Origin of the sequence: Nonomuraea guangzhouensis, assembly GCF_019396345.1 — a bacterium.
Classification (GTDB): domain Bacteria; phylum Actinomycetota; class Actinomycetes; order Streptosporangiales; family Streptosporangiaceae; genus Nonomuraea; species Nonomuraea guangzhouensis.
In genome coordinates, this window is the sequence record NZ_JAHKRM010000018.1 from 1 (window position 1) to 56,339 (window position 56,339).

General features: G+C 68.3%; 54 protein-coding genes and 2 pseudogenes. 21 read left to right on the top strand and 35 right to left on the bottom strand.

Annotation, left to right across the window (positions count from 1 at the left end; genetic code table 11):
- Positions 1–633: 633 nt before the first annotated feature.
- Positions 634–987, bottom strand: a complete 354-nt coding sequence (locus KME78_RS68155; RefSeq protein WP_372454992.1) for a tyrosine-type recombinase/integrase — start codon at positions 985–987, stop codon at positions 634–636.
- Positions 984–1,130, bottom strand: a complete 147-nt coding sequence (locus KME78_RS33530) for a hypothetical protein (RefSeq protein WP_219533433.1) — start codon at positions 1,128–1,130, stop codon at positions 984–986. The genes KME78_RS68155 and KME78_RS33530 overlap by 4 nt, the downstream gene beginning before the upstream one ends.
- A gap of 262 nt (positions 1,131–1,392) precedes the next feature.
- Here KME78_RS33530 and KME78_RS33535 point away from each other — a divergent pair, with 262 nt between their 5' ends.
- Together KME78_RS33535 and KME78_RS33540 are read left to right on the top strand one after the other, a co-directional pair.
- The gene (locus tag KME78_RS33535; protein WP_219533434.1) at positions 1,393–2,010 is read left to right on the top strand and encodes an RNA polymerase sigma factor; all 618 of its coding nucleotides are present in this window, start codon (positions 1,393–1,395) and stop codon (positions 2,008–2,010) included.
- Complete coding sequence (locus KME78_RS33540) at positions 2,007–3,032, top strand: CU044_5270 family protein (protein WP_219533435.1); 1,026 nt, start codon at positions 2,007–2,009, stop codon at positions 3,030–3,032. Before KME78_RS33535 ends, KME78_RS33540 begins: the two co-directional genes overlap by 4 nt.
- 253 nt (positions 3,033–3,285) lie before the next feature.
- On the opposite strand, the gene KME78_RS33545 is transcribed toward KME78_RS33540, so the two are convergent.
- The 5 genes from KME78_RS33545 to KME78_RS33565 form a co-directional block, all read right to left on the bottom strand.
- Complete coding sequence (locus KME78_RS33545) at positions 3,286–4,452, bottom strand: glycoside hydrolase family 68 protein (RefSeq protein WP_219533436.1); 1,167 nt, start codon at positions 4,450–4,452, stop codon at positions 3,286–3,288.
- Between the two features lie 116 nt (positions 4,453–4,568).
- Positions 4,569–4,766, bottom strand: coding sequence for a hypothetical protein (locus KME78_RS33550; RefSeq protein WP_219533437.1), 198 nt, complete (start codon positions 4,764–4,766; stop codon positions 4,569–4,571).
- 73 nt (positions 4,767–4,839) lie between these two features.
- The gene (locus tag KME78_RS33555) at positions 4,840–5,664 is read right to left on the bottom strand and encodes a carbohydrate ABC transporter permease (protein ID WP_219533438.1); all 825 of its coding nucleotides are present in this window, start codon (positions 5,662–5,664) and stop codon (positions 4,840–4,842) included.
- Positions 5,661–6,587 (bottom strand): carbohydrate ABC transporter permease, encoded by a 927-nt coding sequence (locus KME78_RS33560; RefSeq protein ID WP_219533439.1) that lies wholly within the window; start codon positions 6,585–6,587, stop codon positions 5,661–5,663. The genes KME78_RS33555 and KME78_RS33560 overlap by 4 nt, the downstream gene beginning before the upstream one ends.
- Before the next feature lie 8 nt (positions 6,588–6,595).
- On the bottom strand, positions 6,596–7,957 hold the full coding sequence (locus tag KME78_RS33565) for an ABC transporter substrate-binding protein (protein WP_219533440.1): 1,362 nt from the start codon (positions 7,955–7,957) through the stop codon (positions 6,596–6,598).
- Between the two features lie 147 nt (positions 7,958–8,104).
- On the opposite strand from KME78_RS33565, the gene KME78_RS33570 reads away from it, so the two are divergent.
- On the top strand, positions 8,105–9,175 hold the full coding sequence (locus KME78_RS33570; protein ID WP_219533441.1) for a LacI family DNA-binding transcriptional regulator: 1,071 nt from the start codon (positions 8,105–8,107) through the stop codon (positions 9,173–9,175).
- Between the two features lie 129 nt (positions 9,176–9,304).
- On the opposite strand, the gene KME78_RS33575 is transcribed toward KME78_RS33570, so the two are convergent.
- From KME78_RS33575 to KME78_RS33590, 4 genes are all read right to left on the bottom strand, one after another.
- Positions 9,305–10,267 carry an MFS transporter gene (locus KME78_RS33575; RefSeq protein ID WP_219533442.1) on the bottom strand — a complete coding sequence of 321 codons (963 nt, stop codon included), beginning with the start codon at positions 10,265–10,267 and terminating at the stop codon, positions 9,305–9,307.
- A gap of 18 nt (positions 10,268–10,285) precedes the next feature.
- The gene (locus KME78_RS33580; RefSeq protein ID WP_219533443.1) at positions 10,286–10,711 is read right to left on the bottom strand and encodes a RidA family protein; all 426 of its coding nucleotides are present in this window, start codon (positions 10,709–10,711) and stop codon (positions 10,286–10,288) included.
- A gap of 68 nt (positions 10,712–10,779) precedes the next feature.
- Positions 10,780–11,886, bottom strand: coding sequence for a M24 family metallopeptidase (locus tag KME78_RS33585; RefSeq protein ID WP_219533444.1), 1,107 nt, complete (start codon positions 11,884–11,886; stop codon positions 10,780–10,782).
- Positions 11,886–12,992, bottom strand: a complete 1,107-nt coding sequence (locus tag KME78_RS33590) for an aminotransferase class V-fold PLP-dependent enzyme (protein ID WP_219533445.1) — start codon at positions 12,990–12,992, stop codon at positions 11,886–11,888. Before KME78_RS33590 ends, KME78_RS33585 begins: the two co-directional genes overlap by 1 nt.
- Positions 12,993–13,181: 189 nt before the next feature.
- Between KME78_RS33590 and KME78_RS33595 the strand changes: the two genes are divergently transcribed.
- A complete protein-coding gene (locus KME78_RS33595) occupies positions 13,182–14,003 on the top strand; it encodes an IclR family transcriptional regulator (protein WP_219533446.1) in 822 nt (273 codons plus the stop codon).
- Here the strand turns inward: KME78_RS33595 and KME78_RS33600 are convergent.
- The 8 genes from KME78_RS33600 to KME78_RS66455 form a co-directional block, all read right to left on the bottom strand.
- Positions 13,981–14,775: an SDR family NAD(P)-dependent oxidoreductase gene (locus KME78_RS33600; protein ID WP_219533447.1), complete on the bottom strand. Its 795-nt coding sequence runs from the start codon at positions 14,773–14,775 to the stop codon at positions 13,981–13,983. The two genes, KME78_RS33595 and KME78_RS33600, sit on opposite strands and share 23 nt — an antisense overlap.
- A complete protein-coding gene (locus tag KME78_RS33605; protein WP_219533448.1) occupies positions 14,775–15,758 on the bottom strand; it encodes an alpha-ketoacid dehydrogenase subunit beta in 984 nt (327 codons plus the stop codon). The genes KME78_RS33600 and KME78_RS33605 overlap by 1 nt, the downstream gene beginning before the upstream one ends.
- The gene (locus KME78_RS33610) at positions 15,751–16,713 is read right to left on the bottom strand and encodes a thiamine pyrophosphate-dependent dehydrogenase E1 component subunit alpha (RefSeq protein WP_219533449.1); all 963 of its coding nucleotides are present in this window, start codon (positions 16,711–16,713) and stop codon (positions 15,751–15,753) included. Before KME78_RS33610 ends, KME78_RS33605 begins: the two co-directional genes overlap by 8 nt.
- Before the next feature lie 45 nt (positions 16,714–16,758).
- Complete coding sequence (locus KME78_RS33615) at positions 16,759–17,907, bottom strand: ABC transporter ATP-binding protein (RefSeq protein ID WP_219533450.1); 1,149 nt, start codon at positions 17,905–17,907, stop codon at positions 16,759–16,761.
- Entirely contained in the window at positions 17,904–18,692 is a 789-nt protein-coding gene (locus KME78_RS33620; RefSeq protein ID WP_219533451.1) for an ABC transporter permease, read from the bottom strand. The genes KME78_RS33615 and KME78_RS33620 overlap by 4 nt, the downstream gene beginning before the upstream one ends.
- Entirely contained in the window at positions 18,692–19,579 is an 888-nt protein-coding gene (locus tag KME78_RS33625) for an ABC transporter permease (RefSeq protein WP_219533452.1), read from the bottom strand. Before KME78_RS33625 ends, KME78_RS33620 begins: the two co-directional genes overlap by 1 nt.
- A gap of 101 nt (positions 19,580–19,680) precedes the next feature.
- Entirely contained in the window at positions 19,681–20,721 is a 1,041-nt protein-coding gene (locus tag KME78_RS33630; RefSeq protein WP_219533453.1) for an ABC transporter substrate-binding protein, read from the bottom strand.
- Between the two features lie 229 nt (positions 20,722–20,950).
- Positions 20,951–21,085, bottom strand: coding sequence for a hypothetical protein (locus tag KME78_RS66455; protein ID WP_281428931.1), 135 nt, complete (start codon positions 21,083–21,085; stop codon positions 20,951–20,953).
- An 81-nt stretch (positions 21,086–21,166) separates the two neighbouring features.
- On the opposite strand from KME78_RS66455, the gene KME78_RS33635 reads away from it, so the two are divergent.
- The gene (locus KME78_RS33635; RefSeq protein WP_219533454.1) at positions 21,167–22,138 is read left to right on the top strand and encodes an AraC-like ligand-binding domain-containing protein; all 972 of its coding nucleotides are present in this window, start codon (positions 21,167–21,169) and stop codon (positions 22,136–22,138) included.
- 123 nt (positions 22,139–22,261) lie between these two features.
- Here the strand turns inward: KME78_RS33635 and KME78_RS33640 are convergent, their stop codons facing one another.
- The 10 genes from KME78_RS33640 to KME78_RS33685 form a co-directional block, all read right to left on the bottom strand.
- Positions 22,262–23,029 carry a 2-keto-4-pentenoate hydratase gene (locus tag KME78_RS33640; protein ID WP_219533455.1) on the bottom strand — a complete coding sequence of 256 codons (768 nt, stop codon included), beginning with the start codon at positions 23,027–23,029 and terminating at the stop codon, positions 22,262–22,264.
- A gap of 4 nt (positions 23,030–23,033) precedes the next feature.
- Positions 23,034–24,476: an aldehyde dehydrogenase gene (locus KME78_RS33645; protein ID WP_308127232.1), complete on the bottom strand. Its 1,443-nt coding sequence runs from the start codon at positions 24,474–24,476 to the stop codon at positions 23,034–23,036.
- A complete protein-coding gene (gene thmT / locus KME78_RS33650) occupies positions 24,473–24,718 on the bottom strand; it encodes a 2-hydroxymuconate tautomerase (protein WP_281428936.1) in 246 nt (81 codons plus the stop codon). Before thmT ends, KME78_RS33645 begins: the two co-directional genes overlap by 4 nt.
- Positions 24,690–25,469 (bottom strand): 2-keto-4-pentenoate hydratase, encoded by a 780-nt coding sequence (locus KME78_RS33655; RefSeq protein WP_219533457.1) that lies wholly within the window; start codon positions 25,467–25,469, stop codon positions 24,690–24,692. The genes thmT and KME78_RS33655 overlap by 29 nt, the downstream gene beginning before the upstream one ends.
- Before the next feature lie 24 nt (positions 25,470–25,493).
- A complete protein-coding gene (locus tag KME78_RS33660; protein WP_246652557.1) occupies positions 25,494–26,303 on the bottom strand; it encodes a 2-keto-4-pentenoate hydratase in 810 nt (269 codons plus the stop codon).
- Positions 26,300–26,794, bottom strand: coding sequence for a RidA family protein (locus tag KME78_RS33665; RefSeq protein ID WP_219533458.1), 495 nt, complete (start codon positions 26,792–26,794; stop codon positions 26,300–26,302). The genes KME78_RS33660 and KME78_RS33665 overlap by 4 nt, the downstream gene beginning before the upstream one ends.
- A 186-nt stretch (positions 26,795–26,980) precedes the next feature.
- A complete protein-coding gene (locus tag KME78_RS33670; protein WP_219533459.1) occupies positions 26,981–28,027 on the bottom strand; it encodes an amidohydrolase family protein in 1,047 nt (348 codons plus the stop codon).
- Positions 28,011–28,565 (bottom strand): 3-hydroxyanthranilate 3,4-dioxygenase, encoded by a 555-nt coding sequence (locus KME78_RS33675; protein ID WP_219533460.1) that lies wholly within the window; start codon positions 28,563–28,565, stop codon positions 28,011–28,013. The genes KME78_RS33670 and KME78_RS33675 overlap by 17 nt, the downstream gene beginning before the upstream one ends.
- A 43-nt stretch (positions 28,566–28,608) precedes the next feature.
- Positions 28,609–29,133, bottom strand: a complete 525-nt coding sequence (locus tag KME78_RS33680; RefSeq protein WP_219533461.1) for a flavin reductase family protein — start codon at positions 29,131–29,133, stop codon at positions 28,609–28,611.
- Between the two features lie 74 nt (positions 29,134–29,207).
- Positions 29,208–30,665 (bottom strand): 4-hydroxyphenylacetate 3-hydroxylase family protein, encoded by a 1,458-nt coding sequence (locus KME78_RS33685; RefSeq protein WP_219533462.1) that lies wholly within the window; start codon positions 30,663–30,665, stop codon positions 29,208–29,210.
- 193 nt (positions 30,666–30,858) lie between these two features.
- On the opposite strand from KME78_RS33685, the gene KME78_RS33690 reads away from it, so the two are divergent.
- The 5 genes from KME78_RS33690 (at position 30,859) to KME78_RS33710 (ending at position 36,543) form a co-directional block, all read left to right on the top strand.
- Positions 30,859–31,824 carry an amidohydrolase family protein gene (locus KME78_RS33690; RefSeq protein ID WP_219533463.1) on the top strand — a complete coding sequence of 322 codons (966 nt, stop codon included), beginning with the start codon at positions 30,859–30,861 and terminating at the stop codon, positions 31,822–31,824.
- A 5-nt stretch (positions 31,825–31,829) separates the two neighbouring features.
- Entirely contained in the window at positions 31,830–32,150 is a 321-nt protein-coding gene (locus tag KME78_RS33695) for a NifU family protein (protein WP_246652574.1), read from the top strand.
- A 2-nt stretch (positions 32,151–32,152) separates the two neighbouring features.
- A complete protein-coding gene (locus KME78_RS33700) occupies positions 32,153–33,082 on the top strand; it encodes a CobW family GTP-binding protein (RefSeq protein WP_219533465.1) in 930 nt (309 codons plus the stop codon).
- A 64-nt stretch (positions 33,083–33,146) separates the two neighbouring features.
- Positions 33,147–34,868: an amidohydrolase gene (locus KME78_RS33705; protein WP_219533466.1), complete on the top strand. Its 1,722-nt coding sequence runs from the start codon at positions 33,147–33,149 to the stop codon at positions 34,866–34,868.
- Positions 34,869–34,872: 4 nt separating this feature from the next.
- Positions 34,873–36,543 (top strand): amidohydrolase, encoded by a 1,671-nt coding sequence (locus KME78_RS33710; RefSeq protein ID WP_219533467.1) that lies wholly within the window; start codon positions 34,873–34,875, stop codon positions 36,541–36,543.
- Between the two features lie 438 nt (positions 36,544–36,981).
- On the opposite strand, the pseudogene KME78_RS64915 reads toward KME78_RS33710, so the two are convergent.
- Positions 36,982–37,359 (bottom strand): annotated as a pseudogene (locus KME78_RS64915) (transposase family protein); the annotation flags it as partial.
- Positions 37,360–37,698 (bottom strand): annotated as a pseudogene (locus KME78_RS68160) (hypothetical protein); the annotation flags it as partial.
- Between the two features lie 140 nt (positions 37,699–37,838).
- Between KME78_RS68160 and KME78_RS33725 the strand changes: the two are divergent.
- The gene (locus KME78_RS33725; RefSeq protein WP_246652558.1) at positions 37,839–39,401 is read left to right on the top strand and encodes a cytochrome P450 family protein; all 1,563 of its coding nucleotides are present in this window, start codon (positions 37,839–37,841) and stop codon (positions 39,399–39,401) included.
- Here KME78_RS33725 and KME78_RS33730 read toward each other — a convergent pair.
- Positions 39,382–39,990, bottom strand: coding sequence for a TetR/AcrR family transcriptional regulator (locus KME78_RS33730; RefSeq protein WP_219533470.1), 609 nt, complete (start codon positions 39,988–39,990; stop codon positions 39,382–39,384). The two genes, KME78_RS33725 and KME78_RS33730, sit on opposite strands and share 20 nt — an antisense overlap.
- A 51-nt stretch (positions 39,991–40,041) precedes the next feature.
- Between KME78_RS33730 and KME78_RS33735 the strand changes: the two genes are divergently transcribed.
- From KME78_RS33735 to KME78_RS33745, 3 genes are read left to right on the top strand one after another with little or no spacing between them, the layout of a single operon-like run.
- Positions 40,042–41,496: an FAD-dependent monooxygenase gene (locus KME78_RS33735; protein ID WP_219533471.1), complete on the top strand. Its 1,455-nt coding sequence runs from the start codon at positions 40,042–40,044 to the stop codon at positions 41,494–41,496.
- Complete coding sequence (locus KME78_RS33740) at positions 41,493–42,674, top strand: FAD-dependent oxidoreductase (RefSeq protein WP_219533472.1); 1,182 nt, start codon at positions 41,493–41,495, stop codon at positions 42,672–42,674. The genes KME78_RS33735 and KME78_RS33740 overlap by 4 nt, the downstream gene beginning before the upstream one ends.
- 5 nt (positions 42,675–42,679) lie before the next feature.
- Complete coding sequence (locus tag KME78_RS33745; protein ID WP_219533473.1) at positions 42,680–43,327, top strand: DUF3159 domain-containing protein; 648 nt, start codon at positions 42,680–42,682, stop codon at positions 43,325–43,327.
- Between the two features lie 117 nt (positions 43,328–43,444).
- On the opposite strand, the gene KME78_RS66460 is transcribed toward KME78_RS33745, so the two are convergent.
- Together KME78_RS66460 and KME78_RS33755 are read right to left on the bottom strand one after the other, a co-directional pair.
- On the bottom strand, positions 43,445–44,836 hold the full coding sequence (locus tag KME78_RS66460; RefSeq protein WP_281428932.1) for a glycoside hydrolase family 6 protein: 1,392 nt from the start codon (positions 44,834–44,836) through the stop codon (positions 43,445–43,447).
- Positions 44,837–44,865: 29 nt separating this feature from the next.
- Positions 44,866–47,055, bottom strand: coding sequence for a glycoside hydrolase family 9 protein (locus KME78_RS33755; protein WP_219533474.1), 2,190 nt, complete (start codon positions 47,053–47,055; stop codon positions 44,866–44,868).
- Between the two features lie 296 nt (positions 47,056–47,351).
- Between KME78_RS33755 and KME78_RS33760 the strand changes: the two genes are divergently transcribed.
- From KME78_RS33760 to KME78_RS33785, 7 genes are all read left to right on the top strand, one after another.
- The gene (locus KME78_RS33760) at positions 47,352–48,635 is read left to right on the top strand and encodes an ABC transporter substrate-binding protein (protein ID WP_219533475.1); all 1,284 of its coding nucleotides are present in this window, start codon (positions 47,352–47,354) and stop codon (positions 48,633–48,635) included.
- A gap of 4 nt (positions 48,636–48,639) precedes the next feature.
- Positions 48,640–49,560: a carbohydrate ABC transporter permease gene (locus tag KME78_RS33765; RefSeq protein WP_308127233.1), complete on the top strand. Its 921-nt coding sequence runs from the start codon at positions 48,640–48,642 to the stop codon at positions 49,558–49,560.
- Positions 49,561–49,562: 2 nt separating this feature from the next.
- Complete coding sequence (locus tag KME78_RS33770; protein WP_219533477.1) at positions 49,563–50,384, top strand: carbohydrate ABC transporter permease; 822 nt, start codon at positions 49,563–49,565, stop codon at positions 50,382–50,384.
- Positions 50,381–51,715 carry a GH1 family beta-glucosidase gene (locus KME78_RS64930; protein ID WP_308127234.1) on the top strand — a complete coding sequence of 445 codons (1,335 nt, stop codon included), beginning with the start codon at positions 50,381–50,383 and terminating at the stop codon, positions 51,713–51,715. Before KME78_RS33770 ends, KME78_RS64930 begins: the two co-directional genes overlap by 4 nt.
- Positions 51,712–52,704: a LacI family DNA-binding transcriptional regulator gene (locus KME78_RS33775; protein ID WP_308127235.1), complete on the top strand. Its 993-nt coding sequence runs from the start codon at positions 51,712–51,714 to the stop codon at positions 52,702–52,704. The genes KME78_RS64930 and KME78_RS33775 overlap by 4 nt, the downstream gene beginning before the upstream one ends.
- Positions 52,701–53,663, top strand: coding sequence for an aldo/keto reductase family protein (locus KME78_RS33780; protein WP_219533479.1), 963 nt, complete (start codon positions 52,701–52,703; stop codon positions 53,661–53,663). The genes KME78_RS33775 and KME78_RS33780 overlap by 4 nt, the downstream gene beginning before the upstream one ends.
- An 82-nt stretch (positions 53,664–53,745) precedes the next feature.
- Positions 53,746–54,747 carry a LacI family DNA-binding transcriptional regulator gene (locus tag KME78_RS33785; protein WP_219533480.1) on the top strand — a complete coding sequence of 334 codons (1,002 nt, stop codon included), beginning with the start codon at positions 53,746–53,748 and terminating at the stop codon, positions 54,745–54,747.
- Positions 54,748–54,811: 64 nt separating this feature from the next.
- Here KME78_RS33785 and pdxR read toward each other — a convergent pair whose 3' ends face one another.
- Entirely contained in the window at positions 54,812–56,338 is a 1,527-nt protein-coding gene (gene pdxR / locus KME78_RS33790; RefSeq protein WP_443687874.1) for a MocR-like pyridoxine biosynthesis transcription factor PdxR, read from the bottom strand.
- Position 56,339 lies beyond the last annotated feature (1 nt).

A 56,339-nucleotide genomic window follows, 5' to 3' on the forward strand; every position in this document is an offset into this window, starting at 1 on the left:
GCCGACATGCCGACCAGCCGAGCTCGCTCGACTTCGGTCAGATGGATCTCCAACGCCAGCGGTCCCGAATGCGCCATGCCCACAAGAATAGAAACTTATCCGGCGAATTTCAGGCGCATGACACTAGCAACGCATCGCCGATAGGCAGACTCCGCCATGATCAAGCGTCGCGAGAACTTACTTGAACGCGACAACGCCCGCTGGAGAGGTTTCGAGTGACGGTCAAACGATCAAAAGGCCAGATCCACAATCTTGGGATCTGGCCACTGAGCTGGAGAAACTATGTGGGACTCCCAGGTTCAAGTGCGACAACGAGACCCGGCCTGCCACCACGCGTCATCGGGTGCCAACAGGCCGTTAATACGAGCGCGCCTGGTCAAATCGAGGTCAGATCTTGGAACCAGTTTGGGACCACACGCTATGCCCGCAGGGGGACAACCCGCAGGTCAGCGAACGCTGAGTTAAGTCGCGGGTGTTCCTTTGAGCTGCTAAAACACCTACTCCCACGTTCTGGGGGTCAAGGGGTCGCAGGTTCAAATCCTGTCGTCCCGACGGTTGGAAAGGCCAGTTGATCTGGGCAAAAGCCCAGGTAGGCTGGCCTTTTATCATGATCGATCGATGGCGACCGATCGGCTAGATCACCTTCAGCTTGGGACCAGTTCGGGACCAGCTCGCTGATAGGTGGGCACTCAGCGCACTCCCGGCAGCGGCAAGGGAAGCGTTATCTGGGTGCAGGTAGCGCTGGGTCGTGCTCAGCGAACCATGGCCGGCGATCTTCCTGAGGACGTGGATCGGGACTCCGGCGTCGGTCATCCACGTCAGGCCAGTGTGGCGGAGATCGTGGCGGCGAAGGTGCTCATAACCGAGGCTGGCCACGACCTCGTCCCTATGCGTGGCATCTCTGAAAGACCGTGGCGATGGCAAGGCCGGTTCAGATTGCTGGGGAAGCCCCGACCTGCATGAGCGCGTAGAGCGGGGAAGGCTCATAGGGCCATCAGGCCGGCGAGGATGAAGACAAGGCGCCTCGGCTGTATTCGGGTGCTCTGGTAGCCCATCACCAGCAGTTCGTCCACCACGTACGAGATCGTGAACGTGTTGATCAGGTAGTAGCCGCCGATGCTCAGCTCCACCCGGGATCACCGCAGCGGGCGGGTCGGTCCGCCAGCTCCTGGGACGGTTCGATGAGCAGTGGCTTGAGGTCACGGCAAGGATCGTGCCGGTGGCCTCGATCAACCACTCCGAGCCCGCCGTCTCGGGCTACGCCCACATCCAGCCATCCGCCCACGTACCGGCTGACCAGTGTGACGTGCTTCCTCCGGGATGGCCGAACCGGCCCGGAAAATGATCGGACTGTGCAGGGAACCGAAAGGGCGGAATGGACACTAGACGGCCATGACCCTCGAATCCCCTTCGGACACGGAGTTGTGGAGCCGTGCGCGGGACGGCGACGAGCGCGCCTTTGGTGAGCTCTTCGACCGGCATTCGCGTACCGTCTACAACTACTGTTTCCGGCGAACGGCGGACTGGTCGGTGGCCGAGGACCTGACCTCCGTGGTGTTCATGGAGACCTGGCGACGGCGGGGACAGGTGCGGCTGAGCATGGACTCGCTGCTGCCCTGGCTCTACGGAGTCGCCACCAACGTTCTCCACAACCACCGCCGCAGCCTGCGTCGGCACCGGGCCGCCCTGGAGCGCGTACGCGCACTACCGGCGGCTCCCAACGACGCGGCGGCCGCCGCAGCCCGCCTCGAGGCAGAACGCGAGATGTGGGCAGTGCTCGATTCGCTCAAGAAGCTGTCGCGCAGGGATCAGGAGATCCTCGCGCTGTGCGTCTGGGAGGGGCTCGGGTACGCCGAGGCCGCCGCGGCGCTCGGCATCCCGGTCGGCACGGTGCGGTCGCGGCTGGCCAGGGCTCGGCAACGGCTCAGGCAGGACACGGAACCGGACCAGGCGGACGGACATAGGAGGGGCGAGCTGCCCACGACACTCTTCACGGAGGAACCCTCATGATCGACCAGAAGCCTCCCATGCCCCCGGCCCGGCAGGACATGCCCGCGGACCGTTACGCGGTCCGGCGTGCCGCGCTCCTGACCGAGATGACCGCTCGCGACCGCGTTCCGGGGCGCCGCCGCCTGGCGTTCGCCGGCCTCGCCACGGCGGCCCTGGCCGGTGCCGCGGCCGTGGCCCTGATCGCCGTGCCGGACGCCGGCGACGGCGGTAGTGGTGGGCCGACGGCGGTCAAGGTCGTGCCGGTGAGCGCCGTCCAGGTCCTCGACCATGCTGCGGCGAGGGCGGACCAGGCCGCCGAGCCGCGCCCCGACCAGTACGTCTACACCGAGGCCGAGGAACGGGGCCTGAACCTGGGCGATGTGATCCGCTCGAAGTCCTGGCGGTCGGTCAGCGGTGAGCGGGTCGGCCTGTCCGTCGACTCCGGTGATAAGGAGCGGTCCTGGATCTGCGAGGCCGTCGAGCCGAAACAGGCGACCGAGATCGATCCGGCCAAGGTGCCCGGCGACTGCCAGAACGGACCCTTCTACCGGCGTGACCTGCCCGAGGATGCGCAGGCCATGCGCGCGTGGCTCTACGAGCACAGCCCTACGAGCAATCCGCCCGATGTGCGGGCCTTCAGCTACGTCCACGAGATCGTCTCCGGGTCCGGACTGACGCCCGCGGCGCAGGCGGCCATCTTCAAGGCAGCCAGCACGATACCCGGCGTGACGGTGTCCGACGAGAGCACAGAGAGCATCGCAGTGGGGCAGACCTGGCGCAACGTCCGCCATGAGCTGCTGTTCGAACCCGGGACCTACCGCTTCCTCGGGACCCGCCAGGTCGTCGACCACGACCGTTCGTTCCAACCGGAGGGCGGCAAACCGGATACCGATCCCGGAGCCGACAACGTGGACGCGAAGGGGATGCCCCGGAACTCAGCCTTCGCCGACGACAAGCAGGGCACCGTCATTGGTCAGTGGATGATCGTCAGCCAGCAGGTCGTGGACACGATCCCGGCCGAGTACTTCAACCGCGCCTCCTGACGCCGCCGTGCTTCGCCGCGCTTCGTCGTCCTCGTCCTCGCGGCGAGGGCGGCGAAGACGGACCCGAGATTCAGGTGCAGTTCGCCGGCGAACGAATGCCACAAGTTGGCGCGCCAGGCGATTCTGGGTGGAGGCCACGGCCGGCTGCACTGTCGGTGAGCTGGGCGAACCGGTTCAGCGTGCGTTTCCGTTCCTCCACGCTCTGAGGCCGGACCGCCCGCCGTTTGAGGCGAGGGCGCCCCCGGTGCCCACGTCAAGAACTGGTTGGGGTGTCGTGCAAATGCGTTGCGGCTGGAACGACACAGGTGGTCATTCCGTTCAAGGTGAGCCTGAGCGTTGGGGAGATGGTGCCGCCGAAGCCGGCCCGTGCCTGCGCGGCTTCCACGTATCGGAGGTCAATGCCCTGGTGGGAGCGGTAGTTGGCGAAGCTGACCACGTGGAGGTCTGGCAGGACCAGCCAGGCGTAGGCCTGGTCGGGTTCGAGGGCGGGGTTTTGGAGCACGAGCCCGGATCCGTTGAGCGGTTCGTACGGTCCGGTCAGGGTGGGTGCGGCGAAGCCGTACAGCCCGGTGGGCGCACGGCCGGCTGGCTGGAAGGTGTGGCGCTGGGTGCAGAAGAAGAGGTAGTACCGGGAGTCGTGGACGATGACGTGCGGTCGTTCGAGCTCGTGGTTGATGCCTTCGGCGACAAGCAGCGGCGGGAGCAGTGACCAGGCGTCGCCCCGTGGCTCGGCGAGAGCGATCGCGCCGGTGAAGCCATCCATCCAGGCAGTGGATGCGGCGACGAGCAGATAGTCGCGCCCGTCAGCCGGATCCCGGAACCAGCCGGGATCGCGGAAGGCCCTGATACGGCCTGGTGCTCCGTCGACCTCGTCGGCCGGCAGGTACATCCTGCCGTCGGAGCGCAGGACCTCTCGATGTTCGGCGTCTTGTTGCAGCAGGATCCGGCCGCTGTCGTCGGCGATCAGGATGGGGTGGGTCTCGATGACGCTCTGCCGATACGTCGGGTGTGCTTCGCCACGCCGTCCGGCAGCCGTGTAGAACACCGACACGGTGCCGTCGGACCGGCGGACCGCCGATCCTGACCATTCGCGGCTGCCGGGCGAGGCGCCGTCGGCGAAGGCGTTGCCCAGGTCCTTCCACTCCTCACCGTTCTTACCGAGCAGGCGGATCCGGGCCTGATCATGGCGCTCCTCGGGGTGCCCGACGGCGGGCGCCGACAGGGCCATCCATAGCTCGTAGCCGCCGGCCACGCTCGTCGAGCCGTCCTCCTCCTGGACCGGCCACAGGTCCCAAAGGTCGTGGTCCGGCAGGGTGCGCGGCTCGGCTGCGGGGTCGATGACGGGGGCTGTGGTCACGCCGGTCTCGGCGAGCAGGTCGAGGTGCCGGCGGGTCCAGCGCGCCGGTCGGCTACCGCTCACGCGGCACCCTGCCGGCGGCGGTGACCACCGGCTCGTTGCGGAAGCATGCCGGATCCGCTCGCCGCTCCCCGCGCGGCCCCTGGACGTCCTCGTGGGACCATGGATGACCTCGTCTTTCAGTCGTGAGATGTGATGGAGTCGGCCAGGCCTCTTGGTCGGACAAGGGCGAGGCAGTGCATGCCGAGCTCGATGGTCCCGGCGATTCCGGAGTGGTCGCCGAGTGATGGGCTGACCACGTACTCGTCCATGAGGGCGAAATCGGTCAGCGCCGATGTCGGCGCATAGCCAGCGGCGCGCGCCCGGATCCGGGCCATGAGCCCGGCGCACTTGGCGACGCCCCGCCCGCCTCGATCCCGCCGTAGAGCGGCGGCGTCGCGCTCATCGCCGTCAGCCTTTCAGGGAGCCCTGGAGCAGGGCCTTGACGAAGTGGCGCTGGAAGATGAGGAAGATCACGAGCGTGGGTGTCAGGATCAGCAGCGATCCGGCGCACAGCAGCGGGATGTCGGTGCCCCACTGGCCTTGGAAGGCTCCCAGGGCGCCGGACATGGTGCGCTTGGTGGGGTCGTCGACCAGGACGATGGCCAGCAGGAACTGGTTCCAGGTCCACAGGAACAGCAGGATGCCCAGGGACGAGATCGCCGGCATGGCCAGGGGGACGTGGATGCGCCGGAACAGCTGCCACACGTTGGCGCCGTCCATCCGTGCGCTTTCCGACAGCTCGCCGGGCATGTTGACGAAGTGGGCGCGCATCCAGAAGACGCTGAATGGCATGAACAGGCCGATGAGCGGCAGAATGATGGCCCAGCGCGTGTTCAGCAGCCCCATGTCGCGGACCTGGTAGTACAGCGGCGTGATGATGCCCTCGAAGGGGAGGGTCAGGCCAAGCACGAACAGCAGGAAGATGACGCGGCCGCCGATCACGCGCAGGTGACCGATGGCGAAGCCGGCCATGGTGCCCAGCAGGATCGAGATCGGTACCACACCCAGCACGATGAGGACGCTGGACTTCAGCAGTTCGCCCATGTTCGCGGCCTTGAAGGCCCGCGGGAAGTTGCCCCACTGCGGGTCGTCGGGCCAGGCCAGTCCGGCCGGGTAGGTGCCCGAGGGGTGCAGGGCGGTGACGAACAGGCTGAGGAACGGCAGGAGCGTGACCGCCATCATGAGAATGAGCAGCAGTCGCCCGGTCCAGGCCTCCCGCCCTGCGATGATCATCGGTTGCCGTCCTTTGCGAACCACTGGATGGGAAGGGCGCAGGCGATCACGAGGACCATGAGCACCACGGCCAGGGCCGAGGCCAGGCCCACCTCGCGTTCGGAGAAGGCCAGGTAGAAGATCTGCAAGCCGGGAACCATGGTCGTGTTGCCGGGGCCACCCTGGGTGGAGATGTAGATGATGTCGAAGCTGGCCAGGGCCGCGATCACGGTCACGGTGACGCAGACCGCGATCTCTTGGCGCAGGCTGGGCACCGTGATGGAGATGAACTCCCGCCACGCTCCGGCGCCGTCCAGCCGGGCGGCCTCATAGAGCGCCGGGTCTATCTTGCTCATGCCGGCCAGCAGCAGGAGCGTGCACAGGCCGAGCAGCACCCATGCGCCGATCATGCCGACCGCCGGCAGAGCGGTGGCGAAGTCGCCCAGCCAGGCCCGGGTCACCCCGCCGAGGCCGATGAGCGAGAGCAGCTGGTTGATCACTCCGGTGGAGGCCAGTAGCCAGCTCCACGCGATGCCGGCCGCCACCAGCGGGATGACCTGCGGCAGGAAGAGCACGGTCCGGGCTACGAGGGCAAGCCTGCTGACGGCGATCCGCCGGATCGTCGCGGCGATGGCCAAGCCCAGTACGACCGGAATCACGCTGAAGAACACGATCAGCTGGAAGGCGTTGACCAGCGAGTCGGACAGGTCCGGGTCGGTGAAGACCTTGCCGTAGTTGGCCAGCCCCACCCAGGTGGAGGCGCCGATGCCGTTCCACTCGTACAGCGAGTACTGGAATGTCAGGGTGATCGGGCGCAGGACGAACACCGCGTAGAAGACGAGCGCCGGGGCGACGAACAGCCAGCCGACCAGGCCGCGCGCGTCGCGCAGCCTGGTCGCGACCGGCCGCCGGTGCGCGGATCGGGAGCCGGCGGAGCGGGTCATCAACTGCCTCAGTTCCCTTCGAGCTGGTCGGCGTAGTCGGCCTGGACCGTCTTCAGCAGCTCCTGCGGACTCTGCTGCCCGGCCACCAGCTTCTGCAGCTGCGGCGTCCAGCTCTTGGCGTAGATGGCGCCGGTGGCGTTGGCGATGAAGTCCATCGCGCCGTTGTCCTTGGCGATGTGCGCCCCGGCCGCCAGGGTGCTCGCGGTGACCTTGTCCGCTGCCACGGCCGGCATGTACGCATCAGCCGGTCCCATCGGACGCGATCCGCCGACCTCGACGCCGATCTCGCGGGCCCGCTTGTCGGTGGCGACCCAGTTGAGGAAGAAGGCGGCGCAGTCGGCGTTCTTGGCGTTCGCGGCGATCCCGAAAGTGAGGGGCGCCGACATGGCGGCGAGCTTGCCGCCCTGCTGCGCCGGCGGCATCAGCAGGAAGCCCACGTTGCCCGGCATCTGCTTGTCGAGGTTGCCCGACTCCCAATCGCCGTTGAACATGAACAGACCCTGGCCGTCGATGAAGCGGCTCATCATGGTCGCGTAGTCGAGCGCGTTGGCGTCCTTAGGGAAGTATCCTGCCTTGACCCATTTCTCCAGGTGCTGGGCGGCCTGCAGGTTCGACGGGGTATCGATGGTGGCGCCGGGTTTTTGGAAGATCCAGTCGTTGACGGGCCCGGCAGGGCCGTAGGAGGCCATGAGGTTTTGCAGTGGGAACGCCAGGCCGCCGGTGGCGCCGCCGTTGAACTGCAGGATGGGCGTGATGCCCGCGCCCTTGGCCTTGGCCAGGGTCGCGTCGAGCTCCGCCAGCGTGCTGGGCGGCGTGGACATCCCGATCTGGGTGGCGAGCTTCTTGTTGTAGAAGACGCCGGTCATGCTGAAGTTGAGCCCCAGGGCGTACAGGGAGCCCTCACCGCGCGGCCGCCCGCCCGGACCCAGGCGCAGCTGCTCAAGCTGCGAGGCCGGCCACTTGTCCCAGCCGAACGCCGTCGCGTAACCGTCCAGGTTCTTCAGCAGGTTGTCCTTGACCAGCTCGGACACCTGGGGCAGGCGCATCAGGTCGGGCGGGTTGTCCGCCAGCACCCGCGGGGCGTTCTGCGTGATGACCGCGAACTGGTCCTCGCGGATATCCCAGGTGATGTTCGGGTGCTGCTTGGTGAACTCGGAGGTCAGCGCCTTGGGCAGCGGGAAGCCGGTCTCGAAGTAGCCGTTGAGCTTGATGGGCGCCGAGCCGCAGGTGGGCGCCGCGGACATCGACGACGTGCTGGTGGCCTGCGGCTGCGGACTGTTGCTGCCGGGAGCCGCGCAAGCGGCGGCCAGCGTCCCCATGGCGATCACAAGCGCGGCCCCGAACCTGCCGGTGCTGACGCGACGAGCCATGTGCATCTCCTCTGCTGCTTGGGACAATCGGCACCTGGCTGATGTCCCGACTCCGTTGCTAAATCGGGTTAGCGCCCGATAGTCTCACCATGCGCGTCGCACGATGTCAACCCCCCGTAACACACTCTTGACGATCGGAGATCTTGGGTGAGCCCACGACGGGTCACGATGGCCGATGTGGCCAAGGCCGCCGGTGTCTCCCGCCCGACCGCCTCGCTCGTGCTGTCAGGTCGCAGCCGCGAACTGCGCATCTCTCAGGAGGTCGAGCAGCGTGTGCTACAGGCGGCCGAGGAGTTGCAGTATCGGCCCAACATCGTCTCCGTGGGGCTGCGTACGGGCAGTTCCCGGACGATCGGCTTCGTCTCGGACACCGTCGCCACCTCGCGGCTGGCCGGTGACATGATCAAAGGAGCGCTCGAGGCCGCCCGTGAGCGCGGTTTCATGCTGTTCATCGGTGAGACCGAAGGCGACGCCGAGCTTGAACGCCTCCTCCTGCAGGCCATGCACGACCGCCAGGTCGACGGGCTCATCCTGGCCTCGATGTTCACCCGCACCATCAAGGTGCCCAAGGCCGTCACGGCCATGCCCGCCGTGTTGCTCAATGCGCTGCCCAAGCAGCCCACCCCTTTGCCCGCCGTCCTGCCCGACGAGGTCGAGGCCGGCCGCCGTGCGGCCCGCGTTCTGCTCGACGCCGGCCACCGTGATGGCATCTACCTGATCGGCGCCGGGCCCGGCCTGCGCAATGTGCCCTCCGAAAGCCTCGCGGCGGTGGAACGGCTCGTCGGCATCCGTGAGGCACTCGGCGAAGCAGGCGTCAAGGTGGCGGGCGCTCGCACCTGTCCCGATTGGCAGCCGGAGTACGGCCTCACCGCGACGCGCGACCTCCTGACGGCCGTCCAGCCGCGTGCGCTGATCTGCTTCAACGACCGGATCGCGATGGGCGCCTACCAGGCGCTCGACGACTTCGGGCTCAAGGTGCCCGCGGACGTCTCCGTCGTCTCCTTCGACGATCACCCCATCGCCTCGTGGGTGCGGCCCCAGCTGACCACCGTGGCACTGCCCCACTACGAGCTGGGCCGCAAGGCCGTGGACGTGCTGTTCACCGAGATCGAGCGCGACCGCGCGGACACCGAGCAGGCGGGCCAGGTGCACCGGGTCCCGATGCCCGTCCACAACCGAGAGTCCGTCGCACGATCCCCCGCGGAACCCCTCGACTGAACGCCGCGCCTCGCGTTGATCACGTCCGCCCTCCCTGTGAAGGGCGCTTCACACTCGACTTCGATGCTTGCCGAGGGCGCGGGAGAAGTGCGGGACATCGGGAAACCGATGCCCCGCCGTTTTTCTATGTCACTCGGGCCGCGCCACGGAGACGGCGTGATCCGGCTCGGCGGTGGACTCCTCCGGCACCCGCAGGAACACCCCCACCACGAGCGTCACCAGGGACGCGCCCGCCATGTAGGCGGCGATGGAGGTCCAGCCGCCGGTCGCCGCCAACAACGACTGCGAGACGGCCGGAGCGATGGCGTTGCTGATGATGAGCCCGCAGGTGAAGGCGATTGACAGGCCGCTGAAGCGGACCGCGGACGGGAAGACGGCCGAGAAGTACGCCGGGACCACGGCGTAGTTGGCCGCGTAGCCGACGAACAGCAGCGCGAAGCCGAGCAGCATCCAGCCGTACTGCCGGGTGTCCAGCAGCGCGAACCACACGAAGGGCAGCACGATCAGCGCGGCCGCGCCGCCCATGAAGACCGGCCGCACTCCGATCCGGTCGGACAGGCGCCCGAACAGCGGCACGCAGATCAGCACGACCACGATGGCCGGCAGGAGGATCGTGAGCATCCGGTCGCCGGACAGGCCGAGGCCGGACTTGCCGTACGTGAGCGAGAAGACCGTGGCCATGGTGAAGGTCGTGCCCGCCCCGACGATCCCGAGCGCGACCAGCAGGACGGCGCTGAGCAGGAAGGGGATGCGCCAGCCCCAGCTCCGCAGGACGTCCTCGTCCAGCACCAGGAGGAACGTCAGGTTGGCCAGCAGGAGGCCGGCGGTCGTTCCGGTGTTGACGAGCGAGCCGAAGAACCCGCGCCGGGCCCGGTCGGAGTGCTCCACGGTCATCAGGATCGCGCCGCCGTACTCGCCACCGGCCGAGACGCCCTGCAGGATGCGGGCGGCGATCAGCAGCGCGGGCGCGGCGACCCCGATCTGATCGTAGGTGGGCAGCAGCCCGATGGCGAAAGTGGCGGCACCCATCAGCACGAGCGTCACGATCAGGATCGTCCGGCGACCGGGCGAGAACGTCACGGTGTGGTCCATCGACGGGACGATGAACGCTCAAACGCCAGATTCGTCGCCTTTCTCGGCGGTGGATCGCGCGCTAGTTTTCCGCAACGCGACGACGGCCTCGACTTCCACGGTGAGCTCCGGGGAGGCAAGCGCGGAGACGACGGCGAGAGAGTGCGCCGGGACGTCGCCATCGGGATACCAATCCGCGAAGACCTCCTCCCGTGCGGCGTAGAAGCCGGGCAGGTGATCGGTGCCGGCCACGAAGGTCAGCAGCTTGACCAGATCGCGCGGTGTCGCCCCCAGTTCCTCGAATGCGGCCTGCAGGTTGGCGAACACCTGGCGGCTCTGGGACAGAGCATCCGGGCCCGCGAGCGAGCCGTCCCGGAGATTCCCCACCTGCCCTGAGACGAAAACCAGCGTGCAGCCCTCGGGCACCTCGGCCAGATGGCTGTATCGGCCGACAGGTGCGGGCATGGCCGCCGGAGTCCAGCGCCTTGACAACATGATCACCTCATCTGATAACGTGCGGTATTTGCACGGCTTTATGCCCAGACCGCGCCCGGACAGAGTTCGCGTGCTCCGTCCTCGGTGATGAAGACGGGGCCGCCGATCATCGCGGTCTCCCCGCCAGGACGACGCACCGCGACGTGGACGGCGACGACGGCGCCTGCGGTGACGGTCCGACCTGTGCCGTGGAGCAGGCGTGGATGCTCGGGGGTGTCGCAGCCCAGGCCGTGGCCGAAGTCGTATTCCTTGAAGGCGAGTAGCCCGTGTTCGGCCAAGACGGTGTCGCCGGCCGTGACGACCGCGTCCACGGTGTTGCCGGGGCGCAGCGCGTCGATCAGCGCCGTCCGTGCTGCCCGGCACGCGGCTATGGCCCGATGATCCACAGGGCGTGACGGGACCGCGGGAAGCGTGGTGTTGACGTGCATGAACGCGCCCCCGGCGTACAGGCTGACCTCCAGGCCGACTGACTGGCCTGGAGCCACCACGGCGCCGGTCGCCTCGGTGATCACCGCGCCGTCTCCGATGCCGACCAGGCACAGGCAGCGCAGCGCCCCTGCGGCGCGGGCCGCCGCCTCGACCTGTGCGGCGATCTCGTAGTCGCTCATGCCGGGAACCGCCACGTCCCCTGCGGCGCGTAGGGCCAGGTCGCCGATGTGTGCGGCGTGTGTGAGGAGCTCGCGTTCGGGGTCGGTCTTGTGCTCGCGTGCTTCCGTGGCCCACGCGACCAGGTCGACAGGGTCGATGTTCCGGCTTCTCAGCCCCTCCAGCAGAGCGGGGGTTCTCTCGTCGATGACGAGGTCACCGGCCAGCAGGCCGATCCTTTCGGCGTCGGCCGGGATCAGGTCGAGCGGCGAGGACATGGGGATCGTGTGCAGCCCGCAGTGTTGGGCGCGCTCCACCTCGAAGGGGAATTCCACCCCCAGCACGGGCTCACCCGCGGTGGGCAGCCACAGTGCCGCGCTGTTGGAGATGAATCCTGGCGCGTATCCGGTCAGCCAGGTGACGGCCGACCGTCGGCGGGAGTACACCAGGGCTCCGCGCAAGCCCAGTCGGGCGAGGTGGTCGCGCAGGTGGGCGCGCCGGGTGGCGGCCGCCATGGCGATGGTGTCCTTGAGGGACTCGGTGGGAGCAGGGAACCTCATCACAGCGTGGATTCACCTCGCAGGGCGCTCGCGGCCCTCTCAACGTCGGAGTTGTTGTTGAAGTAGTGGAAGCCGACTCGGAGCCGGTCGCCGAGCAAGGTCGCCCGTACACCGTCTCGTGCCAGTTGGGCGTGGACCGCGGCTGGATCGGTCACGCGCACCACGGCGATGTGGCTCTGGCCGCCGCCGACGGCGGCGGCGCCGGCGTCGATCGCGCGGGCGCGGAAGTCGGCGGCGAGCTGTACACAGTGCCGTTCGACCTGCTCGGCGTCGAGGTCGAGCAGGAGGTCGAGCGCGGGCAGGGCGCCGATCCAGGACAGCCAGGCCGGCGAGGTGTCACAGCGGGCGGCGCCGCGGGCGGGGACGAACGGTCCGCCGAAGTATCCATGCGGTGGGTCGGTCGACTTCCAGCTCGGCAGCAAGGGGACGAGTTCCTCGGCCAGCTTCGGCGTGGTCGCCAGCCAGGCGGTGCCGCGGGGACACAACATCCATTTGTAGCCGTGCACGGCGAGGTAGTCGGGGCGTACCTTGCCCATGTCGAGGTGGAGGACGCCAAGTGACTGGGTCGCATCGACGAACAGGCGGGCGCCCACCTCGTTCGTGGCCTGGCGTAGCGCCATGAGGTCGGCTCGGTGGCCGTCGATCGACAGCACGTCGCTGATGGCGAGGAGAACGGTGCGGGTGTCGAGAGCGGCCACGATGTCCTCGGTGCGGGTGTGGCCGTCCCGGGCCGGTATCAGGACTATCTCGTGGCCGGTCCGCTCCAGTTGCTGCCAGGGAAAGAGGTTGCTGCGGAACTCTTGGGCGGGCACGATGATCCGGCCGGGCGGAAGTGACTTGGCCACGGTCGCGGCTGCTTCGGCGACCGAGCCCATGAGGGCGATCCGCTCCTCGGCGATGCCCAGCAGCCGGGCGACGGAACTCCTGCTCGCGGCGGGTGCGCGGTCCCACTCCGTCCAGTCGAGCTCCCCGTACAGCCACGCGTCCAAGGCGGACTGCAGCGCTCGCACGACACCGAGCGCGGCCGGCGGGCTGGCCGGCGTGTCCAGCCAGACGTGGCGCTGCAACGCGGGAAAGTGCGCGCGAAACTGCTCCGAGCTGAGCATGTGATCCTTTCCGGATGATGGCTGCGACACCTGTTCGGTGCTTCGCAGCATGACCCTTCTGCGGGCACCGGCCCCAGTTGGCGGTGAGTCTTTTCGCTATAGTCGAAAAAACGGATCGACAGTCCTAAGGTGTGCCTGGCCTGCGGCTTAGCGTGTGACCATGAGACAGGCCTTCTCTGGGAGCGCATCATGATCGACCCAGCCGTATCGAGTACGGCCACCGAGGACGACGAGGATGGCGTCCTGCAGACCTTGGTACGTGGGCTCGATGTGTTGTCCGCCGTCGCAGACATGGGCGGCGGGGCCACGGCCAAGAGCCTCAGTCGCCAGCTCGACCTCAGTCTGGGCCGCTGCTACCACATCTTGCGGACGCTCAAGGCGGCGGGTTACATCGTGCGGCTGCCTGGTGGACGAGTTGACATCGGTGCGCAGGGCGCCTCGCTGGGACGGCAGTTGCGTGCGCGGTTCGAGCCGCTGCCCGAGTTGTTCGCGGTCCTGTCCCGGCTGCACAGCCGGACGCGGGAGACCTCCTATGTCAGTGGGTGGCACCGTGGCGTCATCACGCTCCTGCAGTTCATCGCCGGCGAGCAGGCGCTCAGTGTGCGCGGGCTCGACGTGGGCTACACCGGCAACATGCACGCTCGGGCCTCCTGCAAGGCGGTGCTCGCCCAGCTGCCGCATGAGCAGATCGACATCATGTTCCGCGGGGTCGACCTCCGGCGGCTGACCGCCCACACCCACTGCGACGCCGACAGCTTGATGGTTGAGCTGGGCAATGTCCGCAGGCAGGGCTACGCCCTCGACCTGGAGGAGTTCAGCGACGGCATCTGCTGCGCGTCGGCCGCTTACTTCGATCATGACGGCGCTCCCGCCGGCTCGTACACGGTCTCGGTGCCCGTGACGAGGTTCAGGACCTCTCAGCGTGAGCTGGTCGCCGCGGTGCAGGAGGCCGCCGCGATCGCGACGAACCTCCTGCGCACTCATCGCCTCACGGTGCCTTGCCGGGACTGACTCGCTCGCCCGTTGTGCCGGACGGCTTCGGCTGGCGGAACCCGGCGCTCTCTCCGCCGTCTATCGGGATCGCCACGCCGTTCACGTAGCTCGCCTCGTCGCCGAGCAGCCAGGCGATCACGTTGGCGACCTCTTCGGGCCGGCCGAGCCGGGCCGCGGGGATCTGCGCTGTCACGACCGCGCGCAAGCCGGCGTCGGCCTGCACCCTTGCCATCATCCTCGTGGCGATCTGCCCCGGACAGACGGCGTTGAAGCGGATGACGTGGCCGAGTTCCAGGGCGAGTGACCGGGTCAGAGCGATGATCGCGGCTTTGGTGGCACTGTAGACGGACAGATCCTCCGCGCCGACGAGGCCGGCCACGGAGGCCACGCTCACCACAGCACCGTGTCCAGCGGTGAGCCCCTCCAGACAGGCCTGCGTGAAGGAGAAGACGCTGCGGAGATTGACATCGTGGAGTCGCTGCCACGTCGCCTCGTCGCAGTCGGCGAACCGCACGCGGGCGGTCTGACCCGCGTTGTTCACCAGAGCGTGGAGCCGCCCCTGGCCGATCTCCAGGGCTCTGTCGACGACCCGCCGGACATCCGTGGGCGAGCGCACGTCACAGGGTACGAACTCGGCACCCGGTACTTTCGCGGTCACCTGGGGCCCGGCCTCGGCATCGAAGTCGGCCACGACGACGTGGAAGCCGTCGCCGGAGAGCCGTTGTGCGCAGGCCAGACCGATGCCGTTGGCGCCGCCGGTGACGACGGCCACCCGTGCGCGGTCGTCCATCAGTCGTTCCCGGGCTTCAACAGCGACAGCAGCCGGTCGGCCACCAGGTCGGCGCCGGGGATCGCGGCCCTCTGCAGCCCCGGCGCGGCGGGGATCCGCAGGTCATCGGTCGCGACACGCAGCGGCGGCGCCGACAGCGGGACGCCACGCTCGACAATGCGGGCGACGATCTCCGCGCCGAATCCGCCGGTGAGATTCGCCTCGTGGACCACGGCCAGCCTTCCCGTACGGGAGAGGCTCTCCGTGACGGTGTCGGTGTCGAAGGGATTGAGCCAGCGGGCGTCGATCACCTCGACGTCGATGCCGTCTTCCTCCAGAGCATGGGCGGCCTCCAGAACGGTGTGCAGCATAGGTCCCCAGGTCACCACGGAGATTTCGGAGCCCGGGCGGACGATGCGCGCGCCGCCGATCGGCGACCGGGGTACGTCGAGGTTCACCGTGTCCTTCAGCGAGTGATAGAGCGCCCGGCTCTCGATGACGACGACGGGATCGTCGCACTCGATCGCGGCCAGGAGCAGGTCGTAGGCGTCCTGCGGGGTGGCGGGCAGGCATACCCGCAGGCCCGGGATGTGCGCGAACAACGCCTCCACGCACTGGGAGTGCTGGGCGCAGGAGCCGGGGGTCGCGCCTTGCTGGGTGCGGATGGTCATCGGCGCCTTCAGACGGCCGCGGGAGACGTAACGGACATTGGCCGCCTGGTTGATCAACTGGTCGAACGCCACGAAAGCGAAGTCCGCCCACATGATCTCGACGATGGGACGCAGCCCCATCATGGCGGCGCCCACAGCTCCGCCAAGGATGGCGGACTCGGAGATCGGCGTGTCGAAAACCCGGTCGCCGAACTCCCGGCGCAGGCGACGGGTCACTCCGTGGACGCCTCCCGGGAGGGCGACGTCCTCGCCGAACAGCAGGGTCTTGGGGTCTTCGGCCAGAGCGCGACGCAGCGCGGCGTTGATGGCCTGGGCATAGGTGATCTCACCCATAGAGGTGCTCCTTCACAGCAGTGGGGTCGGCCGGCAGCGCCGCCAGGGCCGCGGTCGCGGCCGCGGCGACTTCGGCGCGGACTCGGGTCTCGATTCCGGCGAGTTCGTGTTCAGAGACGCCGTCGGCGCGCAGGGCCGCAGACAGGACGATGATCGGCTCCTTGGTCCGGGCTTGCTCGACCTCATCGTGTGGCCGGTAAACCTGCGCGTCTCCGATGTAGTGGCCGACCAGGCGCTGGGTGAGAGCCTCGATGAGTACCGGCCCTTGGCCGGCCCTGCAGGCGGCGACCGCCTCGGAGGTCGCCTCTCGGACGGCGTTGACGTCGTTGCCGTCGACGCGCGATGCCCGCATGCCGTACGCGGCGGCCCGCGAGACGAGGTCGTCGCGGCGGACCATCGCGGCGATCGGCGTGAGCTCGGAATAGCGGTTGTTCTCGACCAGGAAGACGACGGGCAGGTCGAAGGCGCTGGCCATGTTCATGGCCTCGTGAACCGCGCCCTGGTTCATCGCTCCATCACCGAAGACGGTGAGCGCGACGCGGCCGGAGTCGTCGTACCTGGCAGCCAGCGCGGCGCCCATCGCGATGGGGGCTCCCGCTCCCACGATCGAGTTCTCGCCGTAGAACCCGTGATCCGGATCCGACAGGTACGCCGAGCCGGCCCGGCCGCCGTTGGTGCCGGTCTCGCGGCCCAGAAGTTCGGCGAACAGCGCTACCGGATCGGTACCGCAGGCCAGCGCCCAGCCGTGGCCACGGTAGGTGGCGAACACGGCGTCGCGGGTCAGGTCGAGCGCCGCACAGGCGCCGACCGGTATGGCTTCCTGACCGATGCACAGATGGACGGAACCGACGATCTGCTCCTCGATCCGCATCCGGGTGACTTCTTCTTCGAAGCATCTGATCCGCCACAGGTTCGTCAGATCGGCCAGTGCTGCTTCGTTAAGGAGAGAGGACAAGTCGTCCACCTTTCTTGGGTTGATCCAACGGCGCGCTCAGAGCGCTCATGAGGTGGACTCGACGAGCGCATCGCCGGGCAAGCCGACCACCGGCACGCTCCGCGCGGGCACGATCACCCCGTCGCCGACTCGCCAGGACAGCGTCACCCGATCACCAGGCATGGCGGAGGACTCCGCCCCGGCTGGTTCGCGTGCGCTTCCCGTCGTACCGGCATCGGTCCGGAATGCCACTTTGCGGTACGAACCCTGGTAAACGATGTGGGTGACGGTGGCGGTCATCGCGTTGACGTCGTGCTCGACGGCGACGTCTCCGACGGTCAGACGGATCCGTTCGGGACGCACCACGACGACCCCGGCCGTGCCTACGAGCCCCGGGCTGCCGTCATCCGTCAGCACCTCGAACCCCTCACCGACGAGGGACACGCGCCCGCGCCGTTCGGTGATCAGCCCGTGGAACACGTTGGACTCCCCCAGGAACTCCGCGGCGAACAGAGAAGCAGGGTGTGCGTACAGTTCCTGCGCGGTGCCGACCTGCTCGATCCGGCCGCCCTCGAAGACCGCGATGCGGTCGGACAGGGCAAGCGCCTCCTCCTGGTCATGGGTGACGAAGACGAAAGTGATCCCCAGCTCGCGGTGCATACGGGCGATCTCGCCCTGGAGCTGCTCCCGCAGCTTCTTGTCCAGCGCGCCAAGCGGCTCATCCATGAGCAGCACGTGGGGTTCGAAGACGACGGCGCGGGCCAGGGCCACCCGCTGTGCCTGGCCACCCGAGATCTGACCGGGCAACCTGTCGCGCAGGTGTGCCAGACCGACAAGATCGAGCACGTCGTCCACGCGCCGCTGGATGTCGCGCTTGCGCATCTTGCGCTGCTGGAGGGGAAAGGCGACGTTCTGTGCGATCGTCATGTGCGGGAACAGCGCATAGTGCTGAAAGACCATGCCGAGGCCGCGTTTGTACGGCGGCAGGGACGCCACGCTCACGCCGTCGATGAGGATGTCTCCGGCGGTGAGCTGTTCGAACCCGGCGATCATGTTGAGCGTGGTCGACTTGCCCGAACCACTGGGGCCGAGCAGCGTGATGAACTCACCGGCGGCGATCTCCAGGCAGACGTCGTTCACTACTGGTGGCTGGTGCTCCGCGTACCGTTTGGTGACGCTGGAGAGCCGAATAGCGGCCCCTCGCCTGTCGGTCATTGGGGAGTCCTCCGTTTCAGGAAGTCAGGAAGGAGGATGAGCGCGGTGGTGACGACGAGGATCACCGTCGATCCCGCGGCGATGGTGGGGTCGACGTCAGAGGTAACGCTGGTGAACATCTGCACCGGCAGCGTGCGCAGGTGCGGGGACTGCAGGTACAGCGAGACGACCGCTTCGTCGAAAGAGGTGACGAACGCGAACACCGCTCCGGACATGACGCCCGGCGCGATCAACGGCAACGTGACGCGCCGGAAGGTCGCCGGCGGCGAGGCTCCCAGGCTCGCCGCCGCACGCTCCAGTCGAGGATCGAGGGTACGCAGACCAGCGCTCACGCTGATCACGACGAACGGCAGGGCCAGCACGACATGGGCGAGTACGAGGCCTTCCACCGTGCCCACGAGGCCCCATCGAAGGAACGCCGTATAGATCGCCAGAGCGACGATGACGTTCGGCACGATCATGGGCGCCAGAAGGAGCCCTTGAAGGACGGCTACGCCACGGCGGCGGCTTCGCGTGATCGCGAATGACGCCAGCGTTCCGATGATCGTCGCCATCAGCGTGACCATGACGGCGACTTTCAGCGAGGCCAGCAGTGGTTCTCTCCACGCCGGGTCGGTGAAGAACCGCTCGTAGTAGTGCAGCGACCAGCCGCGCGGCGGAAACTCGAAACTGTCCTTGTCAGTGAAGCTCAGAGGCACCACAACGAGGACCGGCGCGATGAGGAACGATCCGACCAGCACGCTGAACAGCCGCAGTGCCGGATTCGCCGGCCGATTGACACCCATCAACGCTCCCCCCTCGTCGACATGCCGAGGGCGGCACTCGGGGAGAGGAAGCGCGAGACCAGGGCCAAGAGCAGGAGCGTGAGCAGGAACAGCACCGTGGCGAGGGCTCCGCCCGCGCCGAAGTCCAGCAGTTGAGTGATCCGCACCGTCATCAACTGGGAGATCATCGACTCGCTTGGCGAGCCGAGCATCGCCGGCGTGACGTAGAAGCCCAGCGCGAGGATGTACACCATCATCGCGCCCGCCACGACCCCCGGCATGGACAGCGGCAGGTAAACGCGGCGGAACGCGGTTGTCGGCCGCGCGCCCAAGCCGACGGCCGCGTCGAGGAGGCGTCGATCGATGGTCCGCAGCGTGCCGTACAAGGGCAGCGTCATGAAGGGCAGCAGCACTTGCGTCATCCCGATCGTCACGCCGGCCTCTGTCCCGGCGAGTTCCAGCGGCCCGAGCCCGACCATCGCCAGCAGGTCGTTGATGGGTCCGTTGTCCTGAAGCAGGACGATCCAGGCGAACGTCCGTGCCATGAGACTCGTCCAGAACGGCAGCAGCACCAGGGCGACCATCACCGAACGGGCGCGTCGACCGACCAATGTCATGAGGTAGGCGTACGGGTATGCCAACAGCAGCGTGACCAGCGTGACGATGGTGGCCATGCGCAGGGTCCGCAGCAGGACCAGCAGGCTGACCCCGTCGGCGAGCAGCCGATGGTAGTTCTCGAGCCCGAGAGACGGATCGGCGAAGCTCAGCCAGATGAGGGCCGCCACCGGATAGGCGAAGACGGTGGCGAGAAGACAAATCGCGGGCACGACGAGAAGAACGCCGTACCAGGGCCGGGCGCTCAGCCACAGCAGACGGCGTACCGGCCGTTCAGGTGCTGAAGGGAACATGATGGGAGTGGACGAAATGGGCATGACGCCCCTACCTCTCTTTTTGCCTCCATAGGCACCGCCGGGTCCGGCCTCCTGAGTGGGGCGGACCCGAGGGCGACTCAGCGGGAGATCCAGGCCGTCCACTTCTGCGTGGCGGTGTCCAGGTTCTGCGCCCACCAGGACATGTCCCGCAGGAAGCCGGTTCCCTTGTCCTGACCGAGTGGCAGGTATTGCCGCGTCACCTCGTCCGCCGGCAGCTTCGCGTCGGGGTGAACCGGCGCGTAGGCGATGTGCTCGGTCAGCGTGGCCTGAGCCGCGGGAGTGATCGCGTGCGCGATGAACTTCATCGCCTCGGCCTTCTGCGCCGTTCCCTTCGGCACCACGAGCACGTCCCAGAAGAACATCGGCTGGTTCCACACCGGCGCGATCTTCGCACCGTTGTGCACGGCCTGGCTCGCTCTGCCCGGCCATGCGAGCACCATGTCGACCTGCCCGGTCTCCATCGCCTGCTGTTGCTCCGCACCGGTGGTGAAGAACTTCAGATCGTTCCTGATGGTGTCGAGCTTGCGGAAGGCCCGCGGGTAGTCGATCGGGTAGAGCTTGTCTGTCGGCACGCCGTCGGCGACGAGCGAGATCTCCAGACCGCCCTCCTTGGCGTCGTTCATCATCCCGCGCTTACCGGGAAACTTCTTGGTGTCGAAGAAGTCGCGCCAGGACGCGGGCGGGTTCTGGCCGAACTTCTCGGTGTTGTAGACCAAGAGAAAGGCCGACTTCATGTCGGGAACCCCGCAGTCCGACACGAGCTCCTTGTCGATCTTCGAGACATCGACGACGGTCAGGTCGATCTTCTCGACGTACGCCCCGCAGTTGGCGATCGCGTAGAACGGATCGGCCTCGACGACGTCCCAAGTGACGCGGCCGCTGTCGACCATGGTCTTGAGCTTGGCGTAGGTCACCGGCTGATCCTCGACGACCTTGATGCCAGAGGACGCGGCGAACGGCTTGACGAACGCCTCACGCTGCGCGGCCTGATACGCGCCGCCAGTCCCGACGAAGACAACGGATCGGTCGGTGGCCACCGGACCGGTTCCACCGCCGCATCCGGCGAGCAGCACGACAGCCGCCAGGAACGTGGTGGCGCAGGGGATGATTTTGGGCATGACTGTACTCCGTCGGTGCATGTGCATGGGAGGCGGCCGACCCGCCGGAACCTGCCGTTTCACCTGAACAGGCAGGCTGACGAGGTGAACATCAGATGGATACACCGTGGATCCGGCGGACTCTTCTCACCAGAAAGTGCCAGCCGAATTTCGACTATCTCGAAATGAATCTTCTACCCCGACATCGCCCCGGCTCCGAGATCTTGCCTCACACGGCTGCCTTCAGCTTTCAATCCGCCCACCGCATCTGCTGTCGGGTGGCGGACAGCCGCTCGGTCAGGTCCATGCCCGCCCATCCTCCGCAGGCAGCGACGCGGCGCAGGAACGCCTCGGACGCGAGCCGGTTCGACAGCCAGATCCTCATTTATCCGAATACCGCGGAGGCCTTGTCCCAGGTCACATGGGTTGGCGATAATTGCGAGACGCATTAACTGAGGGACCGTAAATGGGGATATCATCCAGCACGTCGGCCGACGGTTCCGTTCTTCGGACCTCTGAGCCCGATGTCGCGCGAGACCTGCTTCGAAGCCGGTTCGCCAGGCATGAGCTGAACGTCCTCGGTCTCCGCCAGACCCTCGATTTCGCCCTGCGCCAGGGGATGCTGTACGACGTCGCATTCCATCTCGTCTCCTACGGCCGCGACGTAGAGGTGACAACCTCCGGATGGCATGACTTCTACTTGTTGCAGCTCACCCTGTCCGGGATGTGCGAGTTGGTCGCGGGTGACGCCGACCCTGTGGGACTGCAGCCGGGATCGGTGTACGTCATCAACCCTGGCACCCCTTATCGCAAGCGCTGGAGCGGCGACGCCCGGCAGCTCATCGTCCGTCTGCCCCGCCGTTCCCTTGAACGAGTGGCCTCCGCCGACAGTGCGAACGGACCAGTCATCTTCGCTCCGCAGGTCGATCCGGACGCGATCGATATCGCACCGTTGCTGCGGTTCCTCTGGGCGCAGGTGGCCACATCGCGATCTACGGTTCGGTCGCTGGCGATCGACCACAGCGCGGTGCGGCATCTCCTGACCGCTGTGCTGCACAGCGTGCCCAACTCCGTCACGCATCCGGCCGTCGAGCCTCTGCCGTCCAGTTTGGCGCGCGCCGACCGTTATATGCGCGAGCATCTCGCCACAGATCTCGCCGTCGACGACATAGCTCGGGCCTGCGGAATCGCTGGCAGGACGCTGCAAGATGCCTTCCGCAAGCACTGGCGGACGACCCCCACCGAGCACTTGCGCAGTCTTCGTCTGGAGGCCGCCCATCGTTTGTTGACCGAGCGACCGTTCGAGGTGTCCGTGACCGAGGTGGCCTACACCATCGGCATGCCGCACTTGAGCCGTTTCTCCCGCTATTACCTGTCTCGCTTCGGGGAGCTACCCTCCGCTACGCTCCATCGGAGCCGAGCGGTTCGCAGGCCGTAATGATCTCAGCTGAGGACCCCAGCAGATGATCGAGGAACGTCGGCATAGGGGCAGCAGACGTTCTTGTGGGGCGACGCCGGCGCGGATCCTGCCCGCCCCAGTCAGCCGGTGCGCAGAGTGCGCCTACCGGCGTACGCTCACCCGCACCGCCCTGGCGCCTTCGTCGAAGGTCGCGGCGATCTCATCTCCCGGTTCAAGGGGGATGGCGCGGGTCAGGCCGCCGGTGAGGACGATGTCGCCAGGCCGTAGAGCTTCCCCGCGACCGGCCAGCAACCCTGCGAGCCACGCGACGCCCGCGGCCGGGTGACCGCCGGCCGCGGCCCCGGTGGCGTGACCCGTGATTTCCCCGTTGTGGGACATCGTCACGGCGATGGACGGAAGGTCAGCGAGATCGAGGGGAGCACCGAGAACGAAACCTGCCGCGGATGAGCCATCGGCGGTGTTGTCCTCGATCCGGAATCGGCGATCCTGCCAGATCGGGTCGACCACCTCTAGACAGGCATATGCCCGCTCAGTCGCGGCTAGCACATCGGCCAGGCCTGCGTTCACTGGCATGGTTCGACCGAGGATCAGCGCGATCTCCGGTTCGACCAGCGGCTGCAAGAGCGTCGCCGGTACGGTGGCCCCGTCGTGCAGGCTCATGGCGTCGGTCAGCGGGCCCGCGTTCATCTCCGACACCCCCATCTGCTCGCGCATCGCCAGCGAGGTGTATCCCAGTTTCCAACCGATGATCCGCTGTCCGGACGCGAGCCGCAGCCGTGTGACGCCTTCTTGCACGGCATACGCCTGCTCCATCGACAGGGTGCCCTCATCAGTCAGGGGGCGCAGCGGGCGCCGCTCGGCACGAGCCCGCACGATGCGGGCGGCGAGTTCGTCGCTGTCGAAATCCATGATCTCACGCCCCGATGTCCATGACGATGCTCTTGGCCTCGGTGAAGAATTCCCGTGAGTGCCGACCGCCCTCGCGGCCGATTCCCGAATGACCCCGGCCGCCGAAGGGCGAGCGCAGGTCGCGCACCCAGAAACAGTTGACCCAGACGTTTCCCGCTCGCAGGCGACCCGAGATCCGGTGCGCCCTTCCGAGGTCGGTCGTGAAGACCATGGCCGACAGGCCGTAGTCGGTGTCGTTCGCCAGACGTACCGCCTCCTGGTCGGTGTCGAAGGACTGGACCGTCACCACGGGGCCGAAGACCTCTTCGCGGCAGATGCGCATCGACGACTTCACGCCGTCCAGGACCGTCGGGGCCACCCACCAGCCATGCCGCTCGCCACCGGTGAGCTTGGTGGCTCCCTCGCCGATGGCGGCGTCGAGACAGCCGGTGACCTTGGCGTGGTGCCCTTCGGAGGACAATGGGCCGATCTGCGTGCCGCTGTCGCGCGGGTCGCCCAGACGCATCGTCTCCGCCGCCGACACGAGCCGGGCGACCACCTCGGCGTAGACGGACCGGTGAACCAGCAGCCGGGTACCGGCCAGGCAGACCTGTCCCGCATTGGAGAACGCCGCGTCCGCCACGACGGCGACGGCCTGCTCGAGGGCGGCGTCCTCGAAGACGATGGAGGCACCCTTCCCGCCGAGTTCGAGGCTCACCGCCCGGACCCCGCGGGCGGCACTCCGCATGATCGACTCCCCGGTGCGGGTCTCGCCGGTGAAGGTGATGAGATCGACCTGCGGATGCGCGACCAATGCCTCGCCGGCGCCTCCGGCGCCGAAGCCCTGCACCACGTTGAAGACACCGCGCGGCAGGCCGGCCTCCGCCGCCAGCTCGGCCAGCCGCGTCGCCGACGCGGGACTCTGCTCGGCCGGTTTGAGCACCACGGTGTTGCCGTAGGCCAGCGCCGGAGCGATCTTCCACGTCTCCTGCATGAGCGGGAAGTTCCACGGTGCGATGGCCGCCACGACTCCTGTCGGCTCGTAGCGCGTGTAGACGTGATGACGCGCGTGCCCAGGCATCGACTCGTCCATGGCCAGCCTCGCGTCGTCGGCGAAGAAGCGCAGGTTGGCGGCGCCCCGTGCCACATCTCGATCGCGGGTCTGGGCAAGCGGACGGCCCATGTCGAGAGTGTCGAGCAGCGCGAGCTCTTCCGCATGGGAGATCAGCAGATCGGCGAAGGAGTGCAGGACCTCGCCACGCTCGGCCGGGGTCGCGCGGGACCATGGCCCGTCGTCGAAAGCGCGCCGCGCGGCGCTCACGGCGGCGTTGACGTCGGCCGTGGAACCGAGCGCGACCCGCGCCCACGGTCGCCGCGTCGTGGGATCGACGCTGTCGAAGGTGGCCTGATCAGCTGAGGCGACGGCCACACCGTCGATGTGGTGCGCGATGGTCGGCAGCTCGCTCACGGCCGCGCCTTCTGCCGGTCGGCCGCCAGCACCCCGCCGGCCATGAACGCGTCCGGCGACACCTCGACGACCCACACCCGCACCGCTTCGACCGGCACACCGATGCTGTCGTGCACGGCGGAGGTGATCGCGGCGAGCAGCGCTCGTTTCTGTTCGGGGCTACGCCCCTCCTGCATCGTCACTTGGATCAGAGGCATGAGCGGATTCCTTTTGTCAGTTGATGTCGCATAGCAGCCGGACAGTGCCCAGCCGGGAGAAGCGGGCGACCACCGAGGTCGCGGGCGACAGCGCCACCGGTGCCGTCAGCCCACCGGCCAGGATCACCCAGCCCGGCTCCAGGGAGATGCCCCGCCGCCCCAGGTCGTTGGCCAGCGCGGCGACAGCTTCGGCGGGGTGGCCCAGCAGCGCGGCGCCCGCGGCGGAGTCGATCGCCTGCCCGTCGACCTCCAGGACGCAGCCCACCAGCGAAAGGTCGAAGTCGGCCGGATGCTGGAGCGGGCCGAGGACGAAGGCCGCAGAGGAGGCGTTGTCGGCGACGGCGTCGGGGAGAGTGAAGCGGAAGTCCCGGTAACGGCTGTCGATGATCTCCAGTGCGCCGGCGACCGCCCCGGTGGCGGCCAGCACATCCAGGACGCCAACTCCCGGGCCTTTCAGCGGTTGTGCCATCACGAAGGCGATCTCGGGCTCGACGCGCGGATGGATGAAGCCATCCAGTTGCAGGGGCTTCTCGGCGGGGTGGTTCATCGCGTCCGTCAGCCAGGCGTAGAGCGGCTCGTGCACGCCCATGGCCTGCTGCTTCGCTCGCGATGTGAGGCCAAGCTTGGCGCCGACGATCCGTTCCCCCTCCGCCACCCGGCGCGCCACCACGGCGTCCTGTACCTGGTAGGCGGTCGCGAGATCGAATCCGGCAGCGCCGTGGTTCCATGGGTCGACCTCGGTCACCTGCCGAGCGGCCGTATGGAGGAAGTCGGCGAGTGCCTCGATATCGGTCACGGTGATGTCCTCTCAGATGCGGTGTCAGATGAATCGGGTGCGTACGGCGCCGAGGTCCTCAGCGACGGCCTCGACGTGATCGCCAGGGTGCACGTCCACCGCCCGCGTCGCCGAACCGGACAGGACCACGTCGCCCGTCTTGAGGCGCACGTCATGACCGGCCAGGGCGTTGGCCAGCCAGGCCACGGCGTTGACCGGATTGCCGAGGACCGCCCCGGAGGCCCCGCTCTCCACGATCTGGCCATTGACGCGGAGCACCACCCCCAAAGCGGCGAGATCGAGCCCGCGCAGGGAACGGGGTACGCCACCGAGGACGACCCTGGCGGATGAGGCGTTGTCGGCGACGGTGTCGGGCAAGGTGATGCGCCAGGCGTCGTACCGGCTGTCGATGATCTCCAGGCACGGCAGGACGAAGTCGGTGCACCGCAGCACGTCGGCGACCGTGACCCGGCCTTCAGGCAGGTCATGGCCGAGGACGAACGCCAGCTCCGGCTCTACGCGCGGCTGTAGCAGCTCGCCGGTCCGCACTGGGACCGTCTCCAGCACGAACATGTCGTCGAGCAGGTGACCGTAGTCGGGTTCGTCGACACCCATCATGCGCTGCATGGCCACGGACGTCAGGCCGATCTTGTAGCCGCGCACGACCGCGCCGGCGTCCATCCGGCGCCGGATCCCCTCACGCTGCACCGCGTAGGCGTCGTCCACGGTCATCCCGGGATGCGCCTGGGACAGTTGGCCGATCGGCTTGCCGATCCGCTCCGCACCCATGAGGCGGTCGGCCGCCTCCCGTACCTGCTCCCCGTCGAGCATCCGTCCGGCCGTCGACGCCTTCATCGATCGCTCACCTGCACCACCATCTCGATTTCCACCGCGAAATTCCGGGGCAATGCCGCGACGCCCACTGCGGTGCGCGCGTGACGCCCGGCCTCGCCGTACAGCTCGACGAGCAGGTCGCTGGCGCCGTTCACCACCAGGGGCGTCTGCTCGTAACCCTCGACGCAGTTGACGAAACCGAGGAGCTTGACGACACGACACACCCGATCGAGGCCACCCAACTCAGCCTTGACCAACCCGAGCAGGTAGAGCGCGCAGTCCCGCGCGGCGGCATACGCGTCGTCCAGGTCCAGGTCACGGCCCACCTTGCCCTGATAGCGGTCGGTGCCCTGACCGGAGAGGAAGAGGAGGTCGCCGGTACGGACGGCGCCGAGGAAGTTGCCCATGCGCTCACGCGGCGGGGGGAGTTGGAGGCCTAGGTCGTGCAGGCGGGCCTCAATCTGATCGATGGCGGCTATGTCGCTCGCCGTCGAGGTCGTCATACTGTCCATGTCGTCTCTTCCCGTCTGGGACGCCCACGCATGGGCGATAGGTAATGGCGGCACGCTATGGGCGTCCGCAGGGCGCCACTATCCGTGCTCCGCACGCACTGGCCGATCCCCGCGGCGGATGCTCGTTGCGCTTGGCGCCCGCAGCCGCGCTTCCAAGACTGGGACTCGTGAATGGCCGTGCGCATGTCAGGCGACACCCAGCAGAGCACGCGCGTTGGCCGACAGAACACCCTCGCGCCGTGCCGTGTCCAGAGCCGCCCGCTCCACCATCCCGCCTGCGGCTCGCTCCCCGAAGGGGAAGGGATAGTCGCTGCCGAGCACGATCCGGTCCCATCCCAATCGCTCGGCGACAAGCCGCAGATTGGTTCCGTCGCCCACCATCGAGTCGGCCCAGAGCGACCGGGCCAGCTCGGCCGGCCGCCGGCTGCCGGTGCCGCGCCGGTCCGGCCATGTCTCCCACCCGCGATCAATGCGGGGCAGCAGTCCGGCCAGGGCGCCCCCGCCGTGAGCGAGCAAGATCCGCAGTTCTGGCAGGCGCTCCAGGACTCCGCCGAGCAGTAGCGCCGTCGCCGCGTAGGCGGTCTCGGTCGGCATCCCGACCGTGTACATCGCGTTGTACCGGCCGAGACGATCGGCCCCGCGTACGTCCCAGGGATGGACGAGGATCGGTACACCCAGGTCGGCGACGGCGTCGAACACGGGTGCCAGCGAGTCGTCGTCGAGTTCGAGCCCGGCGATGTTGGTCCCGATCTCGACTCCTTGAAGACCCAGCTCGGTGACGGCGCGCTCCAGTTCGCGCAGCGCCAGGTCAGTGCTCGCGAGCGGCAGGGTGGCCAGGCCGACGAAACGCTCCGGTGCCTCCCGGACCATCTCGGCGATGCCGTCGTTGACGTGCGCGGCCATCTCGGCGCCTCGCCGAGGGTCGGCCCAGTAGCTGAACATCACCGGGGTCGTGGACAACCACTGCACTGCCACGCCGGCGGAGTCCATCTGTTCGAGCCGCGCGGCCACGTCCCAGCAGGTCTGCGGCACCGTACGGAAGTGACGGCCCCCGACGAAGATCTCGGCGCTGCAGGCGTCGATCCGACGTCGTGCGGGCCAGCGGTCGTCCCCAAGGCGCTCGGCCAGGTCGAGCCATCGCCGGGGCAACGTGTGCGTATGGCAGTCGATCTTCCCGGAGCTTCGCCGCTCCACCCGTTCGCCGCTCACGCCGCCGTCACCCGGCGTCGACATCAAGGACGAACTCCTCAGGTACCGGCACCACGGCGGCGCAATTACGGCAGGTCCGTCGCTGCTCACTGGCGTTGAACGCCTCCAGCAGCGGCCCGAGCGAGGAGATCATCTCTGTGGACTCCATCTCGACCCGCTCGACCAGGGAGTCACAGCTGTCGCACCACCACTCGGCCGTCTCCACATCCCCCGGCCGTCGCCGGATCTCCACGACGAGACCGAGCGTGCCGGCCGGTCGGTGCGGCGAATGCGGAACGCCGCCGGGCACCAGGAACGCTTCTCCCTCGCGCACAATGTGCCTGCGCAGGCCTATCCCTTGCTCCCGGGTGTCGACCTGGATGGCGCCACGCAGTTGCAGAAAGAACTCGTCGTAGGGTTCCGTGTGAAAGTCGTTGCGCCGGTTGGGCCCGCGCACTGTTATCGCTTCGAAGTCAGAGTCGGGATAGAGAGAGCGGGCGGCGAGGGCTCCCGCGAAGGCGCCGCCGTCCGCCCCCATCAGCTCGACCAGGTGGATCGGATCCTGAATCAGCCGTTTGTTCATGGGCGATCTCCTCATGTGATGACGCGTGTGCGTTGCCGGGCGGTCACGCGGATCGACGCTCCAGATCCGCACCGAGGCCCACGAACCGCCGGGCGTGGAAGACAAGCGGCTCGTCGGTGGACGCCGCCCGGACTATCTCGATCCCACCGATCAGCACGGTGTGGGTGCCGTGCGTGTACGCCTGCGCCACGCGGCACTCGAAGGAGACCAGCGCGTCAGCGAGCACGGGCACGCCCAAGCGCCCGCGTTCCCAGGTACCCACCGTGAAACGGTCGGCACCGAAGCGCTCCGCGCCGGCGAAGGTCCGCGCCAGCTCCAGATGCTGCTCGGTCAGTACGTTGACGGAGAAGACCCCGAGCCGGAGCGCCAGCACCGCCGTTCCCGCGTCACGATGCAGGCACGCGATGAGACTCGGAGGCTCGGCGCAGAGCGAGCACACTGCTGTGGCGGTCATGCCTCGTGGCCCCGACGAGTCATCGTCGGAGAACCCGGTGGCGATGACATTGACAGCACCGGCCAGGCGGCTCATGGCCTCACGGAACACGTCCGGGGCGACGGTTGCCGACATGATCTATTCCTCTCGTCACCTGGTGAGCCCTGACCCCTGGCCAAAGGTGATCAGGGACGCGCCGGAGGCGTAATTCAGCCGCGGACCACCGCGGCGGGGTAGGTGTAGGAGCCCATGAGCTCGTCGACGACGCGGTGGAACTCATCCCACGGCGCCTCGCGGTAGTTGTGCCCGCGGACGATGAACCTGGCGCCCGGGTAGAACTTCTCGTACTGAAGATGCCGGCCGGCGAATTCCGACCCGACCATGTCCCAGGCGAGCTTGAGGAGTTTCATCCGGTTCACGGCGTCCAGTTGGGGGGTGTGCCAGAACTCGCGGAAGACCTCCGACAGTTCGGGATCTTCCAGGACCGAGGCGTCGGCCGGCATCTGAAGCACCCCTCCTCCGCAGAGCTCCCGCAGCGTGTCGATCAGCGGGGAGTACTCCTCGACGCACCAGTTCAGCGCGGCGTACATGGATCTGCGGTTGAAGGCGACATACTCCCCCCAGGATTCGGCAGCCCACATCTGCCCGTCGATCAGCCCGCTCAGCAACGCTTCCTGGGAGGCCATGCGGCCGAGCGTCTCGCGTACGGCAGGGACCTGGGCCGCCCCGGTGGACTCCGTGACCCGGCTCGCAAGTCCGATGATCAACTGCAGCTTGGCGAGGAAGCGGACATTCGAGTGGTGGTTGCCGTACACATGTGCCGGTGTGCGGAAGTAGAGCTCGCGAGAGAGCGCCACATCGTTGTGCACGAACACCTGCTCCCAGGGCACCTTCACGTGGTCGAACATCACCATCGCGTCGGTCTCGTCGAACCGCCACGTGAGAGGACTGTCGAATTCCGAGGTCGCCGTTGGTTCGAGCGGTTTGCGCGACCACAGCGACACTCCCGGCGCGTTACACCGGACGACGAGCGTGATCGACTCCGCTTTGTTCTCGGGGGCCAGCGGGAGGATGTTGCCGATGAAGATGTCGTTGGCGAGAATCGCACCCGTCGCCAGCATCTTCATCCCGTGCACGACGACTCCATCGTCGTCCTCACTGATCACGCGCAGGGTGGGGATGGGGCGGTTCTCGCGCTCGTAGTAGGCGGGGTCGCGGGCGGCCTGCGGCGCGACAATGGCGTGCGCGGCGTAGACGTCGTTGTCGCGCATGTAGCGCCAGTACGCCGTGACGTTGTCGGCGCGGTCGCCGAACACCTCGGGACAGATGGACATCCCGGTGACGAAGCTGGCGATGTAGTCGGGTGCGCGGCCGAGCAGGCCATGGCTCATGTCCGCGATCTTCTTGTGTGCCGCGGACCGCTGCGCGAGCTGCTCGCTCGTCCGCGCTCTCATGAAGTAGGCACTGGCGCGAACCCCGTCGTCGTCGACGTAGGTCATGACGTCGCGGTGGGCGGGATCGGCTTTGAGGTCGTAGAGGTCGGCGATCGTCTGCGCGGCGCGGCGGAAGGCCGGATGGGTGGTCACGTCGTCGATGCGTTCCTTGCCGACGAATACCACGCGGCCGTCGCGGAGACTGTCGAGATGCTCTTTGCCGGTCTTCAACATGGGTGCAGTGTCCAGCGCCGGATCACCGCCCACTAGCCTTCACACGCAGCCGTTGTCCGATATCCGCAGAGGCATTGTCCCAGGCCAGAGGCCCATGGAACGTTGGACCGCATCCAGTTGTGAGTGTCCTCCGGGAGGCGGCATCGTGATCGGCGACATCTTCGTTTTCGACGGAGTCATTCATGTCTATGACATGTCTGACGACAATCTCCTGCACGAACGGCCCGATACGGCACCGCTCGTACAGGGCTGGAGCGCGGCCATGGAACCGCTGCGTTACCCGGTCCCCAGCCGGCTTGGCCAGGGTGCCGACTGGCCTCTCCGCGTCGGCACCGAGGACATGTACGACGTCGTATTCCGCGAGTCGCCCGTGGACATGGCCATGGCCCACGCGGTCCCTGTCTGGGACTGGATGCCCAACAGTCTCGCCCCGCTCCAGGCGCAGTACGACTTCGTCTCCGCATACCCCGATCGCGCGATTCTGTGCGGCGCGGTCGACCCGCTGTACCACGGCGTCGACGGCGCCCTCAAGCAGATGGAGTACCAGGTCAGGGAGCTGGGTGCTCGCTCGTTCAAGTTCTACAACGGCCACGTCGACAGGTCGTGGCGGTGCGACGACCGCGATCTCGCATACCCGCTGTACCGGAAGGCACACGAGCTCGGCATCGACATGCTGCAGTTCCACAAGGGTCTGCCGTTCGGCGAATGGGACGTCGAACTTCTCCGCCCGATCGACCTCCAGGCGCCGGCACGCGAGTTCCGCGACATGAACTTCCTCATCCACCATCTCGCGCTCCCGTACTTCGACGAGGCCGTGTCGATCGCGTCGCGTTTCCCGAACGTCTATCTGGCGCTGTCGGGCGTCCTCAACTACCTACGCGTGGCCCCGCGAGAGGTGCAGAAGCAGATAGGCAAGCTGCTGCAGTATGTCGGGCCGCACAAGCTCATCTGGGGGTCTGAGGCCGCCATGACCGGACCGCCCGCCCCCTTCCTGAAGAATTTCATGGAATTGCAGATCCCCGACGATCTGCGCGACGGCTACGGCTACCCGCAGATCACCCATGAGGACAAGCGCATGATCCTTGGGGGCAACATGGCCCGGCTGCTCGGCATCGACGTCCCCGCCAAGCAGCGGCAGCTGGCCGCGACGGGGACGTGAGCTCGATGGATCAGGGCGCGCTCGACGATCGGGTCCGGCAGGTGTCGAAGTACCTCCGCATGCACGCGGGCGGGATCGAGCTGTCCCGGGTGTCCGACGAGGGCGAGGTGCACGTGCAGTTCACCGGCATGTGCACCGGCTGCCCCTACCGGCCGGTGACGATGGCGGCGACGGTGCGTCCGGCTCTGCTTCAGATCGAAGGGATCACCTCCGTGCACGCGCAGGGTAGCCGGATCTCCGAAGAGGCCGAACGACGGCTGGCCGACGACATGGCCGGACACCGGACGGGAATCCCCGCCTGGCCGGCATCCGCAGCCGAGGCGTGACGATGAGGCGGCGCCTGCCGGTCACCGTGGTCACCGGATTCCTCGGCAGTGGGAAGACCACCCTGATCAACCACATCCTCACCGAAGGACACGGGCTCCGCCTCGCCGTCGTGGTCAACGAGTTCGGCGAACTCGGCATCGACGGCTCACTCATCGACAGACGGGCCGGACCGGTCACGGAACTGGCCAACGGGTGTCTGTGCTGCGTCAATCAGGGGAATCTCGCGATGACGCTCGCGCAGATCGCTCGCGACGGGGCCGCCCTCGACGGCATCATCGTGGAGACCAGCGGTCTCGCAGATCCCCTCGGCGTCGTGGACGTCCTGGTACACGGTCACTTCGCGTGCGACCTCGTATTGGACTGCGTGATAACGCTTGTCGACTCCGCGAACTTCGACGCGGGCCTGGCCAACGCGACCGTGGCCTACCAGCAGCTCACGGGCGCCGACCTGCTGGTGCTGAACAAGGCGGACCTCGTCGACGCGGCGACCCTGACATTGCTGCGAGAGCGCCTGCGCACCCTCAATCGCCACGCCGCCTCGGTGACGGCCAGCCATGCCGGCCTTCCGGTCGGCATGCTCCTCGGCACCGGGCGGCACGACGTCCTCCGGCCTCGTCGTGACGTCGAGCACCACACCGGCGAGGTGAGCGTAGCCTCGCTCACTCTCCACCGGCCCGTGGACCACCAGCGATTCCTCACCTGGGTAGAGACGCTGGCCGGGCGCGCCTTGCGCGTCAAGGCGCTGGTCCGCTTCGACGGGGATCCGCGAGCTTTCGTGTTCAACGGCGTCGGAGCCCGGCAGGACCTCACCCAGGCCCCTCCGGCCGCGCGACTGCGCCTCGGCGATGCCGGTGCGCTGATCGTCGTGCTCGGCGGCGATCTCGATTCGGCGGACATCGAGGACGGGCTGCGGCGTTCCGGAGCGATCTAGCCGAGGTGCGGTCCACCCGCCTCGCCCCCCTCATCACAACCGACCCATCGCAAGGAGGACACCTGTGCTCATCGAGCAGGACCGGATCGTCGCCGACCTGGTGCTCCACAACGGCAACGTGATCACGTTGGATCGCGCGTCGCGGATGGCCGAGGCGGTCGCCGTCGTGGACGGCACCATCGTCGCGGTGGGATCCGACGAGAAGGTCAAGCGCCTGGCCGGCGCTTCCACCCGCATGATCGACCTGCGCGGCGGCAGCGTGATCCCGGGGCTGGTGGACAACCACACCCATCAGTTGATGGCCGGCCTCGACACCGCGGCGGCGGGCGTCAAGGTGAACATCTCCCTCTGCCGGTCGATCGAGGAGGTCAAGGCCGAGATAGCGACCGCGGCACACAGTGCCCGGCCCGGCGAGTGGATCACCACTTCGTGCCTGTATCGCGGTGGGATCGTCGAGGGGCGCTTCCCTACTCGGCATGACCTGGACGCCGTCGCTCCGGACAATCCTGTCTATATCGCCGACGGCGGCCGTAACATCATCGTGAACACGCTGGCGCTCGAACTGGCGGGAATCACCCCGGAGACTCCGGACCCCGGGGCCGATCCGGACATCTCCGAAGGGCACATCGTCCGTGACGAGCACGGCGTGCCCACCGGCCACCTCATCGTGGGCGCCGGCGACCTCGCCCGCCGACAATGGTGGCAGCGCCTCGGCCAGCCGGTGAAGATGTGGGACCTGCTGTCCTTCGACCTTGAGACGAACATCCGCGCGATCAAGGCTCAGATGGCGCTCTTCAACGCGGCAGGCATCACCGGGACCCGCGACATGGGGGTGGCGCCGAACGAGATCGACGCCTACGCCGAACTGTCCCGGCGAGGCGAAGCCACGGTCCGCACCGACCTGGTGCTCGGACTGCCCGTCCAGTACCTCACCACGCAGGAGATCAGCGAAGCGCTGCGGCTGTACTTCGGTCCCAAGCAAGGGTTCGGCGACGACTGGCTACGGGTCGGCGGGCTCAAGATCGTCGCGCAGAACTACGGATACTGGACAATGCAGCCCGAGAAGCTGCGCAGGCTGATCATCGAGGGCAACCAGATGGGTTGGCGGTTCGCCATCCACGGCACGCCGGGTGACCTCCGCGATGACATCGAGGTCATCCTCGGGGCCATGGAGGAGGCACATGCGCAGACGCCCCTCGACGCACGGCGGTGGAGCTACGAGCACGCCTTCGGCCTCATCAATCCCGAGCACCACCGGCGGCTGCGGCGCCTCGGCGTCATCATCGCGGCCAATCCCCTGCTGTCCTACTTCGCCGCGGGCCGGTCGCTGGAGATGCACGAGATGATGGAGGCCGTACGGCTGGCCGAGGCACCCGACGGGCTCGCTCCTCGTGACCGGACTGTCCGTGAATGGGCACAGCCCATTCGGACCTGGATGAATGCCGGGCTGGTCGTCACCGGTGGCACCGACTGCCCGGCGGTCGGCTACGACCGGGATCGCCCGCTGCTCGGCATGTGGACCTCGTTCTCCCAGGACACGCTCGCCGGCACGCTCATGCCGGAGGAGACGATCAGCCGCGAGCAGGCGCTGCGCATGTGGACGACGAACAACGCGTACGCCACCTTCGAGGATCACCGCAAGGGATCGATCGAGAAGGGAAAGCTGGCAGATCTCGTCGTGCTGTCCGGCGATCCGCTGACCGTGCCGGACGACGAATTCCTTGACCTGAAGGTGCTGGAGACCGTGGTCGGCGGTCGCACCGTTCACGAGTACGTGAGGACCTGAGCACATGGAAGAATCACCCCTCCCCGTCGCCGAGCGGGGCCCCGCCGACACACTGCTCCGGGTGGGCAAGGCGTATTCGATGACCGACCCCGGGCGGATCCATCGAGCCGTCGCCATTCGCGACGGCCGCATCATCGCGACCTCGTCGAGCCCCGACGGTCTCGACTCGCTCCAGGGAACACGCACGGAGGTCGTGGACGACCCCGGGCTCGTCGTGTTCCCGGCCTTCAACGACACCCACAACCACCAACTCTGGGCCTCACGCGACCTCGACCACGTATCCCTCGAGAGCGCCCGCGACATCGCCGACGTCGTCGAGCGGCTCCGGCTTCGCGCCGCTGTGACGCCACCCGGAGAGTGGGTCGTGTCGTCGCGTTGCTGGCATGAGACACACCTCAAGGAGGAGCGTCTGCCCACGGCCAGTGAGCTCGATGCCGCCTCCACCGAACACCCGATCTGCGTCCAGCGCGGCGGCCACGTCATGGTGGTGAACTCGCGTGCCCTGGCCTTGGCGGGCTTCGGACGGGACGTCCCCGACCCCGAGCGGGGAACGGTCGTCCGTGACGCGAACGGGGTCCCGACCGGGTTGCTCATCGAACCGGGAGCCGTGGAGCCGGTACGACGGCTGCTTCCTCAGCTCGCCCCTGAACGGCAAGTCGAATTGCTTGCCCGGCAGTGCGCCGAGTACAACGCCCGCGGCATAGGGGTGGTCCGTGATCCCGGCCTCCTCGTCGATGAGATGGAGGTCTATCAGCGGCTGTGGGAGCAAGGCCGCCTGACGACCCGCAGCCGGGTGATGTTCTGGATCATGCCCGACGCGAGCGTCGAGGAGAAGCTCGCGTTCATCGACTCGTGGGCCGTGCGCAGCGGCTACGGAGACGATCTGCTCAAGATCTGGGGCTTCAAGTTCATGATGGACGGCGGTGTCGAGGGCGCCCATCTCTGCGAGCCGTATGCGAACAACCCCGCCTACCACGGACACGCGTTCTGGGAGCCGGGCGACTTCGAGAGACTGGTGGACCGCGCGGTCTCCCGGGGCTGGAAGGTCGGCTGCCACGCCGTCGGTGACGCCGCCGTCGAGCGGGTGCTGGGGACCTACGAACGGGTCCTGCGGCGGCGTCCGCAGACGCCCCCTGGATCACTGGTCATCGAACACGCCTTCCTCGTGAACGCGGATCAGAGGGCGCGGGCGGTTCGGGCCGGCATCGGCATTACCGTTCAGCACCCGCTCCTGTTCTCGCTCGGTGGCAACCTCCTGCGCTACTGGGGCGAGCAGCGCACCCGCGAGGTGATGCCGGTTCGCGCGTGGCTCGACGAAGGGGCCATGGTCGCGGCGGGCAGCGACTGCAACGTCAGCTTCTTCGATCCCCTGCTGTCCATCTGGGGTCTGGTTACCCGGGGCACGCGTACAGCGGGTGTTCAGGGCCCTGAACACGTGGTGAGCCGCTACGACGCCCTGAGGCTTTACACTGCCGCCGGCGCCGCCCTGCTCGGCGAGTCCGCGAACCTGGGAACCATCGAACAGGGCCGACTCGCCGACCTCGTCGCCTTCCGCACCGATCTCATCGAGTGCCCAGTTGATGATCTTCCAGAACTCGCGCCTGCCGCCACCCTGGTTGGCGGCCTTCCGGTCCATGACCCGGAAGGCCTGCTGGGAACAGTGACGCGTGAGTAAGGCCGTCCGAGTGGCCCCGAGCGCGACGAAATCCAGCAGCACGCGCCGACCAACGACTCTGAGTCGGCCAAGACACTATGAGGGCTGTCCACGTCGGTTCAGGCCGAGAAGGGGGCTCCAGGCGCTCGATGAGCCGGTCGGCAACGTTCAGGAAGCCGGTGCCGCGGGGCCCGCGCAGGAACTTGCGGGCCGGTCGCCGACAGCATGTCGCAGCCGATCTCCTCGACGTCGACGGGCAGTTACCCGATGAACTGGCAGGCGTCCAGCACAAACAGCACGCCCGCCGCAGCGCCCGCCCCTTCTGGCTGCTCGACCATGCGGGGCTGGCAACAACCGCGACACCGGATCCGGAGAGGAGGCAACCATGCCGGGTTCAATTTCACCGACGCGAGAGGGCATCATGGCAGGACGACGATGCGTCCCCTGACACGGTCGGGCCCGGAGCTTGGCGTGGGCCGCGTTGGCGGCCTTCTGTGAGGCGGGCTTGTTGTGGCCCTTGTAGGGCACGCACACGTGGTCACCAGCGCCGACGTAGCCCTTGTCGGCAAGGGTGATCAGGTCGGCGGCTTGCAGGTGGCGGAGGATGCCCCAGATCCGGGCTGCTTTGAGGTCGTGCACCGAGCCGGGCAGGGAGCCGGAGGTCCACAAGGGGGTGCCGTCGGGGGTGGACAGGACCTGGATGTTCATGCCGTGCTTCTAGTGTTTGCCGGAGTAGTAGGGCCGGTCGGCGGCCACCCGGCCGATGGGGATCAGCGTGCCGTCCAGCCCCAGGTAGGGGTAGCCGGCGCGCTTGGCCGCGCGTAACACCTGGTCCAGGTGGGCGAGCAGGTCACGGGCGACGACGGCTTCGTGATGGTCGGCTCCGGCGCCGAGGCGCAGCGCAATGGCGGTGAAAAGTCCGGTCTCCGGTTCAACGGCCAGGTGGGCCTTGTAGCCGCCGTCACGTTGCTGACCGCTCTTGTGGATGTGGCGGGCCTCGGGATCGACGGTGGAGATGATCCGATCGGGTGCGGTGCGGCGGACCTCCTGGCAGCAGGTGGCACAGACGGCCGCTGAACTCCACTGAACCGCCTTCGACCGTACAGGACTGACCGATGCCGCGTGTACTGGCTCGGTGCGCCCCTCGTCCTCGCCGAGGTACCGGCATCGAACCATGCCCCAGGGGGCTGATTCAGGCGCGCCTCCCGTCCTTCAGCCGAGAAGAGCCTATTACTTCATTACTTGTTGAAGTAATAGTCCTGATCCCCTATGTTTCTTCATCAACGGATGAAGTTTTCTTGGAGGGGAGCCCGGACATGAGCATCGACGGCACGTGGGCGTTCACCGCGGAGTCGCCGAGAGGTGCGCAGAGCTTCTCCGCGACCTTCACCTCGGACGGCGAACGGCTGACCGGAACGATGACCGGTGCGCAGGGGTCCTGGGAGATCGACGAGGGCTCGGTGCGCGGCAACGAGACGGGCTGGCTGGTACGCAGGGCGGTCATGGGGATGAACCTGCGCTTCACCGGTGTCGTCGAGGGCGATCAGTGGACGGGCAAGGTCAAGGTCGGCGTGCTCGGGAGCTTCCCGGCCGGCGCGGTCCGCACGGCACAAGAGCAACCACCGCCGGCCCCGTCCGAGCCCACCTTGATCAGCCCGGAGGGGCGGGCCGACCCCTATCCCCTGTACGCCCGCATGCGAGAGGAGGGTCCCGTCCGTCCCGTCGAGGGCCCGTTGGGCGGTCAGGTCTGGATGGTCACCGGGTACGGCGAGGCCAGGGCCCTGCTGAACGACCCGCGCATCTCCAAGCACCCCCGTCATGCCCCTCAGTGGCTGCGTGAGCTGGGCATCGTCACCGCCGATGGGGGGCCGACCGGAACGAACATGCTCAACAGCGATCCGCCCGACCACACGAGGTTGCGCCGCCTGGTGAGCAAGGGATTCACCCCGCGTCGCATCGAGGCGTTGCGGCCCAGGGTGCAGCGCATCACCGACGATCTGCTCGACCGGATGGCACCGCTGGGACACGCGGACCTGATCGACGCGTTCGCCTACCCGCTGCCGATCACGGTGATCAGCGAGCTGATCGGCGTGCCGGAGCAGGACCGGGCCGACTTCAGGTCCTGGACCGCCGCCATGTTGCTGTTGCCGCTGGAGGAGGACCTGCGAGCCAGGCGTTCGAAGGGCATCGAGGCCATCAACGGCTACCTCGCCGCCCTGATCGAGCGCAAGCGCGGGGAGTTGCGGCCTGGCGTGCCGAGGGATGAGCAGCCCGACCTGGCCAGCGCGCTGGTGGCGGCGGCGGACGACGAGGACGGCGCCCTGAGCGAGCGGGAGCTGGTGGGCATGCTGAATCTGCTGCTCGTCGCCGGCCATGAGACGACGGTCAACCTGATCGGCAACGGCATGGCGGCGCTCCTGCGCCACCCTGACCAGCTCGCCCTGCTGCGCGATCGGCCGGACCTGCTGCCCTCCGCGATCGAGGAGATGCTGCGCTACGACGGCCCCGTCGAGCAGGGAACCGGGCGGACGGCGATTGAGGACATCGAGATCGCCGGGGTGACCATCCCGGCGGGCAGCCAGGTGACGGTGGCCCTGGCCGCCGCCGACCGGGATCCCGGGAGGTTCCCCGAACCTGACCGGTTCGACATCCGGCGCGAGGACAACGCCCATGTCGCTCTCGGCCACGGGCTGCATTTCTGCCTCGGCGCCCCGCTGGCCAGAATGGAAGCGGAGATCGCCTTCCGCGGTCTGCTGGACCGCTTCCCCGACCTGGCGCCGGCCTGGCCGCCCGGGCAACTGCGTCAGCGGCCGGGGACGGCCACCCTGTTCCGCGGCCTGGCCGAACTACCCATCAGGTTCACTCCAGCGGCTCGCTGATCAGGCGCTGGACGATGGGCGCCATCAGCGTGACGAGCGTTTCGCTGGACATCGAGGCCAAGGGCTCCAGGCCCAACAGGTGGCGGGCCACGGCCAGGCCGGCGAGCTGGGCGCCGATCAGACCGGCCCGCAGGTGCGCGTCCGGCAGGTCGAGGTGCTTGGCGAGCGAGTCGGCGAACTCGTTCTCGATGAACTCCCGCAGCTTGGCCGCGGGCTCCCGATCGGTGACGGCCAGGCGAGTCAGGGCGCCCACCCCGTCCGCGGCGTCGCCTCCCTCGGTGACTTCGAGGAACCGGCGCACCAGTCTTTCCCCGAAGTGCTCCACCCCTTCCGACAGCAGCTCACCCACGGGATCGCGCTGCGGGCTGTACCTGTTCAGGACGGCTTCGTAGAGGCCCTGCTTGCCGCCGAAAAAGTAGTGGATCATCGCGGGGTCGACACCGGCGTCGACGGCGATCGCCCTGATGGTGGCCCGCTGGAATCCGTCGGCACCGAACCGCGCCGCCGCGGCCTCGATGATCCGCTGCCGGTTGGCCGCGCCGGTACGCCAGCGACCGCGGCGCCCCTGCCCGCCGACCGTGTCGTTCACGGGCGTCAGCTTACTTCACCGCATGTCGAACTTATCCGCGACGGAGGACCCATGGACCGCAGTGCCCGCGTCCTGGTGGCCGGTGGAGGGTTCAGCGGCTTGGCCGCAGCCACCCTCCTCGGCCACTACGGCGTGCCCTGCTTGATCATTGAACGCCGTACCCAACTGCCACCCACCTCGCGCAACGAACGGCTCAGCGTGCCCGCCGTGGAACTGCTGCGCATCCTCGACCTGGAGGAACCGGTCCGCGCGGCCGGGTTCCACCCCGACGAGCTCGGCGACATGCTGCAGGCCGACACCCTGGCCGGCCCCGAACTCGGGCGGGTGCCGCAGCCATGGGTGGCCGTACCGCCGCGGCTGAGCCCACTCGAGCCGGTCTGCTGCAACCACGCGTGGCTGCGCGAGCTGCTGCGCGAGCGCGCCCTGGAGCTGGGCGCGGAGATCTGGACCGGCTCCGAGCTGACCGATCTGCGAAAGGAGGAGGCCGACGGGCTCGTCGCCGACGTGCGCCGGCCGGAGGGCGAGACGAGCGTTCGAGTCTCGTACGTGATCGGCGCCGACGGCCCGCACAGCCTTGTCCGCGAGCGCGCCTTGATCGAGGCCGAAGGCCCGGGCACCATCGCCCAGCTGCACGGCGTGGCCTTCCGCGCGGATCTCGGCGAGGCCATCCGCGGGCGGCACTTCGTCGGCGTGCAACTCGATGGGGTGGGCGGCACCCTGCTGAAGGAGTCCGGGCCCGACTCGTGGGCGCTCCTGCGTCCCCGCCCGGCCGACGACTCCCCCGGCGAGGGCGAGGACCTGGTCGCGCTCGCCCGCGCAGCCGCGGGGCTGCCGGACCTGAAAGTCGAGATCGACGGCACCTTCAGCCTGCCGATCACCCTGCTCACCGCCGAGCGGTTCACCCGCGGCAGGGTCGCGCTCATAGGCGATGCCGCCTGCTCGCTGCCCCCCACACCGGGCATGCACGGCGGCAACGTGCTTCAGGACGCGCAGAATCTCGCTTGGAAGCTGGCTCTGATACTCAGCGGCACGGCGGGTCCCAGGCTGCTTGACAGCTACGACGCCGAGCGCCGCCCGCTCGCCGGCCTCACGCTCACCGACGCGCTCGCCCGGATCAGCGTGACCCCACCCTCGGAGGATCTGCCCGACCGGCTCACCCTGGAGTTCGGTGCGGTGTACCGGTCCTCGGCGGTGGTCTCGGAAGGCGACCAGACCTTCGTCGACCCCCTGGAGTCCGCAGGACTGCCGGGCACCCGCGTGCCCTACCTGGGGGCCGATCTGTTCGGCCGGGACTTCGTCTGCCTGGCCGGCCCCGGGTGGGCGAGCGCTGATGTCCCGCTCACCGCCTTGAAGCCGTCGTGGGCCGTGACCCTCGGCGTGAGCGCGAGCGGTGCCGTCCTCGTCCGTCCTGACGGCGTCATCGCCTGGCGCGCGCGGACGGCATCACCGGAACACGACCTCGAAGCCGTACTCAGCCACATCCTGAACAGAGGAGATCAGCCGTGACCTTGCGCGTCATCATCGCCGGAGCCGGACTCGGTGGACTCACGCTCGCTCATGGGCTGCGCCGAGCCGGGATCGACGCGGCCGTTCACGAGCGGGACCCGGCACCGGAGAGCCGCGCCCAGGGAGCCCGCTTCCACATCGACGACAGGGGAAAGCATGCCTTGCACGCCTGCCTGCCCCCGGCCCATGCCGAACTGTTCGAGGCGACCCTGGGGCACGACAGCCGAGCACTCAAGGTGATCGGCGACATGAACGGCCGCCTGGAGCTGCTGGCCACGAACACCTTTGACGGCGGGGAGGGCAGGCCCGAGGCTGTGCGGCCCGGCCACCCGGTGAGCCGTCAGCTGCTGAGGCGGATCCTGCTGAACGGCCTGGAGGACCGCGTGCGGTTCGGCCGGGAAATCGTCCGGTTCGAGTATCTGAGCCAGGGTGTACGCGCCTACTTCGCCGACGGCGGCCACACCGACGGAGATCTCCTGGTCGGAGCCGACGGCATCGGCTCCGCCGTACGCCGCCAGCTGCTTCCGCAGGCCGAGGTGGTCGACACGGGCGCGCGCTGGCTCGGCGGCAAGACCCCCATCAACACGGAGATCACGAACACCGGGGTCATCGATCTGATCGGAAGCAACTTCACCATCACCGAGCTGGACGACCTCGGCATGATCCTGGCGACCATGCAGTTCAGGGAGCCGCCACCGAGCGCCGCCGCGCGGCTGCTGCCCGGACTGGACCCGGGCGAGACCACCGACTTCCTGATGTGGGCGCTGATCCCGCCCAGCGACAGGCTCGGGACGGGATTCCAGACTCTCGGCGCGAGACGTCTCTGGGAACGCGCGCGCGAGCTGGTCGAGCCGGCTCATCCGACGTTGCGGCTGGTCGTCGAGCAGGCCTGGCCGGAGCAGACGCTCTGCCTGCCGCTGGGCGCCTCGATGCCGGTCGACCCGTGGCAGCCCACGGCGGTCACCCTGCTGGGCGACGCCATCCACGCCATGCCGCCCAACCGCGGTTCGGGTGCCAACACCGCCCTGCAAGACGCCGGGCGCCTGTGCCGATACCTGGCCGGCGGGCAGCCGCTGCTCGATGCGGTGGCCGCCTACGAGGCGGAAATGCGTCGCGACGGGTTCGAAGCGGTCAACGCCTCGGTGTCCGCCATGGGCGACTTCCTGCTGCGCGGCTGACCGCCGTGCAGCTGTTGCGCCAGGTCGGCGCCCACGTTCTCGAGACCGCGCTGCCCGTCCTCGGCTTCACCGTCCTCTTCGCCGCAACGGGACAGATCGCTCCGTCTCTGGTGGCCGCGCTGGCGGCAGCCGCCGGGGTGGCCCTCTTCCGGGTACGGCAGGCCCAGAAGCCGTGGGCGGCGCTCGCCGGATTCGGCGTGTCGGTAGGTGCGGGGGCGCTGGTCACCGTGTCGGGTAACGCCGCCGACTTCTTCCTGCCGCTGCTGGTGGTGCGCGGGGCACTCGTGGTCGCCACGCCCATCCTGCTGCTGCTCAGGCTGCCGCCGTTCGGGCTCGCGTACGGCGTGCTCACCCGGCAGGGGCCGGCATGGCGGCGCTGCGCCGTCCAACTGCGTGCCTTCACCATCGTCAACCTCGTCTGGTTCCTCATAGACGCCGCGCTCACCGCCAACCAGATCAGGCTCTACCTCGACGGTCAGGCGGTCGCGATGGGAGCCGTCAAGGTCCTCATCGAGGCACCCGCCTACTTGTTGTCCGCCCTCTTCCTCTGGAGGCTCCATCGCCGCCTGATCGCGCGACCCTGCCGTCGGCCGAACTGCCCCTACCACCCCGCGGGCGTTGCCTTCCGCAGGACATGGGCGAGCCGGAGATGATCCTCTCGGCGGAGACGCCGGAGAGAGGCGGCAGGTCGACGGACCAGCATACGGGGAGAGGCATGCCCGGCGTCACGAGTGACGCCGGGCATGCCTCTCTCAGAGCTTGAGGCTAGGTCACGTGCCGTCGATCAGCCGTACGGCGATGTCCGGGCTGAAGGTTCCGGCGGGCACGTTCGGCGCGATGCCGCAGTTGCCGTCCGAGTCGCCGGGGACCTTGACCCAGAGCAGCATCTCGGCGCCGCCGCCGACCTGCGTCGTGGCGCCGAGCTTGCGACCCGCCGGGTTGCACCATTCGCCGTTGGAGCCGTTGCCGTTGCGGCTGGTGTCGATCACGAACTTGGCGGTGCCGCCGAGCGCGGAGTTGATCGCGTTGGCGTACGTGGTCGACTGGCTGGTGGTGTAGTAGTTGGAGACGTTGACCGAGAAGCCGCGGACGTTGGCGACGCCCACGCTCTGCAGCCGGGAGGCCATGGTCGCCGGTGCGGTCCAGCCGGCGTTACCGGCGTCGAGGTAGGCCCAGGTGTTGGCGGCCTTGTCGCGGAACTGTTCGGTCGCGTAGGTCAGCATGCGGATGCGTTCCTGCCGCGCGCTCTCGCTCATGCAGTCGAAGTCGCCGAGCGAGTCGGGCTCGATGACGACGACCGCGGGTCGGTTGCCGATGCCGGAGGCGAACGCGGAGATCCACGTCTTGTACGCCGCTTCGGTGCCGGCGCCGCCGCCGGAGTGACCGCCGCACGCGTCGCGGCCGGGGATGTTGTACGCGACCAGGATCGGCAGTTTGTCGGCGCTGTCGGCGGCGCCCACGAAGCCGGAGACGGCTGAGGCGATGTCGCCGCTCCAGCTACCGAACCACCGGGCCATCGGCTTGGAGCCGATCGAGGACTGGATGCGGGCCGCGCGGGAGTCGCCGGAGTTGTTGCGCGCCCAGACCGCGGGGTTGGAGTTGGGGTCGACGTAGAAGCCGCTCGTCATGTTGATCGGCCCGGACCCCGACCCCGACGTCGTCTCGGTGAGGGAGACGTTGTCGAGGTGGACGGTGTGGGCCGCGTTCTTGCCGAGTTGGAACGACACCTGTCCGGCCGCCGTGCTCAGGCTGGAGGTGAAGGGGAAGCTGAAGCGCTTGCTCGTCGTGGTGAGCGCGATCGTCTTGGTCAGGGTGTTGGTGTACGGGCTGTCGGCCAGTTGCACGGTGGTGACCGCGCTGACCGAGGCGGAGGCGACGGCGTCGAACGACAGCGTGTAGGCCTTGCCGCTGGTCAGATTGATGTTGTTCTGGGCCACCATGGCGTCCCATGGGTTGGCGGTGCCGCCGGTCACGTTGACGCGCAATCGCCCCGTGTCCACCGCCATGGAGGTGTTGGACGAGTTCCACCAGGGCGCGGTGGAGGTGCTGAAGGTGCCGTTGACCACCAGCTCGGTCGCGGCGGTGGCGGGAGCGGCGACGGCCACCGACAGGGCGGTCGCCGTTGCGGCCGTGATCGCCGCCAACCGGGTTAATACTCGCATGTACTGCTTTCCTTTCTTGGGGATCCCTGTCACAGGGAGTCAGTGAAAGCGGCGATCCAGGCAAGGGATGAGTTCCAGTTGATCGCCACCTCGTTGGTGGACCAGGAGCCGATGTCGTCGATGTAGCACTTGGCCGACGCACAGCCGGCGAGGTTGCGCTGGGCGACCGGGTCCTGGAGGCCGGAATTGGGGCCCCCGGCCAGGGAACCGGGCGCGGGGGTGGGAAGGCTCGGGTCGATCTGGTGGGCCCAGAATCGGTGGTGCTGGTTGTGGCTGGCCCGCTCGCCGTACCCGGTGACGTAGGACTGGTTGAGCGCGTTGCGCCCGAGCAGGTAGTCCATCGATTCCAGGACGGCTTGGCGGTAGCGGCGATCGCGGGTGAGGTCGTAGGCCGTCGCCATGATCATCGCGCTGTTGGTGGTGGCGCTGGTCGAGCCCCAGACGTACTTGCCGTCGGCCGGCAGGTAGGGGTTGGCGTACCCCTGAGCGTTCATGTCGCGCACGTAGCCGTCGGCGACGGACAGCACCCGCTTGCGCGCGGCGACGGACATGGCGGCCGGGAAGCGGCCGGGCAGCCGGGCGACGGTCAGGTCGGCCAGCGCGCCGGTCGACTGCCAGGAGAACCCGTCCGCGGTCAGCTTCGTGGTGACGAAGGGCAGGTAGGAGCGCTTACCAGTGGTCGCGTACAGCTCGGCGGCGGCCCAGGAGAACTCGTCGGAGACGTTGGTGTCGTCGTAGGCGCCCCCGCCCTCGCCTCCGGGTGGTGCGTAGAGGTCGGGATGCGCGCGGGCCGCCCGCCAAGCGGTCTCGGCGGCCTCAAGGCAACGCCGGGCGAACGCGCGGTCCCAGGTCTTCCAGATCCGGGCACACTGGGCGCCGGCTGCGGCAAGGTTGAGCGTCGCGGCGGTGGAGGGCGGGTAGAGGTAGCGCGACTGCGCGTCCAGGTGCGGAATCGTCGGGTGCCCGGTCCACGCGGCGTCGTGCGTCTTGTGGTGGACCAGCCCGCTGCCGGGCACCTGCATGCGAAGCAGGAACTCCACCTCCCAGCGGGCCTCGTCGAGCACGTCCGGGACGCCGTTGCCGGCCTCGGGGATGCGCAGCAGGCCGTCGCGCGTCCCCTTCAGATCGTTCTGCCCGCGCGAGCGCTCGTAGAGGTCCATGAGCTGCCAGGCGGCGAGGGCGCCGTTCACCACGTACTTGCCGTGGTCGCCCGCGTCGTACCAGCCTCCGCGTACGTCCAGGGTGTGGTCGCAGGTGCCCGGCAGACACGGGACGCGGGTGTCCCCCTGGTTGGGCGCGACGCCGAGGTGCCCGGCCGGCCTGGCATAGGCGTCGCCGACGTACGCGGCCTCGATCGGGATGCCGCTGCGGTTGTGGTAGAAGTACGCCAGCGCGTCCCTGCGCAGCCCGTCGTACAGGTCGTCCCCGATGTCGAACGGCAGGCTGACCTGGTCGCCGACCGCGAGCGTGTAGCCGGTGCCCGCCTTGCGGACGGACGAGAAGTCGGCCACGTGGACCTGGTCGCCGGACATCGCGTCGGCACCGTGCACCCGGGTGCGCCCCTGGGCCACGGCCGCACCGCGCTTGTCGAGCAGCCGCCATTCCAGCGGCTCCGTCCCGGGGTTGACGATCGTGGCGCGCTTGGGGCCCGAGGTCGCGTAGCCGTGCTGGTTGACCCGCACCGGCGAGCCCAGGTCCCGGACGCCGCCGGGCGGGAGCACCCCGCCGACCAGGGAGATCTCGTCCAGGCAGAGCGTGTACGGCTCCGTGGCGCCGCCCATCTGGAAGGTCATCTGTCCGTGCGAGTCCGAGACGTTCGACGTCGCGGTGTACTCGAACGTGCGCGGCGTGGCCGTCAGCTCGGGCCGCTGGTCCAGAGGGGTGGTGTACGGCGGGCCGGCCAGCTGGACGGTGGTCCGGATGGTGACGTCCCGGCTGGCGGAGGCGGTGAAGCGGAGCGTGTACGGCTGGCCGTCCTCCAACGGGACGTCGTTCTGGCCGATCATGGAGTCCCACGGGTTCGTGGTTCCGGCCGGGACGTCGGCGCACAGCCGGCCCGATTCGACGCGTGACGGGGTGTTCTGGCTGCTCCACCAAGGGTCTTTGCCGCTGTCGAAGCTGCCGTTCAGGAGTCTTTCGTAGGAGTCGGCGTGCGCGGGGGTCGCGAGGCCGGCGAGGAGGAGGACACAGGCCGCGGACAGCCTGAGTGTGGCGGACATACCGGGACCTTTCAGGTCGCTGGACAGGTCGTCCCCGGCACACCGCGGCGTCAGTGCCGAATCCTCTGCCAGGGCGCCGCGAGCTGTCAACTGTTTCGCAGAGATTGAACCTTGCTCTCGTCGCCCCCTTCTCAGCGGTGCGACAATCCCCTACCATCGGCTGGGAGCGCTCCCAATTATGTACGGAAAAAGCTCTTGGAACACTGGCACAATCCGCGGCGTCAACGCAGGTGATTGCGCGTATCCAGTGGCTCCATCCGCTCTGGAACCGCTCCCGGAAGCAGGGGAGAAATGACATGACGACAAGGCTGGCGCGGCCACTGATCGCCGCCGCCCTCACCGGCCTGCTCGCGGCGTGCGGCGCCGGAGCACCGAAGCAGGACGCCGCGACGCCGGGCAAGGTCACCCTGGTGGTCAAGACCTTCAGCGAGTTCGGCTACGAGGAGCTCTACAAGCAGTACGAGGCCGCTCACCCCGGAATAACGATCAAGCAGGAGAGCATCGCCCAGCTCGGCGACTACCTGCCCAAGCTGCAGCAGTGGATGGCCTCGGGCAGCGGAGCCGGAGACGTCGTCGCGCTGGAGGAGGGCATCCTCATCCAGTTCATGGCCAAGCCCGAGCAGTTCGTGAACCTCCTCGACCACGGAGCCGGGTCGCTGAAGGCTGATTTCCTGGAATGGAAGTGGAAGCAGGCGCTCACGAACGACGGTGCCAAACTCGTCGGGCTCGGCACGGATGTCGGCGCGCAAGGCATGTGCTACCGGACAGACCTGCTGGCCAAGGCCGGACTGCCCACCGATCGTGAGAAGGTCGGTGAGCTCTGGCCGACCTGGGACGCCTACCTCGCCACCGGGCAGAAGTTCGCTCAGGCCAAGACGGGAGCGCACTTCTTCGACTCGGCCGGGGGCATCTATCAGAACATCCTGATGCAGCAGGGCGACCACACCTACTACGACACCTCCAACAACCTGGTGATCGACACCAATTCCGGGGTGAAGGCGGCCTGGGACCAGGCGGTCAAGATGGTCCAGGGCGGACTGTCGGCGAATCTCGCGCAGTGGAGCCCGCAGTGGAACGCCGGGTTCAAGAAGGGCACCTTCGCCACCATCCCGTGCCCGTCCTGGATGCTCGGCGTCATCGAGGAGCAGGCGGGGCCGGAGAACTCCGGCAAGTGGGACGTCGCGCGCGTGCCAGGCGACGGAGCCGTTCGCGGCGGCTCGTTCCTGGCGGTGCCGACGCAGAGCAAGCACCAGAAGGAAGCGGCCGAACTGGTGAAATTCCTCACCAGCCCGAAGGGGCAGATCGCGGCGTTCAAGGCCAAGAGCAACTTCCCCTCATCGCCGCAGGCCATCGACGACCCGGCGGTGCAGAGCTTCGTCAACGACTACTTCAACAACGCGCCCGTCGGGAAGATCTTCGGAGCGAGCGCCAAGGCGCTCAAGCCGGTCTACCTGGGGCCGAACAACAACCCGGTCGGTGACCGCGTCGGTAACGCGCTGATGGCCGTCGAGCAGGGCAAGCTCCAGCCGGACGAGGCGTGGGCCAAGGCCGTCGAGGACGCCAAGCGTGCTGCGAAGTAACAAAGTGTCATCCAGTGCGCACGCGAGGTCGCGGGCGGGGCTGCTGTCCCGCCTCGACCTGGTGGGCTCGCCCTACCTCTTCGTGGCGCCGTTCTTCGTGATCTTCGCGGTCTTCGGGCTCTTCCCGCTGCTGTACACCGCGTGGGTCTCGCTGCACGACTGGGATCTGGCAGGGGACGCGGGCTTCGTCGGGCTGGCGAACTACACGGATCTGTTCGCCGACCCCGACTTCTGGAACGCGGTCGTCAATACACTCGGCATGTTCGTGCTGGCCACGGTGCCGCAGTTGCTGCTGGCACTGGTCGTGGCGAGCCTGCTCAACCAGCGGCTGCGTGCGCTGACGTTCTTCCGGATGGGGGTGCTCGCGCCGATCGTCACCTCGGTGGCGGCGGTGGGCATCGTGTTCAGCCAGATCTTCGACCGCGACGCCGGCATGGCCAACGGCCTGCTCGCCCTGCTGGGCATGGACCCCGTGGACTGGCGGGCGGACAAGTGGTCGTCCTGGCTGGCGATCTCGGTCATGGTCGACTGGCGCTGGACCGGCTACAACGCGCTGATCTTCCTGGCCGCGATGCAGTCGGTGCCGCGCGACCTGTACGAGGCGGCGGCCATCGACGGTGCCTCCAAGGTCAGGCAGTTCTGGGGCATCACGGTGCCGCTGATCCGGCCGGCGATCCTGTTCGCTGTGATCATCTCGACGATCGGCGGCATGCAGCTGTTCACCGAGCCGCTCATCTTCGGCCAGGGCGGCTACGCCATCTCCGGCGGCAGTCTGCGGCAGTTCCAGACCGTGGCCATGTACATGTTCGAGAAGGCCTTCAGGGACTTCGACTACGGCTATGGCTCGGCCGTCGCCTGGATGATCTTCCTGCTCATCGTGGTCTTCGCTCTGGTCAACTTCATGGTGACGCGGAGGGCGAGATAGCCATGCGAACCTCTGGCCCTCTGGTCTACCTCACCCTGCTGGCGGCGATCGCGCTGTCGGTCTTCCCGGTCTACTGGCTGTTCGTCGTCGCCACCCGGGCCAACGACGTCGTCGGCGACTGGCCGCCGCCGCTCACCCCGGGCGGCAACCTGGGCGAGAACGTCACGCGGCTCTTCGCGGCCGAGGACGCCAATTTCCTGCTGGGGATGGTCAACTCCGCGATCGCTTCGATCACCGTGACCGTGTCGGTGGTGTTCTTCAGCTCGCTGGCCGGCTTCGCGTTCGCCAAGCTGCGCTTCCGCGGCAGGAACGCGCTGTTGCTCGTCGTCCTGGCCACGATGATGATCCCGGTCCAGATGGGCATCATCCCGCTCTACATGATCATGGTGGAGCTCGGCTGGCAGAACCGGCTGCAGGCGGTCATCGTGCCGTTCCTGGTCTCGGCGTTCGGTGTCTTCCTGATGCGGCAGTACGCCGAGCGGGCCGTCCCCGACGAGCTGGTCGAGGCGGCACGGGTGGACGGCTGCTCGACGTTCGGCATCTTCTGGAAGGTCGTGCTGCCCGCGCTACGGCCGGGCGCCGCCGTGCTGGGGCTGTTCACCTTCATGGGCACCTGGAACGAGTTCCTGTGGCCGCTGGCCGTTCTGGAGGCCGACAACCCGACCGTTCAGTTCTCGCTCAGCCAGTTGTCCAGCACCTACTACACCGACTACACGCTCATGTTCTCCGGGACGCTGATCGCCACGCTCCCGCTGCTGTTCGTCTTCATCGCGTTCGGCCGCCAGATCATCGGCGGCATCATGGAAGGAGCCGTCAAGGCGTGAACACGTTCGATCCTGGCTTTCTCTGGGGGGCCGCCACCTCGAGCTACCAGATCGAGGGGGCGTCCGCCGAGGACGGACGCGAGCCTTCGATCTGGGATGTCTTCGCCGCGCAGCCCGGCAACGTGCGCGACGGCGACACCGGCGATGTCGCCTGTGACCACTACCACCGCTACCGCGACGACGTCGCCCTCATGGCCGAGCTCGGCCTGCGCGCCTACCGCTTCTCCGTGGCCTGGCCGCGGGTGCAGCCGCGCGGATCGGGGGCCGTCAACCAGCGCGGCCTGGACTTCTACCGGCGCCTCGTGGACGAGCTGCTGAGCCGCCGGATCGAGCCGTGGCCGACGCTGTACCACTGGGACCTGCCCCAGCCGCTGGAGGACGCCGGTGGCTGGGCCGCGCGGGACACGGCCCTGCGCTTCGCCGACTACGCCGCCGCCGTGCACGACGCGCTGGCCGACAGGGTGACGAACTGGACCACGCTCAACGAACCCTGGTGCTCGGCCTTCCTCGGGTACGCCACCGGAGAGCACGCGCCCGGCCGGCGTGAGCCGGCCGCCGCCATCCGTGCCGTGCACCATCTGCTGCTCGGTCACGGCATGGCCGCGAGCGCCATGAGCGGCTCACGGGTCGGCATCACGCTGAACCCCACCCAGGTGAGCCCGGCCACCGGCTCGGCCGAGGACCTGGACGCCGCGCGCCGCATCGACGGCGTGGCCAACCGGATCTTCCTGGACCCGCTGTTCCGGGCCGCCTACCCCGCGGACGTGGTCGAGGACCTGACCGAGGTGACCGGCTTCGAGCACGTCCGTGACGGCGACCTGAAGGTGATCGCCGCGCCGCTGGACTTCCTCGGCGTCAACTACTACACCCCGGCCATCGTCTCCGGCGACGGTCCCGCCCATCCACCGGCCAAGCCGAGCCCATACGTCGGGGCGGAGACGGTGCGGTTCGTCGACGGCGGGCGGCCGCGGACCACCATGGGATGGGAGGTCGACGAGAGCGGGCTGTCCGACCTGCTCGTACGGCTCGCCCGCGACTACCCGGTGACCGCCCTCTACGTCACCGAGAACGGCGCGGCCTACGACGACGAGGCGCACGACGCCGACCGGATCGCCTACCTCGACGGCCACCTGCGCGCCTGCCACGACGCCGTGGCGAAGGGAGTGCCGCTGCGCGGCTATTTCGCCTGGTCTCTGCTGGACAACTTCGAGTGGGCGTACGGGTACTCCCAGCGGTTCGGCCTGGTTCACGTCGACTTCGCCACGCAGCGCCGTACCCCCAAGGACAGCGCGCGCTGGTACGCCGAGGTGATCAGGCGCGGTGGGTTGTGAGACCCACGATCGAGCAGGTGGCCGCGCACGCGGGGGTCGGCCGGAGCACGGTCTCCCGCGTGCTCAACGACTCCTCCAAGGTACGTCCGCAGACCAGGCTCACCGTGCAGAAGGCCATCGAGGAGTTGCGCTACACCCCCAATCGGGCCGCGCGTTCGCTGGTCACCCGGCGCACGGACACGGTCGCGCTGGTCATCTCCGAGTCTCCCGAGCGGGTTTTCAGCGACCCGTTCTTCGCGGGCGTCGTACGCGGCATCGCTGCGCAGCTGACGTCGTCCGGCAAGCAGCTGCTGATGACCATGGCCCGGTCGAGCAGCGAGCGGTCAGCCTTGGAGGCCTATCTCGGGGGCGGCCACGTGGACGGGGTCCTGCTGCTCTCGCTGCACCATGAGGATCCGCTCCCGTCCCACCTGGGAGAGCTCGGGGTCCCGGCGGTGCTGGGCGGCAGGCCGCTCGATCCCGCTCTCGCCGCTCATGTCGTGGACGTGGACAACCAGGCGGGAGCGTACCTGGCGGTGCGGCACCTGGTCGAGCGGGGACGGCGCCGGATCGCGACCATCACGGGGCCGATGGACATGCTCGTCAGCCTCCACCGGCTGGGGGGCTATCGTGATGGCCTGACCGCCTCCGGGATCGAGGAGAGTTCCGATCTCGTGGCGGGCGGGGACTTCGGTGAGCGGAGCGGTGCCGTGGCCATGCGGGCACTGCTGGCCCGCAGGCCCGACCTCGACGCGGTCTTCGCCGCCTCCGACCTGATGGCCCTGGGCGCGCTGCGGGTGCTGCGCGAGGCGGGCCGCGCCGACGTAGCCGTCGTGGGCTTCGACGACTCACCCCTGGCCGAGCAGGCCGGGCTCACCTCGGTCCATCAGCCGGTCCAGGACATGGGCCGGGAGATGGTCCGCCTGCTGCTCATGCTGATCGGCGGCGGGGCACCGAGCCGATCGGTCCTCATCCTCACCCCACACCTCGCGACAAGGGAGACTTCATGAAATTTCGTCATCTTGGGCACAGCGGGCTCATGGTCAGCGAGATCGCCTACGGCAACTGGCTCACCGAGGACACCGTAGAACCCTGCGTGCACGCCGCCCTCGACGCCGGGATCACCACGTTCGACACCGCCGACGCCTATGCCGAGACCCGCGCCGAGGAGGCGCTCGGCCAGGCGCTGCGGGGCGTCCGCCGCGATTCGGTGGAGATCCTCACCAAGATCTACTGGCCCACCGGCCCCGGCCCCAACGACCGCGGCCTGTCCCGCAAGCACATCATGCGCTCGATCGACGGCTCCCTGCGCCGTCTCGGCACCGACTACGTGGATCTCTACCAGGCGCACCGCTACGACTACGCCACCCCCTTGGAGGAGACCCTGCGGGCCTTCGACGACCTGGTGCGGAGCGGCAAGGTCCTGTACGTCGGCGTCTCCGACTGGACGGCGGATCAGCTCGCCGACGCGCTGCGCATCGCCGACGACCTGGGCCTGGACCGGATCGTGTCCAACCAGCCGCAGTACAACATGCTCCGCAGGGTCATCGAACCAGAGATCCTCCCGCTGTGCGCCAAGGAAGGTATCGGCCAGCTCGTCTACCAGCCGATGGCCCAGGGTGTGCTGGCCGGGCGCTACTCCCCCGGCCAGGCGCCGCCCGCCGAGGCGCGCAGGGAGTTCGTGGACCGTCTGCTCACCGACGACGTCCTGACGCGCGTGGAGCGGCTCCGCCCGATCGCGGGGGACCTCGGGCTGACCATGGCGCAGCTGGCGATCGCCTGGGTGCTGCGCGGCCTGGAGATCTCGGCCGCGATCGTCGGCGGCTCGCGGCCCGAACAGGTGCGCGACAGTGCGGCGGCATCCGGGGTGACCCTTGGAGACGACGTGCTCGGGGCGATCGACGAGATCTTGGACGATGTGGTGGAACGCGTGGCCGACGGGCCCTTCAGCCCTCTCACAAGGGCCTGATCACCGTTGGGAGCGCTCACAGACTGGAAGCCTGATAACCTCCAACTGACCAGCATGTACACACTTGGGAGCGCTCCTAAAAATGACGGATCGGCAGCCGACGCTGGACGAGGTGGCCCGGCGGGCGGGCGTGTCCAGGGGCACGGTGTCCCGGGTGATCAACAACGCCCCGCATGTTAGCCGGGCCGCGCGGCAGGCCGTGGAGCGGGCCATCAAGGACCTGGACTACGTGCCCAACGTCGCCGCCCGCTCCCTGGCCACCCAGCGCAGTGGTGCTGTTGTGCTGGCTGTCTCCAGCGACGACCAGGCCCTGTTCACCAACCCCTTCTTCGCCGAGGTCATCGTCGGGGTGAACGCCGCCCTGGAGGAGACCGACCTTGAGCTGCTGCTGATCCTGGCCGCCTCCGAGCGCGGCCGGAACCGGCTGGCCCGTGTCCTGCAGTCACGCAGGGCCGACGGTGTCATGCTGCTGGCCCTGCGGGAGAACGACCCTCTGGCGAAGGTGGCCGCCGAAGGCGGCGTCCCCGTGGTGCACGGCGGACGTTCCCTGGGCGGCTCCCACCACTGGTACGTGGACGCCGACAACCGCGACGGCGCGCGCCAGGCGGCCGAATATCTGATCTCCATCGGCCGCACCCGGATCGCGACCATCACCGGGCCGCTCGACATGCACGTCGGCGTATCCCGCTACCTGGGCTTCCGCGAGGCGCTGGCACTGGCCGGACTCGGGGACGAGCGGGTCGCGCACGGCGACTTCACCGAGGCGAGCGGAGCCGCCGCGATGGCTCGCCTGCTGACCGACCATCCGGACCTCGACGCCGTGCTGATCGCCTCCGACGAGATGGCCGTGGGCGCGCTCGGCGTGCTGAAAGAGCGCGGCCGGGCCGTACCCGGCGAGATCGCGGTCGTGGGGTTCGACGACGTGGTGACCGCCCGGCACACCCATCCCACCCTCACCACGGTGCGCCAGCCCATCAAGGCCCTCGGCCGCGAGATGATCCGCATGCTGCTCGCCCTGATCCGCGGCGAGCAGCCCACCCCACTCATCCTCCCCACCGAACTGGTCATCCGCGAATCCGCCTGAACCCGAATCACGGCACGGCCCGCGGCTCCAGGTCGTGACCGCACCGTTCGTCAACCGCCACCGGTCACGTGCTCGGCCGCTGGGATGCGGCCGTGTGGGCGTCGGCCAGGGTTTGGGCGAGGACGCGTACCGCCGATCGGATCCGCTCCTGTGACAGGTGGGTGTATCCCAGGACGATCGCGTTGCCGGGTACGGAGGTCTCGGCGTAGCCGGACAGCGGGCGAAGGTCCAGACCTCGGGCGACGCCACGCGCGGCGATCTCCTGGGCGGAGATGCCGTGCAGCGCGGCCAGGACGTGCATACCCACGGATATCGGCTCCGGGCGGATGGCGTCGCCGATCTGGCGGTCGAGTTCGTCGATGAGGAGCCGCTGGCGCTCGCCGTACACGCCGCGCATGCGCGTGATGTGCTGGGCGAGGTGCCCTTCGGAGATGAAGTCCGCGGCGGCGGCCTGCACCGCGAGCGGCACGGACAGCGACATCGTGACGGCGGCCGAGGCGAGCGCGTCCGCGATGGCGGCGGGCGCCACCACGTAGCCCAGGCGCAGACCCGGGTAGGTGATTTTGTTGAGGGTGCCGATGTACACGACCGATTGGCGATCGTCGAGGCCCTGCAGGGCGGTCAGCGGCCGGTTGTCGTAGCAGAATTCGCTGTCGTAGTCATCCTCCAGGATCCACGCGTCGTTGCGCGCGGCCCAGTCGAGTAGCTGCAGGCGCCGCCGGAGCCTCATGACGATGCCGGTCGGGAGCTGGTGAGAAGGCATCACGTAGGCGGCGCGCGCACGTGGCGCCAGGCGTTCGGCCGCGTTCACGTCGATTCCCCCGTCGTCGATCGGCACGGGTACGACGTTCGCCCCGGCGAATGCCAGGGCCGTTCGCGCCTCGGGGTAGCCGGGGTCCTCGCACCACACGTCGTCGCCGGGATCGAGCAGCGCATGAGCGCAGAGGAAGATGGCCTGCCGCGCACCGGACACGACGATGATCCGATCAGGGTCGGCCGTGACCCCACGCGAGAGTGTGAGGTGCGCCGCGAGTGCCTGCCGCAGTTCGAGCAGCCCGGCGGGGTCGGGTGAGGCGCTCCATGACTTCGGTGCGCGGGCGTGCCGCGCCAGCATCCTCGCCCACAGCCGATGCGGAAACAGCTCCACATCGGGTTCGCAGGGAGTGAACGCCATCGGCCGGCCCGCGAACGTCTCGCTCAGGGAGGTGGGGGCGGCTGACGCCAGACGCATCCGCCGCGCCGGTCGGCGGCGCGGATCGGCACTCGGCGGGCGTTCGGCTCGGCCGCCCGCGCCCAGACCGGAGAGCTGAGGACTGACATAGGTGCCGGACCCGGTCCGGCGCTCGATGAAGCCCTCGGCCGCGAGTTGATCGAACGCTTCCACCACGGTCGAGCGGGAAATGCCGAGCGAGCCGGCGAGCGTACGGGTGGATGGCAGGCGCGCGCCCGGCTCGAACTGCCCGTTCAAAATAGCCGCCCTGAACCCCTGGTGCAGCCGCCAGCGCAGGGGCCTTCCGCTCTCTTGGGCGAGTGGAATGACCAAGGGCGGGAAAGCGGCCGGTGGGCGAGGCACGATAGTGGACTGCTCCATC

Excerpts from the sequence above, each read along its gene's own strand:
- KME78_RS68155 (WP_372454992.1), bottom strand. The coding sequence starts at position 987 with ATGAGCCTTCCCCGCTCTACGCGCTCATGCAGGTCGGGGCTTCCCCAG.
- KME78_RS33535 (WP_219533434.1), top strand. The coding sequence starts at position 1,393 with ATGACCCTCGAATCCCCTTCGGACACGGAGTTGTGGAGCCGTGCGCGG.
- KME78_RS33540 (WP_219533435.1), top strand. The coding sequence starts at position 2,007 with ATGATCGACCAGAAGCCTCCCATGCCCCCGGCCCGGCAGGACATGCCC.
- KME78_RS33550 (WP_219533437.1), bottom strand. The coding sequence starts at position 4,766 with ATGGCCCGGATCCGGGCGCGCGCCGCTGGCTATGCGCCGACATCGGCG.
- KME78_RS33555 (WP_219533438.1), bottom strand. The coding sequence starts at position 5,664 with ATGATCATCGCAGGGCGGGAGGCCTGGACCGGGCGACTGCTGCTCATT.
- KME78_RS33560 (WP_219533439.1), bottom strand. The coding sequence starts at position 6,587 with ATGACCCGCTCCGCCGGCTCCCGATCCGCGCACCGGCGGCCGGTCGCG.
- KME78_RS33565 (WP_219533440.1), bottom strand. The coding sequence starts at position 7,957 with ATGGCTCGTCGCGTCAGCACCGGCAGGTTCGGGGCCGCGCTTGTGATC.
- KME78_RS33575 (WP_219533442.1), bottom strand. The coding sequence starts at position 10,267 with ATGGACCACACCGTGACGTTCTCGCCCGGTCGCCGGACGATCCTGATC.
- KME78_RS33580 (WP_219533443.1), bottom strand. The coding sequence starts at position 10,711 with ATGCCCGCACCTGTCGGCCGATACAGCCATCTGGCCGAGGTGCCCGAG.
- KME78_RS33585 (WP_219533444.1), bottom strand. The coding sequence starts at position 11,886 with ATGAGGTTCCCTGCTCCCACCGAGTCCCTCAAGGACACCATCGCCATG.
- KME78_RS33590 (WP_219533445.1), bottom strand. The coding sequence starts at position 12,992 with ATGCTCAGCTCGGAGCAGTTTCGCGCGCACTTTCCCGCGTTGCAGCGC.
- KME78_RS33595 (WP_219533446.1), top strand. The coding sequence starts at position 13,182 with ATGATCGACCCAGCCGTATCGAGTACGGCCACCGAGGACGACGAGGAT.
- KME78_RS33600 (WP_219533447.1), bottom strand. The coding sequence starts at position 14,775 with ATGGACGACCGCGCACGGGTGGCCGTCGTCACCGGCGGCGCCAACGGC.
- KME78_RS33605 (WP_219533448.1), bottom strand. The coding sequence starts at position 15,758 with ATGGGTGAGATCACCTATGCCCAGGCCATCAACGCCGCGCTGCGTCGC.
- KME78_RS33615 (WP_219533450.1), bottom strand. The coding sequence starts at position 17,907 with ATGACCGACAGGCGAGGGGCCGCTATTCGGCTCTCCAGCGTCACCAAA.
- KME78_RS33620 (WP_219533451.1), bottom strand. The coding sequence starts at position 18,692 with ATGGGTGTCAATCGGCCGGCGAATCCGGCACTGCGGCTGTTCAGCGTG.
- KME78_RS33625 (WP_219533452.1), bottom strand. The coding sequence starts at position 19,579 with ATGTTCCCTTCAGCACCTGAACGGCCGGTACGCCGTCTGCTGTGGCTG.
- KME78_RS33630 (WP_219533453.1), bottom strand. The coding sequence starts at position 20,721 with ATGCCCAAAATCATCCCCTGCGCCACCACGTTCCTGGCGGCTGTCGTG.
- KME78_RS66455 (WP_281428931.1), bottom strand. The coding sequence starts at position 21,085 with ATGAGGATCTGGCTGTCGAACCGGCTCGCGTCCGAGGCGTTCCTGCGC.
- KME78_RS33635 (WP_219533454.1), top strand. The coding sequence starts at position 21,167 with ATGGGGATATCATCCAGCACGTCGGCCGACGGTTCCGTTCTTCGGACC.
- KME78_RS33640 (WP_219533455.1), bottom strand. The coding sequence starts at position 23,029 with ATGGATTTCGACAGCGACGAACTCGCCGCCCGCATCGTGCGGGCTCGT.
- KME78_RS33660 (WP_246652557.1), bottom strand. The coding sequence starts at position 26,303 with ATGAAGGCGTCGACGGCCGGACGGATGCTCGACGGGGAGCAGGTACGG.
- KME78_RS33665 (WP_219533458.1), bottom strand. The coding sequence starts at position 26,794 with ATGGACAGTATGACGACCTCGACGGCGAGCGACATAGCCGCCATCGAT.
- KME78_RS33670 (WP_219533459.1), bottom strand. The coding sequence starts at position 28,027 with ATGTCGACGCCGGGTGACGGCGGCGTGAGCGGCGAACGGGTGGAGCGG.
- KME78_RS33675 (WP_219533460.1), bottom strand. The coding sequence starts at position 28,565 with ATGAACAAACGGCTGATTCAGGATCCGATCCACCTGGTCGAGCTGATG.
- KME78_RS33680 (WP_219533461.1), bottom strand. The coding sequence starts at position 29,133 with ATGTCGGCAACCGTCGCCCCGGACGTGTTCCGTGAGGCCATGAGCCGC.
- KME78_RS33685 (WP_219533462.1), bottom strand. The coding sequence starts at position 30,665 with ATGTTGAAGACCGGCAAAGAGCATCTCGACAGTCTCCGCGACGGCCGC.
- KME78_RS33690 (WP_219533463.1), top strand. The coding sequence starts at position 30,859 with ATGTCTGACGACAATCTCCTGCACGAACGGCCCGATACGGCACCGCTC.
- KME78_RS33695 (WP_246652574.1), top strand. The coding sequence starts at position 31,830 with ATGGATCAGGGCGCGCTCGACGATCGGGTCCGGCAGGTGTCGAAGTAC.
- KME78_RS33700 (WP_219533465.1), top strand. The coding sequence starts at position 32,153 with ATGAGGCGGCGCCTGCCGGTCACCGTGGTCACCGGATTCCTCGGCAGT.
- KME78_RS33710 (WP_219533467.1), top strand. The coding sequence starts at position 34,873 with ATGGAAGAATCACCCCTCCCCGTCGCCGAGCGGGGCCCCGCCGACACA.
- KME78_RS33725 (WP_246652558.1), top strand. The coding sequence starts at position 37,839 with ATGAGCATCGACGGCACGTGGGCGTTCACCGCGGAGTCGCCGAGAGGT.
- KME78_RS33735 (WP_219533471.1), top strand. The coding sequence starts at position 40,042 with ATGGACCGCAGTGCCCGCGTCCTGGTGGCCGGTGGAGGGTTCAGCGGC.
- KME78_RS66460 (WP_281428932.1), bottom strand. The coding sequence starts at position 44,836 with ATGCGAGTATTAACCCGGTTGGCGGCGATCACGGCCGCAACGGCGACC.
- KME78_RS33755 (WP_219533474.1), bottom strand. The coding sequence starts at position 47,055 with ATGTCCGCCACACTCAGGCTGTCCGCGGCCTGTGTCCTCCTCCTCGCC.
- KME78_RS33760 (WP_219533475.1), top strand. The coding sequence starts at position 47,352 with ATGACGACAAGGCTGGCGCGGCCACTGATCGCCGCCGCCCTCACCGGC.
- KME78_RS33770 (WP_219533477.1), top strand. The coding sequence starts at position 49,563 with ATGCGAACCTCTGGCCCTCTGGTCTACCTCACCCTGCTGGCGGCGATC.
- KME78_RS33780 (WP_219533479.1), top strand. The coding sequence starts at position 52,701 with ATGAAATTTCGTCATCTTGGGCACAGCGGGCTCATGGTCAGCGAGATC.
- KME78_RS33785 (WP_219533480.1), top strand. The coding sequence starts at position 53,746 with ATGACGGATCGGCAGCCGACGCTGGACGAGGTGGCCCGGCGGGCGGGC.
- pdxR (WP_443687874.1), bottom strand. The coding sequence starts at position 56,338 with ATGGAGCAGTCCACTATCGTGCCTCGCCCACCGGCCGCTTTCCCGCCC.